Genomic DNA, 57,671 nt, shown 5'->3' with positions numbered 1-57,671 from the left:
GGGTATAAACTAGGCTCACCTCCAGTAAATGAAATAGTCCTGCAATCAGGAGTCATAAGCTTTTCAATTTCTGATGTGACCTCTTCAGGAGTCATTAAAGTTCCTGACTGTTCGGATTTACTATCATTGGTATCGCAATAGTTACAGTTTAAATTGCATCCTGCAAATCTAACAAAAATTTGTCTTTCACCAATCAAAAGGCCTTCGCCTTGAAAGGATGAGAATATTTCAATAATCGGAGCTTTCATTATAAATCTTTCCTGTATTCAGCACCTTGTCCAATTCCCTCATTTACACAAACTGCAACATATCCCAAATTGTCATAAGTCTCAGACAACTTTTTGGCCAAAGTTTCTGCAAAAAACTTGGACAACTCCTCAGCAGAAGTGTAAGGAAGAGGTAAAAACACACAGTCCACACCAGGAATGGCGTATCCTTTTCCATCTATTTTGAAAAAAACTGTATGTTTCTTTTTTAAGTTAAAAATTGAATCATTTTCTTTATCAAAGTCTTTAAATTCAATTAAATCATTATAAACGGGAATTAATAATCTGTGATCCAATTCATCACAAATCGCTTTGGTATAACCTTTCACATCTTTAAAGTCAACTACAAATTCAAAATCCCCTGCTCTTTCACCTTCAATCTCAACATCCACAAAGTAGGAATGTCCATGAATATATCCGCATGATTCATGTCCTGGAATAACATGAGCAGAAGAGAACCTTAAATTTGATTGGATACCATTAACTAAAATTTTCATCATAACACCTTAGTTTTACTTATATCGTTTTCAATAGTTTCCAACTCATCAATGAACCTATTGACTGTTTTGTTAATTAATTCTAATAAATTGTCTTGAGTAAATATTTGCTTATCATCAATTTTGATGTCAAACAATCCGATTGTTTCTACATCATTTGGAGTTCCCTTGTCCTCTAAATTTAAGGCAAAATGAATCTTTGCAGAGCTTAGTGAAACGCTTGCAATTGAAATGGATAACTTTCTGTTGTCAACGAAGATATCATCGCCTTCCCTTTTTGTCTGAACTCCATATTCAGTTAATATTTCTCTAAAAATCATGACAAGAAGCCTTTGCCTCAGGTAAGCCACCCTCATGTTCGGTGGTTGCTGGTCGAAAAACTCGCAGATGAAATTTACCATGTTATTTGACTTAATTTCCAATCCGACATCTGCAAAATCTTTTAGATTATCTGGAGTGATGTTAACTGGACCAATCCAAGTTACAATAGATGATCCATATATTCCAAACTCCTGAAATGCCCAGGAAGGATTGATTTGGCTTCCATCATATTCAAATATTTCATCAACATGTTTATGGGTAATTGTCATAATAAAACCTAATTAATTAATTACAATTATAATATTATTAATTTTATATAATATAAATTAATATGACAATACATTAATTATAGAAAATATAAAATTAACTTAGGAGTTAAAATTATGGAACAAGTAAGAACAAGAGATTTTATTTACACAACTGATGATTTATATTTCGCATCAACTAATTACATTCACCCAGAAGATAGAGTAATCTCATTTTTAAGGTATATTCCAGATCCTGAAGGCGACCGTGAAAAAGACGGTAAAAGATACAGAAAAGTGGGATCTGAAGAAGCTTATACTTATCTTAGAGAAAATCATCCGGATTACCTATACTTCTGTGATGTGACAAATGTTGAAATGATGGGTGTGCCATTAGATAAAGTTGTAAGAATTATTAAGCCCGAAAATAGATTATTAGGTCTTAAGAAGACATTTGAATCCGGTGGAGAAGTCAAAAATCCAGAACTCATTGCAAAATTAATGGATGTTGCTGACTTTTTCCATTTTATGGCAGATATCCCCTATGACCATTTAGGTATTTCAGGTTCGATTTTACCAGGACTTCAAAAAGATGATGTTTCTGACTTGGACTTTGTCGTATACGGTTTGGATAATCACAGAAGGGCAATTGCTGCTTTTAAAGAACACCGCGGAAAAGAAGTTTATCTTGAAGAAGTGGACAAACACATCACTGTTCAAGGAATCACCGATGATTATTGGGATTTTGTTTACAACAAGAGAATGAGTGATGCAAGCTTAACTAAAGAAGAATTCAGATGGTATGAAAATAGAAAAGCAAATAGGGGAACCATTAATGGAACTTTATTTGATATTTTAGCTACTAAGGATTATGATGAAATTTCCGGTGTTTGGGGAGATACTGTTTATGAGCCACAAGGAATCGCACAAATCGAATGTGATATTGTAAGTGCTCTTGGAGCATTTGATAATCCTTCACTTTACACCATTGAAAATGTTGAAATTATTGATGGCGTTGAATTTGATTTAACAGAAGTGGTGTCATTTACACATACCTATGCCGGAGAAGTGATAGATGGCGAGCATGTAATCGCAAAAGGCAAAGTAGAAAAGGTTATTGTGAATGGTGAAACTTCACATTACAGATTAGTCGTTGGAACTACTCGTGAAGCAATTGACGAATATTTAAAGCTTAAAGAAAGCCCTGCATGAGGACATTAGAATTATAAATTAATAAAAATTATAAATTGAGGTGGAAAAATGATTATAGAACTTCTTGCAATTGCAATAATATTTATTATAATATTCGCTATCTTGAAAAAACTTATGAGAATTGGTATGAAAATCTTCATTATTGCAATCATAGTATTCGTTATTCTTGCATTATTAGGATACATTTTATAATTTAAGTGATAGAATGGTAGAGACAAAAAAATCAGAATGGAATAGTAATTTTGCATTTATGATGGCAATGATTGGTTCTGCTGTGGGTCTCGGAAATATTTGGCGTTTTCCAAATGTTTTATATTCAAACGGCGGAGGATCATTCATGATTCCTTATATCGTTTCTTTATTCCTGCTCGGAATTTCATTTGTTTTGGTAGAATATGCGGTAGGATATAAATTTAAAAGGTCACTTGCAAGGATACTATTTACCATGAGCAGAAAATTAGAAGTAGTAGCATGGTTTATACTGCTTATTGTATTTCTAATTGCAACATATTACGTATGTGTTGTTGGATGGGATTTGATTTATATATTTTTAAGTTTTACAAAAGCATGGGGTCCGAATCCGGACGTATTCTTTACAAATAATGTCTTGCAGGCAACTGATTCGATATCTGGGCTATTCACTATTGTTCCAACAGTTCTTGCATCAATAATCGCTATTTGGTTTTTATCATGGTTCATTATCAAAAGAGATTTGAACGACGGAATTGGTAATGTCAGCAAAGTTTTAATTCCATTACTTTGTGCAATTGTAGTAATTATTGTAGCTTTCTCTTTAACTTTACCTGGCGCATCAGTAGGATATACTCAGATTTTTACCCCCGATTGGTCGGCATTAACTAATCTGGATGTATGGTTAGCCGCATTTGGACAAATAGTATTTTCCTTAAGTTTAGGCATGGCAATTGCAATGACATATGCAAGTTATCTGCCTGAAGGTTCAAAATTAGTTGATAATGCGGTAATTGTGGCATTTTCAAATTCAGGTTTTGAAGTTTTTAATTCAATTGGAACATTTTCAATTTTAGGATTCATGGCGGTGACAACAGGCATTCAATTTAATGAACTTGTAACCTCTGGAACTGGTCTTGCATTCGTAGTTTTCCCACAAGTATTTAACACAATGGGCGGTGCAGCATACATTATCGGACCATTGTTCTTCATTTGTATATTATTTGCAGGAATTACTTCCCTTATTGCACTTCTTGAAGGATTTTGTTATTCAATTTCTGAAAAATTCCTTATTGAACGTAAAAAAACAGCAACCGCAGTTTGTATAGTTGGATGTTTAGTTTCAACAATTTTTGCAACAGGCGCTGGAAGTACAATACTTGGAATATTCGATGCATATTTAAATAATTTCGCATTATTGTTCGCAATTCTTCTTGAATGCATAATCTTTGGTTGGATATACAAATTTGACGATTTGATTGAAACATTGAACAAGAATTCAACAATTAAAGTGGGTAAAACTTGGAAAACAGTTATTAAATACATATTGCCCCTTTGTATTGCAGGCCTTTGGATTCAAGGAGTATTATCAACAATGGCAACTGCCGATAGTCTCAGTACAACAATAATGGTAATATTGACAATTGTTCTAATTGTAGTTCCAATCATCTTAGCAAAATTACCTGCAATTAACAAAGATTACTACAATGTATGAAATTAACTTTAAATAGCTAAATTATTAGCTATTTACTTTTTTTATTTTATTTTAAAAAATTTAGACTATTTATAACTTCTTATTTTAAATATTATTAAGTTTAAACTAATAATTACAATTTTAAGAGGTTATGAAATGATAAAAGTTTCTTCAATTAAACAACATATGTACTGCCCACTGAAGTTATATCACCAAATCCATTTAGATTCACAAGAAAATAAAAACTACCAATTAGCAATTGAGATAAAAAAGCTTAAAATTGATATTCAGGATCTGATTCAGAAAAATATGCGTAAAATCAGGAAAGAGATGACGCTTACGGAAATTGAAAGCATACTATCAGAAAACATTGACCCCTACATTAAAAGCACCACTCATTCAATCATATCAATGAATTTAGGGCTTGAAGCATCACAAATTAATGAAATCATTGACGAAGCTTATTTCAGCATTAAAATGACCTCCTTAAAAGTAAAACAAGCTATGACAATTCTCGATAAAAATGCATTCGAAGTAATAGATATGTTTTTCCCAAATTGCATGTATTCCTATCTGATAAAGGATCAAAGCCTGGACATAATTGGAATATGTGATAAAATTGAAATAATTGATGGAAAATATTATCCAATACTTCTTAAAAGCAATAAACCTCCATTAAAGGGCGTCTGGGACCAGGACGCAATAGAACTTGTAGCAAATGCAATATTAATTGAAGAAGAATTCTCAACTGACGTTTATGTTGGTTTTGTGGATTATGAAAAGATAGGTGACAGGCGCCCTGTTGTAATGGATGTAGATTTAAGAAAATCTTATTTTAACGTTCTTCGTGAAGTTAAAGAGATTATTGAAAATAAAAAAATGCCTAATGTTAAAAAAAGTCCTAAAAAATGTGAAAAATGTGAATATAAAGAGATTTGTCTAAAAAATTAAATGGTAAGGGAGTTAATAATTTAACTCCCTTTCCTATACATCCATAAACATGAATTAAAACTTGATATTATCACCTAAACGTTTAATATCAAAAACAGCCGTATCCGCAATTGACATTACCGCCAGGACCCCCGCTTGAATAGGATCAGTAATTATCAAATCAGCATATTTGGTTACACTTCCAGGCATATTTAGACAAATTACCACTAAATTACTTTCTTCCTTAACTTTTTTAACAGCTTTTGTGATGTCTCCACCCATAAGTGAACCTGCAAGCACCAAAGCACTTACACGAGGCAGCCTTGAAACCGCTTCAATAGCTTCAGCCAAATTCTTTTCTCCAACTAATGGAATAGTATCAATACTTATGCGCTCACCACGTATATTATGTCTATCAGCTTCGGTAATTGCACCCATTGCTACTTGTGATACTTGTGCTCCTCCACCGACAATAATTATACGTTTTCCATAAATATCAAGTTGTGAACCATGTAATTCAACTGAGTTTACTGCATCTATTGATTTTAAATCTGAAATTAACACATCAATATCTTCAACATGTTCAAGTTCTAAGTTAATAGAACCCACATTGTTTTTTTCAACAAAAAGATTAACATAACTAATATTAACACCATGATTAGTGATAACATCAGTAATGTCATCTAAAACTCCTTTTTCTTCATCAGCTTTAATTGTTAGTGCATAATCAGTCATTTTTTGGCCTTATTTTATCAAGTTCTGCATGTGCTCTTTTCCACATACTTAAATAATTATCATCTTTAGTAACAGGTATTACATCAAGACCTAAATCTTTATGTTCTCGAATCCATTCCTCATGAAATACCGGTATTTCTATTTTAATTGGTTCAGAGGTTTTATTTACAACAATTAGATTTCTGTAAGGAAAATCCCATTCGACAATATATCCTCCAAGACTTACCATGTGATATGGTCTCATAACAAATTTCATAAATAATTCCTCCTATAATAATCCAATAACAATAGCTAATATTCCAAGTAATGTTGTGCCCAAAATGGTTGGCAATAATTGTCTATTTGTAAATACTGGAGCAAATGCTGAGAATATTCCCATCATAAATACAAAAATTAATGCTACAATAATATTTACTATAATTCCCCATGATAAAATTGTTGGTGGAACTCCAATGAATAACACTGAAAAGATTGCACCAAGTACAAACATGAAAAATCCTCTTGTCAGATAAACAATAGCTCTGTATTTAGCAGCATATTCCATATATGGTCCTTCGATTACATCGGATTTAGCTTTAATGATTGAAAATGGATATTCATTTAATATAATCATGTAACCGATGAAAAATACAACTGCCGCGATACCGCCAGATACTGTGAACAAGAACGGGCCGTTGATTTGCTGATAAGTTACAATATCCTGTAAGAAGATGCTTCTTGCAGCAGTAATAGGTGCAAATAATGCAAGATACAATGGGAATGAACCATAGGTAATCATCCTAAGTGACCTTCTTGCACTCATATCTTCAACAAATGAACGATTTGACTTTAAATGAGCTGCTCCTTTAATTTTATCAGGGAAAGGCATTCTGACAGACATTACAGATTTAGATAATGCTCCCATCAATACGTAACAGATTTCTTCCACTTTTAAAAATCCTACAATTGCAACCAAGCTTGAAAGTGCTGGGATTGCGTAAGCTTGCGGAGTTAATGCAACTAAAATACATAAGACTACAATAAAGCATATAATTGGCAATGCTTTATATAATCCCGGAACAGGAGAGGAAACCTTAACGTTTTCCTTAAACATGAATTTGATTGGAGCCATAATTCCCGGAGCAATTACAATTGGCCCAATCCTTTGTTGAATTCTTGCATGAATATATTTTCTCTCAATTCCTGGAAGTAATGTTGAAATTACAAAACAAACTAAAACTGTTAGGATTACTGCAACAATTGAATTAGCAAGTATATTTTCAAACATTTCTCTATCTCCTAATTATTTCAATTGCCCTATCGGTACAGGTGAAACATGGATCACATTGTACGATACATAATTGCGCATCTGTAAGTTGTTCTCCTATACATGCATATTGCATTGCGCCAATATTTGCCATTGATGGAGTTCTGATTATACAGTGCCTTACTCTTCCACTTTCTAGGGCATATGAATGATAGAGAGTTCCCCTTGGAACTTCAATATAACTTTCAGTTATATCAGTATCAACCATTTCCCAGTCACGATTTACCACTTTACCTTCAGGGATATTTGCAATAGCCTGCCTTATGATTTTAATTGATTCAAATGATTCCAATGCCCTCATAACCAAATTTGATTTAACATCCCCATCAGGTTGAGTTATAACATTAAAGTCAAAATCATCATATTCAAACATGGTTGTTCTCAAATCCCTTGCAACACCGGTTGCCCTAAGGCTAGGTCCGGTAACGGCAAGTTCGATTGCCTGCTTTTGAGGAAGCACACCGACGCCAGTTATCCTTGACATTACTATGGAATCTGCTAAAAATCTTTCAACAAATCCAGTAAGTCCTTCTTCCACTGCATCCATGTCATTTTTAAGTCTTAATAGCTTAGCTTCATCCAAATCACATCTTGGCCTTACTCCTCCAAGAACTGAACAGCCGTATTGTACACGGTTTCCTCCAATCATTGCGAGCAGTTCCATTACTATTTCCCTTAAGTAGAAGACTCTCATTGAAAATGTTTCATGAGCCAGTACTTCACAACCGTGAGCCAAATACAAGAAATGTGAATGCAAACGTTCGAGCTCCCCCATAATTACACGAATATATTTGGCTCTTTCTGTAATTTCAATGCCCAACCCCATTTCTGCGGTTCTGCATGAATTCCATATATGTGAATTAGAACAGATTCCACAGATTTTTTCAGTTAAGGCATTTGCTTTTTCAACCGGAAGACCTTCCATAATCCTTTCAATACCCCTATGATTAACACCAATAGTGATTTCGGCTTCCTGAACAATTTCATCTTCTACAAAAAACCTAACTCTATATGGCTCCAATGCAGCAGGGTGAACTGTACCCATTGGAATTTCAGTTTCAATAATATTACTTCTTGGTACTTTCTTATCCATCAAATCCCCTCTAATCCGCATCTAATAATGTAGGTAAAAGTGATACAACACCAGCCAAAACATCTTGAGGCCTTACAGCACAACCCGGAACCTTTGCAGCAACAGGTATAATATTTTCAACTGGCCCTTCAATTTCTTCTGAAGGAATGTCACCATAACAATTCTTATAAACACCACCCATCAGTGCGCAACTACCTGCAGCTACAACTAATTTTGGATTAGGAATAGCCTCATAAATTGCTTCCAATGGTTTCCTATTCAAATGTGTAACCGGTCCTGTGACAACTAAAACATCAGCCTCACGAGGATTCCATGTTAAGAACACATTATATTGCTCAGCATCAAATCTAGGTGATAGAATTGTGTTTACAATTTCAATATCGCAACCGTTACACCCGCCGGTATAAACCAACATGACATGTATTGCTCTTGCTCTTGAAAATGATTTAAGACCCATCTAATCACCCTCCTCTCTATTCTTCAATACCGTATTATCTGATAAATATTGTGCAATGAATTTGAGTTTTTCATCAGAAATTTTAAATGGCTGAGACATGGTTTCTGCAATGTCCACTTCTTGATCTCCAACATTACTTGGATGTATTGTTCCTTTTTGACCATAAAGTGAATAAACTGGACAGAAATCATGACAGTAATAACAAACAACACATTTTTCGAGAGTAATTTGAGGCACTTCTTTTTTAGTCCAATCATCAGTGATTTTAACTGGATTTGCTAATTCTTTCATCTCAATTGCACCTGTTGGACAGACATTAGCACAACCTGCACATCCGATACAAGCTTTCTCATCAACCCTATCATCAACTTTAACGGATAGTGTTGCGATTTGATTTCTCATATCCATATCTGTAACTCTATCAGCTGCAAAAAAGATTCTTTTAAAGTTGGTAAAAGCTCCTTCCAAAGCTATTCTAAGTAAACTGCTCATTTAAATACCCTCTATTGAATCTTTAAAATTTCTTTCGAATAAAAATGCCCTTGCAGGACATGCGTTTTTACATGCGCCGCAATAAGTACAATTTTCTTCGTTAACTACGTAATTACCATCAATTTCTTCAATTGCATCATATGAACAAATTCCATGACAAACACCACAATGCATACATAATTTCTGTTCAATGAAGTTAAATCCATCTTTAATTTCATTTTTATACATTGTTGATTTTGGAATTGCCTCGACTGGACAATGGACTGCACAATTTTCACATAATATACATTTATCCATATCAACAGAAATATTTCCTCTGTATAATGTGATTGCATCTTCTTGACACATTTCAACACAAATTCCACAAGAAATGCAATCATCTGTGACTTTGCCGTCCCAGGTATGAGTCATGACTTGACGAGCACCCTCTTCATCACAAACTTGAACACATTTACCGCAGCTAACACAGAAACCAGTCAGTGCCGGAAGCTCGTCTTCAGTATATTCGTCATAGATAAACATTTCATCGTCTTCACGCAATGTGTGAATCGGACAATGACTAATAGCCAAATCATGAGTAATATTTTCCGTATCGATTGTTGGATCATATCTTAATTTGCCGTCATCACGTTTAAGTGAACCGTTTTCACATAAATCTGCACATAATCCGCAATTCAGACAGGTTACGATTTTTCCAATTGCATCCTGATTTAATTTATTGACAACAATCTTGAAATCCTCAACAGAAATTGCATTATGCGGACAAGCCTTCATACAATTTAGACAAAGTGTACATGAAGAGGTATTGACCATTTGATGTTTATTCATTGATTCGTTTGGACAAACATCCGCACATAATCTGCATTCCCTACAGATTCCTTCATCCCTGTCTACTTTAACATGAATTGCACCCATTGGACAGTACTCTTCACATCTGCCGCATAAAATACATTTTTCAGTATCGGTTCCAAAGTAAGTTCTTGAAACCACTTTGACTTTGCTTTCGCTTTTGTGAGGCACATCGTCCAACGGCGGATTTAAAATGTTAAATGATTTGATTAACTGGATTTGTTTTTCCTTTTCGAATTCAAATCCGTCAACACGATATTCAGGATATTGCTCTGCACAGACTCCACAACGTGAACAAATACCATATACTATTCCATCATTTATAGTGATGTTATTTGTAGGACAATTGTACATACACATTCCACAGCCATTACATTTAGCTCTGTCTACAACATATCCTCCATAGCCATTCTTAAATATTGCATGGTTTGGACAGTTTTGATAACAGATTCCACAAGTAAGACAACTGAATGGAACACCATTGATTAGTCTAATAGATTTTGTAGGACATGTTTTAATACATTCTTCACTTTTTTCACATGCATTAGTTGTTAAAAACATAATAAAAACTCCTTATTTACTCCTTGCAAATATTAGTTTGCCTACAAAAATTCCTATTAAAGCAGATAAAAATGCAGTGGATATTGGCAAATCTGTGTAAAATGGATAATTACCAGCTTGCCATGCTACAATTATTCCTGCAATAAGTATTATTATAAATGCTCCGAGAGTGAAATGAGTATCATTGACATTGAGTCTAATTCTTGATCCAATGATTAAACCTAATATTAATCCGAATATAATTGGCCCTAGAGATAACATTATTCACCCTCCTCTACAAATTTTTTAAAACCTGCAAATGCAATAACAATTGAAGATAATCCCACAAATACCTTTAATCCAACAAATATGTTGAGGTATGGGATAATACCTGCATTTGTAACATCTGGATAATGTAATGCGCTTTGGATTGCTTGAGGAACAACATTAAGTAAATCAGTTCCTACATTGTATAAGAAAAATCCTCCTACAAACAAACCTATTAATCCAAAGACAATGAAACCTAATGCACCAACAGATTCTAAAACTTCAATATATAAATGTGACAATTCTAATGGGGAATTACCTACTCCATAAACAAGGACAGATAATATAATTCCGCTTGCAATCATTGCTCCACCTTGGAAACCTCCTCCAGGAGTGATGTGGCCGCCAAGAATGGTCATTATACCTAAACAGAACAATATAATTGAAATTGGTAAAGATATAAGTTTTAAAATCATACTACCTTGACTCATTTTTTAGCCCCCAATAATCCTCTGCCGAATATTAGCAAGACTACTAATCCAGCAGTTAATAATATAATTGATTCTCCTAATGTATCATATGCTCTAAAGTCGAATATGACAACAGTTACCATGTTTGGAGCAATCTGAGTTCCTAAAGCATTGTAAATGTTACTTACACCAGGATTTATGATGCTGCTTAAGTTGTATATCGCATCAAGCAAAGTAACGGAAAATACCGCTGTCAATACTGCTGCAAGTAAATTGCGAATTGTAGTTTTAGACAAGATTACCACCCCAGTACATGAATGTAACTAAAAGAGCCAGAACTAAAACCGCATAAAATATCATCTTTTCAAGTGAATCTTCCTGTTCGATTTTAAACTTCGGAATGAGCGGAATATTAGAAATTAATAGGATAGCTACTATCAAGGTAACCAATCCGGCAAGCAAAACATTTACATGCCTTAACAATATTGCGGATAAGACCAATGATACGATTAAAAATATTTCTGCTGTAATGCTTCCTGAAACATCGGCATTGGTGACCGGTCCAGGGGAGAACAATTTTCTGAACTGTTTTACAACATCAAATATCTGGTCATACAGTTTCATAATATCCCTCCTACAAAGTTAGAAATTCCACTTGTAACAACATCTGGGAAAATACCTAAAAGTATGATGATAATCAACAATACTCCCATTGCGAAAACCATGGATTTTGGAACCTCTTTTCCTTCAAGATCCAAGTCATTTGGTTTTGGTTTTAAAAACATAGTATAATATGTTTTTACAAATACCACAAATGTTGCTATACTTACCATAATGGCTAAAATAGATATTTCAGGGAATCCGCAGCTTAAAGATGCCTGAACAAGCATTAATTTAGATTGGAATCCGCTTAACGGAGGAACCCCTGCCATTGCAAGACCTCCAATTAAAAGCATTATAGATACTTTCGGATGGTATGCAAGAATTCCGCCTAATTTTCTTGTATCTACTTCATTTGTTGCATGAACAACTGCGCCAAATCCTATGAATAATAATGCGGTGATTATGATTTCGTTTAATGCTTGGAAGAGTCCTGCTGTAATTGAAAAGTTTGTTCCAAGCCCAATACCTAAACCGATGAAACCTAATTCACCTACTGCTAAAAATCCAATCATTCTTCTGAAGTCTGTTTGGGTTAATGCGAGAGAGACACCCAATATCATGGCTAAGATAGAGAAGAAGACCACGAGAACTTCAAAGATTGGAAGTGAAGAGTAAATTCTAAACATTATTATTACAATTGAAATCATTGAAACAACTGTAAATGATTGTAAGAGTGCTGCTCCGTGCGGTTCGGCTTTTGAATAAATTCCAGATTTTATTGTATGGAATGGCGGTAAACCGGATGCGTATAACCAACCAAAGAATATTAATGCGAGTGATAATAAAAATACTGGAGATGTAGCATCAATTAAACCTGTATGAACAGCTAGTGCAATATCTGTTACATTTACACTACCAGTTAATGCCAGTAAGAATCCAATTCCTAAAAGCATTATCGGAGATCCGATGGATCCTAAAATCATATACTTTAAAGCCATTTCGTAACTGAAATCGATTGAAGATGCCGCAACTATACCTACCTGTGCTAAAGCTAATATTTCAAAGAACACGAACATGTGGAATATGTCGTCTGTTAAAATCATCGCAGTTACCGCTGCTGTACCTAAGAACAATAGGAACAGGTAAGGTCCGGAAACTTTCTTATATTTGGTCAAGTAAATGAATATAACTAAGAATGTCAAAAGACCTACAGCACATATGATAATTTGTTGTAAGAATGTGAATGAGTATGTAATTGCTGGATGATACATTATTCCTGTAACATTATCCAACATCGGTTCATAACCACCAAAATAGTGGAGACCGTAATTGGATAATAATGGAATTAATGGTAAACATATCGCTACAACAAATGCGAAAATCTTAGTTACTTTGTTTAACTTTGAAAAGGCACTAATTAATAATGCTGCCATAAGAGGAACAATTACCATAAGTGGGATTAATTCATTCATTGTATTCCTCCTGTTTTGATGTGTCGGCTAACATTACTTTTGTAGATAATGTGCCATATCTTCTGTATAAAACCATCACTAAAGCAAGCATTACTGCTAAGGTACTTGCACCGATTACGATACTGGTAAGCACTAAACCGAAAGGTAAAGGATAAGCCGCGTTTGCTGCAAACCATGAAGTGTCCATTCCAGGCATTAAAATTGGTACAACTCCTCCTGCTTTATAACCAATAGCAACAATGAACAGGTTAGCTCCTTCTTCAATGAAGCTAATACCAATAATCTTTTTGATGATATTATCAATGAAAATTGCTGAATAAAGTCCAATAATTATTAAAGCAGCTGATGTTAATAATATCGCTAGTTGAGTTTGTGCCATTAGCTATCACTCCTCTGGGTTTTCTTAACAGCTAGAGCAATGAATACCGGTACGATTGCTGCACCAACAATAGCCTGTGTTAGAGCAACATCAGGTGCTAGCAATATCTGGAATAATACTGCAAGAGCACCACCACTAAATCCGGTTAAAATTGCTGCTTTTAGTAAGTCTTTTTGAATAAGAGCAAGAATTGCGCTTAATATTACGATAATACACAATACAAATTCTATCATATTACTCACCCTCATCAATTTCTATTGTAGTAACTGAAAATCTATCATCCGCTTTAAGTTTTTCTGAGTTTTCACTTTCTAAAGCTTGCATTTTTTCTTTAGGATGAATAAACGGATGATTTTCATCTACTTCTTCTTCAACTGTCAATAAATCAATGTTATTTTCTCTATCTTCTTTTTTCCAGTAAGCATTAGCGATTGCATGCGCCACAAATGGTGCTAGAATAAAGTAAATTCCAGCCAAGAGATATTGGCCAAGACCAATCATAGCAATAACACAAGCAATATCAAATAAACCCACAATATGGATTCTTGCATAAAGTGCATTTTTTGTACTGCTGCTTAAGCTAATAAGGCCTATTGCTGAGATAATAATTAAGATAGCTGCAATTATAAGAAGTGCTGATTGAATGTACTCAATCATTTATCTTCACCTCCCAATGTTACAGCGAAAGCAATAGTTCCTACAAAACCAAAGAATATTAAAGCTAATGATATATCTCTATAGAATTCAAGATTATATAAACTACCACAAATGAGTAATGCTACAGCGAAGGCATTAACAATGATGGAACTTCCTAAAAGCCCCATTGAAGTGGATTTATATGCACTTGCTCTTAAGCTGGCTAGCATCATTATAACTAATGCTATAACCAAAATATATTCTGAAATAATCAATATATCCATACTATCTCACTCGTCTTTTTTGAAAATGTATTACTCTAACATTTTCTTTATATAAGGTTCAAAAGGAATAATATCCTCTTTTTTTCTTGGAGAAATAGCAGCTACTTTGATAATGTTATTTTCACTGTCCAAATCAACAGACAAAGTACCTGGAGTTAAAGAAATACTATTTGCTAAAATTGTCTGTGAAACAGGCCTCTCTAAAACTGTTTCAATATCCACGACAATAGGATCAATATTTCTCCTCATAACCCCATTAAAAGCAACGTCAATTGTTGCTTTTATGATTTCGTAAATAAGGTCAAGGAAATATATAATTCCATAACCGATTCTAGTCAAAAACATTAAATAAGCTCCATTTCATATTTTTATTAAAAAGTCAAAAATTGACCTTAAATAATAATATTATTATTTATCATGATTATTCATTATAAAGTTATGCTTTTTTAAAAAAAGTATTCAAAAATTGAATTAACATTGTTAAAAATAATTAAAAAAATATACATGAACAAAAATGCCCATTAAATTGATTAAATAATGTCAAATTACTAGTTAAAACAAGAATTAAAAGATTTTATATAGTCAAAAAAATGTTAAGTATTCGAATATACAATTTAGTAATACTTAAGCATATATTATAGTCCTAAACAATTAGTTGTCTAACCATGTAAAATATAATTGCCGAACAGATTGAATAGAATAGGAATATGGTAAATTATTGAAATCACCGCCAATATAAAGACCATGCCCAATCCAAAATTCCTATAAACCTTTTTTGAGGACACAGGTGCAAATATCTTAATTCCTGCCGGTGTGAACGAATCAAGGACAATATGTGAAAATATGCCCAAGAATAAACTTAAGACAATTTCAAGATATGAAATCTCGAATGCTGGAAGAACAAATAAACTAATGAAAAACAATGGAAGAAAAATCATCAATAGCTTCCTGTTTAAGAATAAGAAGCTCAAAAGAGCAATCAGAATGGCCATTAGCAAATAATGATTATCTATGATTGTTACAGCAGAGATTAACTGGGACCCCCAAATCAACACTAATGAAACGGCAGCAGTTAAAGTCAAAACACCAAAAATGGAGTGAGTAAAACTTCTATGTTCTGAAAAATAAAAAGTAACACCTAAAAATACAATAATTAAACCAATAAAATAAGGTAATTTAAGGATATAAAGTGAAATGAACACTATTAATCCTAAAATAATTATCTTATAGACATTATCTTTTTTGAATTTATGATCAAAATCGGGAATATTTGCACCAATCAATGTTAAAGCAATTGTTAGAGGATTGTGAAAAAACATCAATGAGAGTATGAGTGCAAATATTGAATGCCCTTTATAAGAAGACAATTAAATCACCTTAGTTAAAAATAGAATCCTCATATTTAAAAGATTAATGAGAGAGCATTTGAAAAGTAATTACACGCCAAAATATTCTAAAAAACTCACCATCTGAGCAAATGACCTTTCAACAGTTCCTTCGCCAATATTTGCAAATGGACATACAACCTCTCCAGTAATAGCAGGAACACCATTTAAATTACAAACATCCTCAACAGCCCCTTTATAAGAAGAACCTGCAAAATCTACAGATAAAACATCACATCCGATATCTTTTGAAATATAATTTGCAATTAGATAACTTTCAGGAGACGGGGCTTTTGATGAAAAAATAGATTCAATACCTGGATTTGAGGTGAAAGAAGTTGAGTGGAAATCTCCAACAAAATTAATTCCCAAATCTTCAACAGTCTGAATAATTAAATTGCTTAAAGAGTTTTTAATGTGAGCAGAACGATTTAAATCCATTGTATTTAATGTTCTCTGATTATTCATACTGGATTTAGGGGATGCAAATGGAATGAAATATATCGTATGATTTAAATCCTCATACAACATTTTATTTAATAATTTCATATTAGCAACTTGTGAAGGCAATTCATTTCCATGAATGCCTGATAAAATTAATATTTTATTTCCTTTATTTCCTAATTTAAAAATGGGAGTCCCATAAACAGATTTTTCAAGCACAAATTGAGTAAATTTGTTTAATTCTAAATTATCCAAGATGGATTTATTTCGTGAAATATATCCTCCTGAAAAATCAGAAATATATTTCATTTCTAAATTGCCAAATTCCTCAATTTTTTTGAAAAGCATAATTAAATATACAGTAAAACTCTTATTTAAAAATAAGTATGAAAATGAAGAAATATATTAAAAACTTAATTAGGCTCATAAATTATGAAAGAGATGCTGAAATTGATTTAATGACCCATGAAATAAGTACAATGTCCGGGCAAAAAAGAGAAGAGCTTGGAAGAGCCATTAATAAAGTTAAAGGGAAAAGTTTAGGTAAGGAATTAGGGCTACAAATTGTCCAGTTTGGAAGATCAGAAGTAATCGACACTGAGATATCAGTTGGAGACATGGTTTTAGTTAGTACAGATAATCCATTGCGAAGTGATTTAACAGGCACAGTGACTGAAAAAGGCGCCAGATTTATTAAAGTCGCTTTTGACAAACGTGTTCCTAAATGGGCAATAAAAAAGAAAGTTAGACTCGATTTATATGCCAATGACATTACTTTTAGACGGATGGAAGATAATCTGAATCATTTAAGTTTAAAAGGAAAAAATGCCCTGGAATATATTTTAAATGAAAGGAATCCCAAGAAAAATAGGGACATCCCTTATATTTCATACATAGATGAAAACCTTAACAAATCACAGAAAAAAGCCATTGAAAATGCATTGTCATGTGAAAACTTCTTTTTAATTCATGGACCATTTGGAACCGGTAAAACAAGGACATTGGTAGAACTAATCTCACAAGAAACTCGTCAGAACCATAAAGTATTGGCTACAGCCGAAAGCAATGCTGCAGTTGACAATATCCTGGAGAGACTAATGGAGAACAAGAAATTAAACCTTACAAGATTAGGTCATCCTCAAAGAGTTTCAAAACACAATATCACCCAGACATTGGCATATAAGGTGGAAAATCATAAGCTTAATAAGAAAACCAAAAAGATTTATAAAAATATCGATAATCTGATTGAAAAACGTAAAGTTCACACAAAGCCTACGCCGCAATACCGCAGAGGATTTGGAGATTATGAAATATTGCATAATGCCTCCCGAGGAAAAGGCGGTCGTGGAATAAGCGCCGAAAAGATGAAATCAATGGCCAAATGGATTGAAATCAATCAGGAAATCGATGAGGCCCATGATGAAATTAAACGGCTTGAAAACCGTATGATAAAAGAAATTGTCGATTCAAGCGACGTGATTCTTGCCACAAACTCATCTTCTGCTCTTGAATCAATTGCAAGAGTTAAATTTGACGTTGCAATTATTGATGAAGCTTCACAGGCCACAATCCCAAGTGTGCTGATACCGATAGCGAAAGCCCACAGATTCATTCTTGCGGGAGACCACAAGCAACTGCCTCCAACAATCATAAGCGAGAGGGCAGGGGAGTTATCAAAAACATTATTCGAGGAACTGATCAGGATGTATCCATTTAAATCCCAATTGCTGAACATCCAATATCGTATGAACAGCCTTCTCATGAAGTTTCCGAATGAAGAATTTTACGACAATAGCTTAAAAAGCGATTCCAGCGTCGATGACATAACAATCAATGACATTCTTGATGGCAGCTACCGGGAGGAAGCCTTACTTTTCATCGATACGTCGGATGCAGACAGAGAAGGTGAAACTCACCTGAAAGACTCCAAATCAATAATCAATGAGTTGGAAGCAAAAACCAGTGCCGGAATCGTCCAGGATTATTTGAATGCAGGAGTCAGCGAAGAAGATATCGGAATCATTAGCCCCTATGCAGATCAGGTGAAAATCATTCAGGAAATGACCCCTGTTGAAGTCAAAACTGTCGACGGGTTTCAGGGAAGAGAAAAGGAAATCATCATCATTTCCACTGTTCGAAGTAATGAAAATGGAAATATCGGATTTTTAAGTGATTTAAGAAGATTGAACGTTGCAATAACTCGCGCAAAACGGAAATTGATTATTATCGGTAATAAAAATACTTTAAAAGCCAATCCAACTTATGAACGACTGATAAATTTTTGTGAAGAAAGGAACTTATTGGCTAAAATTTAGGCATACCTAAACTTTTATATACTATGACAACAAACATAGTAATTGAGAGGGAAAGTAAGGACAATACTTTCAACTCACGATAGCTCTTAATTGAGGTTTTATTTTAAAACCCCCTATACAATCAGCCTCAATTAACACCCTCAATTAAGAGTTTTCTTCTGCCAACTTTTTTAAATTTTAAATACTATTAAAAATATATTATTTACTGTAAAACTTATTTTTATTATATGGTGATTAAATGACTGATAAAGTAGTTTTAGCATTCAGCGGAGGACTTGACACCTCCGTATGTGTTAAATTATTAGAAGAAAAATATGATGTAGAAGTAATTACTGCATGTGTAGATGTAGGACAAGGCGAAGAAGAGATGGAAAAAGCAAAAACAATGGCATCAAAAATTGGTGGACTAAAACACTACAACATTGATGCTAAAGAAGAATTTGCTAACGAATACATTACACGCGGAATAAAAGCAAATGCGGAATACGAAGGATACCCGTTAAGTACTGCCCTTGCAAGACCATTAATCGCTTTAAAAATTATAGAAGTAGCTGAAAAAGAGGGAGCGACCGCTATCGCACATGGGTGTACTGGAAAAGGAAACGACCAATTTAGATTTGAAGCAATTATTCGCGCAATGTCTGATTTAGATATTATCGCACCAATCAGAGAAATGAACTTAACAAGAAGTGAAGAACAAGAATACGCTAAATCCAAAGGCATTGAGTTAAGTTATGGTAAAATTTACAGTATTGATGAAAACATCTGGGGAAGAGCAATTGAAGGAGGCGTTTTAGAAGACCCTGCAAATGAACCTCCAGAAGACATTTACGAATGGACCAAATCATGGGAAGATGCAAACGACGAACCTGAAAAAGTATCCATTGAATTCGAAGAAGGTGTTCCTGTAGCTATTAACGGCGAGATGATGCCTCTAATCGAATTAATTGATAAAGCTAATGAGATTGCCGGAAACAATGCTATCGGCAGAATAGATACTATTGAAAACAGAATGATTGGTATTAAAAGTAGGGAAATCTATGAAACTCCTGGTGCAAAATTATTAATTGCTGCACACCAAGCTTTAGAGGAATTGGTTTTAACAACTGATGAGTTAAGATTTGCAGAATATATGTCAACACTTTATGCTGATTTAGTCTACTGCGCTCTCTGGCAAGAACCATTAAGAGAAGACTTAGACCAAGCAATTGACAAAATGCAAGAAAGAGTAAGTGGAGAAGTTGTAATGAAACTCTTTAAAGGATCCATTCAACCAATTATAAGAAAATCTCCATTTAGCTTACACAGCATTGAACAAATTACTTTTGAAGACAAAGAAACTGATCAAAGAGAAGTTGAAGGTATGATTAAACACCATGGTCTTCAAGCTGCAAACTTCCAAAAATTAAACAGATAGCTTTTTAGCTATCCTTTACTTCTTTTTTTAATATTATGTCTAAAATAAACGAATTGCAAAAAATTATTGATTCTTCAGAAAATATTGTATTTTTTGGAGGGGCAGGTGTTTCAACAGAAAGCGAAATACCTGATTTTAGGTCCGAAAGTGGAATATTCAAAAGTTTAGAAAAATATGGTGACACTCCTGAAAACCTTGTATCCCATAGCTATTATCTAGACCATACTGAAGAGTTTTTCACATATTATAAAGAAAATCTTATTTTTAAGGATGCACAGCCCAATCCTGCTCATTTAAAATTAGCTGAACTTGAAAAGGCAGGGAAACTAAAAGCAATAATTACTCAAAATATTGATGGCCTTCATCAAAAAGCAGGCAGCAAAGAAGTTCTGGAACTTCATGGAAGTATACATAGGAATTATTGTCAAATATGCAATAAGGAATACTCTCTGGATTATATTTTAGAAAGTGAAGGAATTCCAAGATGCGAATGCGGAGGAATTGTTAAACCTGATGTCGTATTGTACGAAGAACCACTGAACAATGCCGTTTTAAGCTTTGCTATTGATTATATATCTAATGCAGAGACTTTAATAATTGGTGGAACTTCACTTGTTGTATATCCTGCTGCAGGATTGATTGAATACTTTAATGGGAAAAATTTAGTGTTAATAAATAAAAGTGAAACACCTTATGATAATTTTGCTAATTTAGTCATTAATGATGCTATTGGAGAGACTTTGTCCCAAATCAAAATCTAGGGATTCAGGAATCAATTCTATTCCGGATAATTGATTGTCGCATCCATAAACTAGAATTTCAACCCCTGCATCATATGCATCGTTTAAAGTTTGGCTAAATATTGGGTCATTTTCCCAATTTGGTCTGAAAGATTTTCCAATAGGATGTTGGATTAAGAAAAACACCACACATCTTTTTCCTTCTTTTTTAAGTTTTATTAACTCTTTTAAGTGTTTTGCTCCACGTTCAGTTGGAGCATCCGGAAATCTTGCCTCACCATCAACAATCAAGGTAACTCCTTTAACTTCAACATAGCAAGGTTCAACTAAAAAGTTCATTCCGCAACAATCATCCTCATGATTTGCCAAATAAATATCTATTCTTGAGTTGTCAACTGTTTTTTCACGTTGATGATAGTCATAACCTGAAAGTTCTTTTATTTTTCCATCAACAATTGCATCATATACGATTTTGTTAGCTTCCTGAGAGAAAAGCGATACAAGAACACCTTTATTTTCAACAAAATGAAGTGAAAATTTAGTTTTACGATTCGGATTATCAGATGGTTTAAGCCAAACCAAGGCATCTTCAACTAATAACTCTTTACAACGCCCAGTATTTGGAACATGGGCAATTTCAAGTTTGCCGTCAACTTCAACCTCGGCAATGAATCTATTTGGACGGTTTTTAAAAATACCCTTAACGTAATCCATCTTTAATCACACTGCCAATGTAGGACACTAAATCTGTTGCTGAAAATCCATTTCCTTTCTCGTCGAATGCTCTTTCACCAGCAACCCCATTAATAAACACGCCAAGACATGCTGAATCAAATGAATTTAGTCCTTGTGCGAGTAAGCTAGCACTGATTCCTGCAAGAGCATCTCCAGTTCCTCCAACAGTCATTCCAGCATTGCCTGATTTATTAATTCTAAAACGGGTCCCGGATAATATTAAGTCATATTGGCCTTTAACAATTACAGTTCCTTTAATTTGGCGAGTGATTTTTTGGAATTGTGTGATATTTTCATCTACTCTATTAAAGTCATATGAGTCAATGTCCAATTTCAAATCATCATCGACATTGAAAAATGATTTAAATTCAAAGATATGGGGAGTCAATATGATATCATGACGATTTTTAATCAATGATAGTTCTACCTGTTTTAAACTGTCTGCATCCAAAACAATAGGCTTTTTGATTTTTGTTACCAGAACATTGAATAATTTTGAGGTTTCTTCATCAATTCCTGCTCCCGGACCAATTAAAACTGCATCAACATTATTTGCCATTTCCAATATTTCACCTGAATGTTTTAAGGATAATTTATCTCCTTCTAATGATTTGACAATTAAATCAGGAGATGTTGATTTAATAGCTTCAGCAGATTTTTCAGGAGTTGCAACATATACCAAATCACAACCTGCGCCAATTGCAGCCATTCCCGCAATAGCAGGAGCACCGGAATAATCCTTACTTCCCCCAACTATTAACAATCTTCCATTATTGCCTTTATGTGATTTTTCATCCCTATTTTTAAGTCTTAAAAAGTCGCCAAAATTTACAAAGTACTCTGCTTCAAATGGAATTCCAATGTCTGCTGTTACAAGACCTCCTACAAGTTCCTCTTCAGCATCCCTTACGCCAGTTTTGATTTTATGGAAACTGATTGTATAATCCGGAACGACAGCCAAATCACTTATTTCGCCTGTTAACGGATCCATTCCTGATGGCACATCAACACTGATTTTAACTCCATTTGACTGATTAATTATTTCAATTGCTCTTCTAACATTGGTTTGTAAGTTTCCTTTAATTCCGGTCCCTAAAAGGCTATCAATAATAACATATTCTGAATCCTTGCTTTTTGCAACTTCGCTATTATTAATATCATCTAATGTTTTTAGATTATACACATTTAAACGAGACAAACGTGGCTTCATGTTCTGCAAGATTTCGAAGTTAATTTTAGCTTCTTTTGAGCGAATATTGTCTTTCAACATATAAATATCAACATCATAACCTCTATTTAACAAGTATCTGGCAGCAACAAAACCGTCCCCACCATTTCCTCCAGAACCTGTGAAAATCACTACTTTAACGGGTTTGGAGAATGTATAAACTGCAATTTTACCAACTTCTTCAGCTAAAGACTTTCCAGCTGATTCCATTAAACATAACCTTGATAAACCTAAATATTCGCAATTATAATCTGTAACCATCATGTCAATTGGATGCAAAAAAATCACCTTATAAATTAAAATATACCTAGTTAATATAAATATAATTATCTTAAGTTAAGGAAAAATCATATGAGAAAAATAATATTAAAAATTTTAACAAGATTGCCAACGAAATACATTAGTAATGGATTAATTTTAATTATAATACTTTTTATTTACGGAATTGTAGGTTCTTATTTTATAATGGGTTTAAATTTAATTGATTCCATCTATTATTCAGTTATTACAATGGCTACTGTGGGATATGGGGATTATACTCCTCACACAGGAATCCAAAAAATATTTGCAACAACACTAGCCCTTGGAGGGGTAGCGTTACTTGCTTATGTATTCAACATCATATTAGCAAATTTCCAGGAGAAAATGAGGAAATTTTCAAAAGGAGCGAGAACATTGAAAGCAATTAACGAAATGGAAGATTATTATATTATATGTGGTTTTGGAAGAGTGGGAAAAGTAGTTTTTGATGAATTAATGCAGAGAAATCAGAATGTGATTGTGATTGATAAAGATAAGGAAATATGTGATTCAATTGAAGAAAGTGACAGGGTGGTTGTTATAAACGATGACGCAATTGAAGATGATTTAGTAGCCAAATTAGCGGGTGAAAAATGTAGAAGCGTTATAATCTGTACTGGAGATGATGTCGACAATCTGTTTATTGTTTTAACCATCAGAGAAACAAATCCTGACGCTTGGATTGTTTCAAGAGCAAGCAAACTTGATAATGTTAAAAGACTTAAAAAAGCTGGTGCAGATAAAATTGTATCCCCTGAAATTATTGGAGGACAAGATTTATACTATGAATCAGTTAAACCTCATGTTCTAAGGATTACTGTAAAACACACAGTGGATGAGATATACGATGAGTTTAAAATAATATCTGATAATGGCTGTACCTTAGAAAGCATTGAATACCATATTCCTGGAATTGAAACTCCGTTTACCCGTAAAATTAAAACAATGAACCTATTAGATGGGCAAAAATACGTGAATTATCTAAACACACATGATGATCAAAGACAAGCGTTGAATAATTTATATAAAACTGTAAATAACATACACTCCCATTTAATTTCCGGTCCGGATAAATCTACCTTCAACAAATTACTAAAAGAATTGGAAAAACAAGAAGAGATTATTGGCATTGATTTAACTAACAAAGAAATAGCTGAAATTACGGCAAAGGAAATTAAATAATGTTAATTGTACTTTTGGCTGAAACATAGTACTTGTTATTTCCAGAATAAATCACAACATTATGCCTGCCAATGTCTAAACTTGAGGCATTAAACTTAGCTACCCCTTTCGAATTTGTTTTGACTGTGTAAACCTTATCTGAAATTTTTATTTTCAGCTTAAGATCACCAATAGCCACTTTAGTTTTCTTATTTTTAACAGTTACTTTAAACTTAGTGGATTCATTAAGAGTTTTAGTTAATTCCGGAGCTTTAACAGTAGTAACTGTTTTGATTAACTTATCGATACTTCCAAACTTATGTTTTCCAAGGTATTTTGAAGAGGGAGTTGCGGGTAGCTTATTTTTAGAAATGAATTTATTTCCAAAGTAAATACTATCTTTTAAATGTCCGGTGCTTCTTCCCAGTAACTGCCCGTTATCATTAGCGGCATAAACTTTTACCTTTGAGGTTGTCTTGCCTTCAGTAGTTGTGGCTTTCCAATGAAATGCGGTTATTCCCCTTCTATTAATTCCAAATGGGTCTGTTGCTGCAACTTTTATTGCTGCATCTTTAGGATTTTTGCTGAATTTTTCCCATGTACTATGCCTAAACGAGGATATGCCATTTGGAACGCTTAAATATTCCCCGGCTTTTAACTTGCCCTTATAAATGGCGCTTCCCCAAACAAGACCATACTTGCCATTCGGCGCTTTAATTGCAAAGTGACCCATGCCCAATGACCTTTCATATTTTTGAACTTTTTTAAGGGAGGCTTTATTTATTTTACCAGATTTAACCATTTTTCCAGCAAGTTTTTCAATGCCCTTATTAATAGTCGGGTTATCAATTCCGCCAGTTCCCACCATCCATCCGTCGGAAGTGACTATTGTATGGAAAAAGTAACTGTTGGTCTTATACTGTTTTACTGCTGTTCTACCATTCCATTTGCATTTTACAATATGTATTTTAACTGCATTTGTTCCGTCTCTTCTAAAACCTGTGAGAGATTCCGAATTGCTTACTTGGACATAAAATGAACAGCACCCGTATTCTTCTGTTGGTTTAACTGTCAGGGTTGCCTTACTGTCTTTAGATTTGATATTTTTATTCTTCTTAATCGAAGTTGCAACTTTATAGAATCCCACCTTAAAATTCTTTTTTAAAGTGGCTATGCCATTAGCATTAGTTGTAGCATAATAAGTTTTATATTTATTGTTGCCCATATAAACCTTAAAAGTTACCTTAATTCCTTTTACAGGAGTTTTAGTGATTTTATTAAGGATTTTTGCTTTAAAAAATAAATCTGAATGCCAATGAGTCTTATAATTTTTAGTGCAAATTACTAAAGGAGCCTTATCTACTTTAACACTTGCATTCACCATGCTGGCAGAATAATTCTCATCTCCTCCAAATTTAATTGTTGCGGCATATGCATTCGGCTTTAAATTAAGTTTTAAAACGACTTTGCCTTCTTTATTGCTGCATTTATTGTAAATCTTATTGTTTATAAAAATAGAAACTTTTTTATTGGAAAGTGGCTTATTGTTGGAGTCCTTTAAGTAACTAACTAATTCCACATCCTCTTTATAATACGTTTTAATATCTTTAGCTTCAATTTTTGTATTTTTCCGACTAGATATCTCATCAATAACTTTTGAAGATTCGTTTGTAGAGCTATCAATATCTTCAATCATTAGATTATTATCGCTATCTTGAGAAATTACTCCATCAGTTAGGGAAACATCAATAGTGCCATTGTCATTAGCTGAAACAAATCCAATACTTAAAGCCATTAACAGTAAAATTGGAAAGATTAAAAATTTATTCATTTTAAACCAACATTAGTATCTGTTAAATTTAGTATGTTTAAAATGATATATTAAATTATAGTAAAATTGAAAAAAAGAGAAAAGAAGAGAGTTTAACTCTCTAGAATAAATCATGTAAGTTTATGATGTAAGAACCTAAGTTTCCGTCGAAGTTACCTGCACTGATTTCAAGTACGCCGTCAACTGAACAAGCTGCAACAATACCTGCTTTCATAGCTGCTTTTACAGATTCTTCATCTAAACCGTCAATAACGATTTCGAATACGCCATCAGCATCTTCTCTAATGTCAGATTCCACTTCGTCTTTTAATGTTACACACATTTTTTCGTTAGTGGATGCAGGTAAAAATGTATATGAATTGGATCCTACTTTGGAACCGGATGCAACAATACCTCCAGGGAATGGAGTAATTACACCTTTAACTTGAGAAATAGCTTTAACTGCCATATCTGCTGCTTTAACACCAGTTATTTGGTCTTTTGCTAAAATGAAGAAGTTTCCTCCTGCTACACCATCTTTGTATCCGAATTCTGATTCTACTAAGAAGTCACCGGACATGATTGGAATAGAGTGGATTTTTCTTCCGTCGATGCAACATTCTTTTTCAAATCCGTCACCGAAGAATTTTAATTTTTTACCGATTTTTAAGGTTTCTTCTGATTCGAGTAAGTTGAATGCTGCTGCGGTAGGAGCAGTTAAAACACACATTCCGATTCTTTCCATTAATTCATGATCGAGTGCTTTTTTGCCCATGTGGCAAATCATGATTGCATATCCAGGTCTTCCATCAGGTGTGCATTCAGCTGGAACATAGCAGTCAATACCTGCTTCTGCAGGACATCCAATAACAGAAGTTCCGTAACCGGTTGCTTCAGTAGCTGCAATTTTTGCTAATTTTGCGGTTGCAGCTGTAACTAAGATTCTACTTACTTTAATTCCAAAACCTTCTGCATAAGTATCTTTAATTTCTACGCCATTTATTTCCATATTTTCACCAAAATTTTTTTAAAGAATTAAATTTTTTGTGATAATAAAATTTATGATTATATATTAAAATAAAGTTTTCTATTTTAATTGAAACAACATTTTTTCATAAAATTTTAAAAAGTTCAAAATCATTTGACCCCAATGAAATCATCAATGAATGGAATTTTGCTTAAAATATAGATTATAATCCAGGAAAATACAAATCCCACAATAAATAAAATAATATATTCAGCAGAAAAGCCTAAAGAGAGATGCAAAATTTTACGGGTTACCATAATAAGCTGACTGTGAATTAAATACATTCCATAACTGCACATTGCAACCGATGAAACCACATTTTTTACACCGTTTCCAGGATTGTTTAAAAATGAACTTGTTTTAAATAGGCAGAATACCCCAATAGCTTCCATCATGACCAAAATAGAATATCTATGAAAAACAAATAGAATGGTTGTATCAACAACACTATAAGAATAAAACATCATCAATGCGGCAGGAACCATAATAAATATCAAAGCCACAATAGGATTATTAAATATTTTTCTTTCATTGTATCTCAAATAATAGCCTAAAACAACAAAACCTATTGGACTAACGAAAAATGACACTATTTCCGGAACCGGAGCCATTAATGTATGGGCGGCAATGATGTATATCATCCATATTATTAAAAAATACTCCACTTTAGACAAATCCGTATTGTTAATCCATTTATTGAATATCGGCATTATAATATACATCCCCAGCATCATCCAGAAAAACCAATAAACAGCAGATCCCGGTGCTTGACATGTTAGAGTATCCCAAAACACTTTTAACATATCCAAAATTCCGAATTTAGTAACAAAATCAATACTTGAAATGAAATAAGATGCTGAAATCAACATGATGCTGAAAATAAGTGACCAGAAGATGAACGGTTTTGTAATTCGCGGAATGCGTTTAGAAAAAAAGCTCCTAATGTCCCAATCCCTTCCAAGCAGCAGTGCTCCGGACAACATTAAAAATAATGCAATGCCTATTCGGAAGAAATTATTTGCAAATATCTCAAAAGCACCATTGAATGAATAAATCGTTGAGATATTATAATTCATTATTTCCCCAAGGTGGCCAGTGACATGCAATAAGACAACACATAAAATAGCAATTGTCCTTAGAGCATCAAAGTAAAATATCCTTTTAGAATTATTAAAAACCATCAGAATAACCTTTAATTTTCTTCAGACCTTTCTTCTATTTGTTCCTTTGAACCCAATGAAATTTTATCAAGAACGGATGAACCGTAATAAGGCAAAATCACTAAACCAATTATTGTAGCCATCCAGAATGAAATTAATCTTTCAATAACTGTTGCCGCAGCACTTATTGATGCGGTTATGCCCGCCGCTGAGTAGAAAAGAATCATTATTCCGTCAACAGCTCCAAGACCTCCAGGAAGAAGCGGAATCATACCTACCAAACATGCAACAATGAATACTTCTCCAATTACAAATAGATTTACGTTTGCTCCAAAAGCTAAAAATACGAAATAAACTCTTAAAATCTCAAAAATCCATATTACAAAAGACAATGGCAATGCATAATACATGACATTTTTATTATAGATAACCAGTTTCATAGTGTCTTGAAAACCATGAATCACACCATGGATTTTTTCTTCTAATTCCTCAGAATTTTTCTTATAAAATCTTCTAACAAGACCGATTATCCATCCATCAACCCTTTTTCCAAAACCAGGATTAATTGACATATATATAATTAAAATTAAAAGAGCCACAATAGCTATTACCGCTAAAACCATTATAACAAGTAACCATAAATCCATCTTAAAGGATAAAGCCATCCCTATAATTGTTATAACAGCAAGAACAACAAATGGGAAAGTGTCTAATGCTCTATCAGCTACAACAGTTGCAAATGTTTCTTCCATCAAGTAACCCCCTTCACGAGATAAAAGATATGCCCTAACAGGTTCGCCCCCACCACGTCCAGATGGAGTGATGTTATTAACTGCAAGGCCAACTAAAACCATTGGAAGTAGTTTTTTTATCCCTACATTAATATCAACTAAGTTATTAAGGATTTTCCAACGAAGAGTGTATAAATAATAAGTAAATATTTGCATAGCAATGGCAATGGCAATATATTCCAATTTAGCTATTTCTAAAGCAACAATTACTTTGTCTATGCCTACAAAATATAACATTACAGCCAATATAAGAATACTTATCCCAAAGAAAAATACCATTTTTTTATCCATTATTTATTAGTTTTAAATTCCTATTACTTATAAATTTATATAGAATTTTATTCAAATTTTAGAGTAATGAGGTACATTACAAAAACAGACTTATTAATTGTTGCAAGAAATTCAGGATACCTAATGATAGGAATAGGGATTATGTGCCTGATTCCAATATTAGTTGATTTAATTTATTTTGAATTCAATTTAGTTAGTTTTCTCATTCCTGGATTAATTTCAATATTATTAGGTATTTTTGAATTAAGATATTTCGAGGAGGATGTAAATAAAAAAATGCGCCTTAAACATGGGATGATGGTTTCATCATTTGCATGGTTTTGGGCAGGCATAATCGGAGGACTTGTTATTGTACTTGCAACAGGAATCCCACTTGTTGATGGAATTTTTGAAAGCGTATCCGCTTTAACAGGTACCGGAATAACAATTTTTACAAATGTTGAAGGTTTACCTCATAGTATCTTATTTTTTAGAGCTCTTGAACAATGGATTGGTGGTTTAGGGGTTGTTGTTATGGTGATTGGAGTTTTGACAAAACCCGGATCAGTATCCTCAAAATTATATCAATCTGAAGCACGTGAAGAGCGTATTAAACCTAGTATTAAAACCACCCTTGAAAAAACAATGAAAATTTACATTATTTATACTGTAATCGGAATTACATTGTATATCCTTGCAGGAATGCCTGTTTTTGACTCCATTTGCAATACTTTTTGTATCATTTCTACCGGAGGAATGAATGTTAAAAATGCGAATATGGGATTTTATCAGAGCGATGTAATTTACTTTATTACAATCGTATTGATGATATTAGGTGCAACAAGCTTTTTAGTCCATTATAAAGTTATTAAAACAAAAGGAAAGTCTTTACTTGATGATTTACAATTTAAAATAATCATCACAGTTATTGCAGGCGTAACTTTAATGCTCTATTTTGTTTCAAACATTGTTCCGATGGAGTTATTATTCACAGTTGTGTCAGTAATGACAACAACCGGTGCTAGTGTGGCACCTACTCAAGCAATGGCAGGTTGGCCTAGTTTTGTTATAATATGTTTAATGTGTTTAATGCTGACTGGAGGTTCAAACGGATCTACAGTAGGTGCAATTAAGCTTGTACGTATGATTACATTCTTTAAAGGAATTTATAGACATATTAGGGAAATTTTATCACCTGAAGGTAGAGTGGTTGCTGTAAAATTGCATGGACATAAAATCCCTGAAAAATCCATAGCACAGGCAGGAAGTTATATAACACTGTATATGATGTTTATAATGTTTACTTGGGGATTATTCTGTTTATTTGGTTATGACCCATTTAGAAGTTTGTTTGCTGCAATGTCATTGCAGGGAAATAACGGTTTAGAGCTTGGAATAATTGATTACACCTTAAATCCAATAATTAAAATAGTTAGTATGTTTGATATGTGGACTGGAAGGTTAGAAATATACCCAGTATTAATTACATTAAGAGCATTTTTCGAAATATTTAAAAGATAGATTTATATTATCATAAAATAAATATTGATTATTAATTATTTGAGGGTGATTTTGTGTATGCAATTATTATGGGAGGAGGCCGTGTTGGCCGTGCTCTTGCGAATTTATTGATTGATAGTGGTGCTGACATTACTTTAATCGAAAGTGATGAAGCATTATGTAATGAAGTCGCAGCAGATTTAGATGCGCTCGTTATTCATGGAAATGGGACAAGTTCTAAACTACTTGAAGAAACAAATATCGAAGACGCAGATTGTTTTATTGCAACAACTGGAAATGACGAAGCAAATTTACTTTCATGCATCTTAGTTAGAAAATATGATGTTGAAACCATTGTTGCTCGTGTAAGTAACCCTGATCACGAAGAAGCATTTAAAGAAGTAGGGATTGATAAAGTAATAAGTCCCGAAATAAGTGCTGCAAGAGATTTAGCGCAATATGTAACAAATCCAAGAGTATCAAAATTAACCACCCTTGGCGAAGGAGATGCAGAAATTATTGAAATGACAATAACAAATAAAAAGGTTGTTGGAAAACGTTTTAAGGACATTTCCCCTACAAAAGACTACATAATTGTTGCTACTTATAAAAAAGGCAAATTGATCATTCCACAACCTGATGATACAATAAACCTTGGGGAAAAAGTATCATTACTTCTTAAACGAGGAACTTTAAAAAAGGTTTCTAAAAAATTAGAGAATTGAATAAGACATTTTAATATGCTCTTTTCCAATTCCTTCAACTATTGGACCGTGTCCAGGATAGATGTTTTTAACATCTAATTCCATTAATTTTTTAACACTGTTTTTCATGTCTTGATAATCGCCACCAATATCCATTCTGCCAACACCGCCGCCAGCAAATATTGTGTCTCCGCTAATTAAGTTTTTACCATCCCAAAGACATATTCCCCCACTAGTATGTCCCGGAGTATGGATTACTTCAAAATCGGCAATTTTGTCCCCTTCTTCTAATTCAATATCTACTCTTGAGTTATCAGCATTTTCAAATGCTGAAATAGAAGTGCCTAAAGAATCTTCATTTTTAATTGAAATTGCATCTAATTTATGAACTGCAATTTTAGCATCCGGGAAGAAATGATTCCCTCCAATATGGTCAAAATGACAATGAGTATTAACAACAAATTCAATATCTTCCGGTTCAACTCCATTTTCACGAAGTTTTGAGAATAAATAATCTTTATTATGGCCCGCACCAGTATCAACTAAAATATTATCATTGATTAAATAACAATTTGAATCATAATTAAAACCTATTATAAAAACAATTGAGCTCATGAAAGATAATATAATCTAGAAAGTAATTAAAAGTTTTGAAAAGAAGTTTGTATAAAAATGGGGTCATAGGGATTTGAACCCCAATCCGGGGATGTCTCTTGCCTCAGTACTCCAATTGTTCATCACAACAAGTACTGTTCAGTTACGCGTATAATTTCTTCAAAGACAACTGGAGTCCCCGATGCTGCCAGGTTACACCATAACCCCACATAACATACATAATTAGTTACATTTTAATGATATATAAATATTTGCAATTATTCAAATTTCATTTGTTTATCAATGCCCGCTATTTCATCAATTTCAAAGCCTTTTTCTAATGCATAATCCTTTTCGACCTTATAATTTCCGTTTTTAGTTCTAGGAGTAGCATTAGGTTCTAAAAATAGCCATTTTGTGTATTTAAATCTAACACCAATATATGGTTTAGCTCCAAAAATTTTTGAAAATTCGCAAAGGGAAGTGATTTGTTCTTCTTCTATGTAAATCTTATCTTTGGTAGTTGTCTTAACTTCAATAGCCAAATATATCTTACCATTTCCAGCTATAACATCAGGTAAAGGTCTTTTAGTAGCCCCTCCAGAAGCCGGAGCGCGCATAGCAGCAAAATTCCTTTCCCATAATTTATGTACCAAATCCCTTTCTTCAGCAGATCCTTTTTTAGCCATATTAACACTCAATTAAAATATCTGAATTTGACCATATATAAATAAAATGAGAGAGCATTTGAAAAGTAATATGAAAAAAATAGTTTTATAAATGGGGCCGGAGCCGAGATTCGAACCCGAGTCCCGGGATCCACAGTCCCGGAGGATGACCACCTACCCTACCCCGGCATTTATAATAAACAAATGAAAAAAAATTGTTAAAGTGCGGGAGCAGGGATTTGAACCCTGGTAGACCTGCGTCAACAGGTCCTAAGCCTGTCCCCTTTGGCCTCTCGGGCACCCCCGCTTAATAAAAACAAAGGATACATAGAAACCATTAAAAATCTTAACAAATTTTTTTAGAATGCTCCGGCCGGGATTCGAACCCGAGTCTTCGGCTCGAAAGGCCGAAATGATTGGCCGGACTACACCACCGGAGCAGATATACAAATAACGTTTTTATTACCATGGGCCCAATGGGGTTCGAACCCATGACCTTCCGGTTATGAGCCGGACGCTCTACCTGGCTAAGCTATGGGCCCAAAAGCGCCATCGACAGGGCTCGAACCTGTGACCAATCGGTTAACAGCCGAACGCTCTACCTACTGAGCTACGATGGCATGAGACACCCATCTAACTTAACCAAATAAAACCCATGATTAAAAATCAAAAGACTTTAAACAGTAATAATAGTTATTATTGGTATAGTATATAAAGGTTTTGATTATTTTAAATTTTTCATGAAAAAACAATGAATGCAATAATTTTTAATTACTATTATTATATAAACTTTAAAGAGCAAATATACAAGTATGGATTCCAACATATTTGACCAAATTAAAAAAGCTAATGATGTCACTTTAAAAAATCATGGCAATTTAATTACTCTTGAAAGAGCAGTATTTTTATCATGGTGGTGTGATAAAGGAGATTGCGCCTTCTGTTACATGTCTACACAAAAAGAAAAAATAAAAGATCCAACAAAAGCAAGACGAAACATTTCAAATATTTATGCAGAAGCTGAAATGTGCAAACGTCTTGACTGGAATATAGAATTTTTATCAGGAGGATACAAATCATTTACAACACAAGAAATTAAAAATATTGCCTCAACTATAAAAGATATTACCGGAGAGGGAGTTTGGTTAAATACAGGAATCACAGATGATTTAGACCAATACGATGATGAAATCACAGGAATTACTGGTGCGGTTGAAGTTGCTAATCCTGAAATCCATAATAGAGTTTGTCCTTCTAAAAAATTAGAAGACATCAGTAATATGCTAGATGTTGCTGGAGATTTAGGATTTAAAAAAGCAATCACAATAATTTTAGGGCTAGGAGAAACACTAGATGACGTTCAGTATATAATAGATTACATTAAAGAGCATCAAATTGATAGAGTTATTTTTTATTCTCTTAATCCCCACAAGGAAACAATCTATGCTAACTCTTCACAGCCGGCCTCACTTTATTATGCCCAAGTTGTATCCCAAGTAAGACTAGCTTTCCCCGATATTGAAATAATATGCGGAACTTGGATTGATAATCTTGCAAACATTGGCATATTAATTTTAAGTGGAGCTAATGGAATTACAAAATTCCCATTATTTAAAATGTTTGGAACTAAATACGGGAAAAGAGTTGAAGAGGAAGTTAAATGGGCTGGAAGAGAATTAAAAGGAACATTTACTGATAAAACCAAGTTAGGTCCTGAACAAAGTGAAATTTCACCAGACTTAGACAAATTTATCAAACGATATGTTAAAGAATCTTTAAAAAATAAATATTAAATTATAACTAATATATTAATAATAAAAACAATTATTGAAAAAAGGTGTAATAATGACATCGAAAGTAGGAGTTATTGGTGCTGGTTCTTTAGGTACAGCAATTTCACAAACAATCAGTGAAAATGTAAATCAATTATTATTACATGTGAGAAAACAGGATTTATGTGATGATATTAACAATACAGGATATAATACACATTACTATCCTAATCAGAAATTAAACGAAAACATTAAAGCGACCACAAATTTAAATGATTTAAGCGATTGTGAAATTATATTTTTAGCAATTCCGTCATCTGCATTTAGAGATACTTTAAAAAATTTAAAAGATGTGATTGATGAGGATACCATTCTTGTTACAACTGCAAAAGGGATTGAATATCCTTCTTTAAAAACTATGGGGGATTTAATATCTGAATACTTTAATGAGAATTATGTAGTATTATCCGGACCTAATTTTGCGTCTGAAATAATGTTAAATCAGCCTACTGTGACAAATATCGCATCAAGAAAGGCTGAAAATTCACAAAAAGTTAAAGAAGTGCTAACCACTAAATATTTCAAAGTTAAAATTATCAATGATATCAGAGGAATTGAACTTTGTGGTGTTTTAAAAAATATTAATGCAATAGCTAACGGAATATGTGAAGGAATGAATATTAACGAAAATGCAAGATACGGTATCTTAACAAAAAGTTTTAAAGATACAATTAAAATTATTGAAGCATTCGGAGGAGTTTCAGATACCGCACATGAATACTGTGGATTTGGAGATTTAATTTTAACATCAACCTCCTCTGAAAGTAGAAATCATACACTTGGAATCTTATATGGTCAACGATTAATTATCGATGAAGCAGCAAGTGGAATTGTATTTGAAGGTAAAAATTCTATTAGAGCAGTTAAAGATATCTGTTCCAATAACCACATTGACAGCGATATTGTAAATTTTGTTTATGATGTAATTATTGAAAGAATGACTCCTATTAAAGCATTTAATACTTTATGGGAGAACATAAAATGGTGATAATATGATTGGAGTAATTTTATCAGCGGGAATGGGTACAAGATTAATGCCCCTCACAAAAGACATTCCAAAACCATTACTTGAAGTAAATGGAATGACTTTACTTGAAAGAATGATGAAAAACTTAATGAACGAAGACATTAAGGATTTTGTAGTGATTGTTGGATACAATAAGGAAAAAGTAATTGAATTAGCTCCTAAATTAGAGGAAAAATATTCAATTAACATCAAAATCTTGGAAAATGAAAAATACGATGTTACAAACACCTCTGTCTCCACATACATTGCGAGTAAATATATTGAAGAGAACCAAGCAGATGATTTTATATTAATCAATGGAGACAATGTAGTTGATCCAGAAATTATCACAAGGATAGCTGAAAGAGAAAATACTAGTTTAATTGTAGATAATTATAAAGACCTTAATGAAGAATCCTTTAAACTGATTATTGAAAATGAAACATTTAATGAAGATAAAACAATAGCTAATGGAACCATTAAAGAAATTGGAAAAGGAATTGACATTCCAAGTTCTACTGGTGAATTTATTGGTGTTTCAAAAGTCGCTGAAAAAGACATTTCAAAATTCAATGAAATTCTTGAAGGTTTAATGGACGAAGATAAACAAAATTATTACGATTTTGCATACAAGACATTAAGTAATATTAGTCCAATAGACTACGTTTTAACAAATGGTCTCAAATGGACTGAAATTGATGACCATAACGATTGGAATCAAGCCCAAAAGTTAATTGATGAATTTGAAAATTAATTCATTAATTTTATTTCTTTTTTTATTCTTTAAAATCTTTGCAAAAACACCTATTTTTAACAAATATTTATAAATTGAAATAAACAGATATAATGATAATATAAAAATTATCCTAAAAGGGAGGAATTATTATTAGTGACGATGTCGATATGATGTGTGGACTTGAAATCCACGTTCAATTAGAAACTCAATCAAAATTATTCTGTGATTGCCCTACAAATTATCAAGATGCACCAATTAACACAAACATCTGTCCAGTTTGTCTTAATCAACCGGGTGCAAAACCACATCCTACAAATGAAAAAGCATTAGAAAATGCATTAATGATTGCTTTAATGCTCAACTGTGAAATAGACCAAGATGTTACATATTTTATGAGAAAACACTACGATTATCCTGATTTACCATCCGGTTATCAAAGAACTTCTGTTCCAATTGGATTCAATGGCGAATTAAATGGAATCAGAATAAGAGAAATTCACGTTGAAGAAGATCCTGGTCAATTCAAACCTGACAGGGGTACAGTGAACTTCAACCGTTCAGGAATTCCATTAGTGGAAATTGTAACCGAACCTGATATAAAATCTCCTGAAGAAGCAAGAAACTTCTTAAAAGAATTGATTCGTGTTTTACAATATAGTGGTGCTGCTCGTGGTGAAGGTACAATGAGAGCAGACGTAAACATTTCCATCAATGGAGGAAACAGGGTTGAAATGAAAAACATCAACTCCATTAAAGGAGCTTACAAATCATTGAATTTCGAACTAATCAGACAAAAGAATCTTGTGAAAAGAGGAGTTGAAGTTAAACAGGAAACTCGTGCATACCTTGAATCTCAAATGATTACTGTTGGAATGAGAATGAAAGAGGATGCTGATGATTATAGATTCATTACCGATCCTGACCTGCCACCGATGCAGATTTCTGATGAAACTATACAAAAAGTTTTAGACATAATGCCTGAAGCTCCTCACAACAAAGTGAAAAGATTTGTGAAAGAATACGGTATTGATGAAGAGTCCGCTAAGGTATTAACTTCCGAACTTGATTTGGCAATTGCATATGAAGAAGTTGCAAAAGAAGTTGACCCAATATTTGCTGCTAAATGGATGAGAGACGAACTCAAAAGAGTATTATCTTATAACAAATTAGACTTCGCAGATAGTGGAATTACTGTCAGTGATTTGGTAGAATACTTGAAAATGATTGAATCAAAAGAAATCACCGCCAAAGCAGCTCATAAAATTATTGAACAAATGCCAAATAATGATAAATCACCTAAAGAAATTGCTGAAGAGTTAGGTTTATTAGGTGTTGTCAACGAAGACGAAGTATTGGCTGCAGTAAAACAGGCAATTGAAGAAAATCCAAAAGCAGTTGATGATTACTTATCCGGTCAAAAAGCTTCCCTTAACTTCTTAGTTGGACAAGTAATGAGAATAACTCGTGGAAAAGCCGACCCTGGTGAGACTGTAAAGCTTTTAAGAGAAAACATCGAATAGGAGGGATAACATGGGGAAAAAATCTTTTGTAAAAGATTATATGACAAAAAATGTCATCTATGTTTCTCCGGATACTGAAACTGAAAGAGTTATAGAAATTATGAAAGAAAGCCGCCACAACAGTTATCCTGTAGTTGAAAATGACAAACTTGTTGGAATGGTAACTGCATTCGATGTCGTCTCAAAAGAATGGGCGGATAAGGTTTCAGGAATAATGAGTACAAACCTAGTTGTCGCTAATCAGAATTTATCAATTAATGATGCATCTAGAGTAATGTTTAGAAAAGGGATTTCCAGAATGCCTGTCGTCGATTCGAATGGATCTTTAGTTGGTTTAATTACAAATACAGATATGGTCAGGTCCCATATTGAAAGGTCCACTCCAAATAAAGTAGAGTACTTTAAAAAGACTATGGAGCAATTATATGGTATTAAAACAACTTTGAAACATATGCCCGTGGATACTGATAAATTAAGACCTACTCAGGATAAGGTTTATGCCGATGAACTTGAAGGCAGAGCATATGAATTAGAAAAAGGGTTAGCTGAGCCAGCAATTGTTGTAAAAACTGGCGATAGATGGATTTTAGTTGACGGCCATCACAGAGCCGTAGCTTCAGTACAAAAAGGATATAAAACCATTGATTCATATGTTGTTGATTTAGGTCAAGACATCAGATTAGGTATGGAAAAAACCGCAGATAAAGCGGGAATCAAGACTTTCGACGATATTGAAATCATTGATTATGATAAACACCCCTTGATTGCACTTACAGAAAGCATGCAAGACCAAGAAGCTAAAGGTGACAATAAATGAGTGATGACAAAATCATTAGAGAGGTTTATGAAGTATTGGAGTCAAGAAGGGATAATCCAATAGATTCATACACTTCCAACATTATGAAAGACAGCGATAAAAAAGCAGAGGACAAAATACTTGAAAAAATAGCTGAAGAAGCTGGAGAAGTATTAATTGCATCTAAAAACGATGAAAATTTAGTTTATGAATCTGTTGATTTAATCTTTCATACATTATTGCTTCTAGTTTACAAAGGTGTAGAACTCGATGAAATTTATAAAGAGTTTGCTAGGAGACGAAAATAAGTAAAAATATATTAATAGATTTAAACATAATTTAGTTAATTCAAAAAAATTGGTTATTAAAATGTTCGATACATTTTCTGAAAAAAAGTTTTTACTAACTGAGTTAGTCAAAAAGAATCTGACTGCAAAGTACAAGGATTCCGTCTTAGGAATCCTTTGGAGTTTTTTCAACCCATTATTAACAATGCTGGTTTTTACAGCAGTATTTTCCATGTTATTCGGTAAAAATGTTGTAAACTATCCGGTTTATTATTTAGCAGGAAGAGTCATATTTGATTTTTATAATCATGGTACTAAAGGTGCAATGAATTCTATCAGGAAAAACGCACGTTTGCTTAAAAAGATATATGTGCCTCGTTCCATGTTCCCAGTCAGTTCAATATGTTATGAATTTGTAAACTTTTTAATTTCCTTTGTAATATTATTTGGTGTTATGCTACTTACTGGTGCACCATTCCACTTTACACTAGTATATGCGATTATACCAATTTTTTTAGTAATTATATTAATATTTGGTGTTGGATTGATCCTTGCAGTCTGTAACACTTATTTCACAGATATCGGATACCTATACAATGTATTCACATTAGTATTATTATATGCATCCGCATTGTTCTATCCAATCGAAATCGTTCCAACCAAGTTCCAGATAATATTTTCACTGAATCCTGTTTATTGTGCAATGACCTGTGTCAGACAGTGTGTTTATGGAGTTGCGCCAAGTTTCTCTACAATGCTATACATTGGAGTATTTGCATTGACAACACTTGGAATCGGACTTTTGATGTTTAATATTTATGGTAAGAAATTAACTTTAGAATTATAGATAAGGAGGAATATAATGGGCATAAGAAATATAATCGATAAAATATTCAACAATACCTCAATTAACTATAATTCCGCCTTAGAATCTGGCGTTGCGATTAAGGTAGAACATTTAACAATGGAATTTAAAGTTTCCAATGATAAAATCGATACCATAAAAGAGTACGTAATCAGAACCATAAAACGTAATAAAGGAGAGACAAAAACAGTCAAAGTCCTTGATGACATTTCCTTTACAGTCAATAGAGGAGAAAAATTAGGAATTCTAGGTTTTAATGGAGCAGGAAAGAGTACTTTGCTCAGAATCATTGCCGGAATTTATGAACCTACAGAAGGAGACATTACCATTAATGGTAAAATTGCTCCATTGCTCGAATTAAGTGCTGGTTTTGATAAAAACTACTCTGGAAAAGATAATATTTATTTAAATGGTGCCTTACTCAGTATGGATAAGGAATACCTTGATTCAAAATACGATGAAATCGTTGAATACTCCGAACTCGGAGATTACATTAATTTCCCGGTTAAAAACTATTCTAAAGGTATGAAAGCGAAATTAGGATTTTCAATAGCTACCCTTATTGATCCGGATATCTTGATTATCGATGAGATTTTATCAGTTGGAGATATCAAATTCAGGAAAAAGAGTGGTGAAAAGATTAATGAGATGATGGCTGAAGGAGTAACTGTTCTTTTAGTGTCCCACTCCATCAACCAAGTCAGAAGAATATGCGACAGATGCATTTGGATTGACAACGGTAAACTAATCATGGAAGGTCCAGCTGATGAAGTCTGCGATGCCTATGTTGAAGATGCTAATTATGCAAGAATCAAAAAAGAAAAGAAAATGAAACGTAAATTGAGGAAGAAATATGGATAAAAGATGGTTTGGAATACTAGTCATTTTAATAGCTGGAATAGCATGTATGTATCTAATTGTCGATTCATCAACCACTGTTGGAAAAGCTGTTACAGTCGCTGATGAGATGACAATAACATTGCCTAGTGGATTTAATTTACTGAAAAACAAGGATAATTTTGTAAGTTTATTAGACCATCAAAATCATACCGCCAACATTACAATTATGGGTGTTGGAGATAAAGCTTTGAAAGAATTCAATTCAACACTGAAATCGTTTGAAGAAGATAGTGATATTGAAATCAAAGACACAAAACAAAACAGCACTGCAAATATTATCTACTATAAAAACTTAACAACAGATAAAAAGTACACAATGACTTATTTTGTAAAGGATAACCGTACTATTGAATTGAAAATGGATAAGTATAAAAATTGGGAAGATGATTGGAATTTTATAGTTGATACAATACAGCACAACTTTAAACAAAACAAATAGGGAATTAATCTAATTTTAATTCCATATTAAACATTCCTCTTTCAAATTTTCCTATTTTTACTCTTTTTTTATTAAATTCTTTAAAGCCTATTTTTTCATATAATCGTTTAGCACCATGATTCCTAAAATCAGCATCAATTGTGACTCGTTTATAATTTTTAGACCTAGCATAATTAATTACATCACATACTACTTTTCTACCAATGCCCTGTCCTCTTAATTTGGAGTCGATGGCGATTTCCGCCAGATATAAATCCTCTTCTTCAATATCCGCCAAAACAAAATGGTCTAATATATCAACGATCATCAATCTTATTGGCTTTAAATAAAATTTATGGGAGACCTTGGAGGTATAAATCATCAACATTCCGATAATTTCATCATTATCATCTAAAATAACTTTAAAATAATCACCAAGGTCGCGTTTCGGCAAATCCTTAGCGATTTGTTTAACGGCACTTTCTTTTGAGTTATAGAGCATGTCAAATGTCCTAAAGTCAACATCATAAGTCAGCTCGGCAACTTTAGATACCTCGTGTTTGTTAAAATCAAAAGTCTCATATCTCATTTAATCACTATTTACAATTGTTAAAGCAAAAACAGCTGCTCCAAATCCATTATCGATATTAACAACCGCTATTCCTGGCGCACATGATTGAAGCATTGAATCCAACGCCACTCTTCCGCCTTCACCAACACCATAACCCACAGATGTTGGAACGGCAATAACCGGCACATCTACAAGGCCTGCTACAACTGACGGCAGAGCCCCTTCCATTCCTGCACAAACAATGAATGCCCTTACTCCTTCACTGACCATGTGGGCAATTTGTGGAAACAGCCTATGGATTCCTGCAACTCCAATATCATAAGAGGTAATTACTTCACAACCGCCTTCTTCGAGAATGACTTTTGCCTCTTCTGCTATATTTATATCTGATGTTCCGGCAGTCATAATTCCGATTTTTGCAATTGGATCTTTTTCAACAATCTCTTTTCTTATAATTAAAATTTGAGCCCTTTTGTTATAATCAAAAATATATGAGCTTTCACCCAAATCATCAATGATTTTTTCATAACGTTCAGGGGATAATTTTGTAACGATTAAATCTTCATCACTTCTTTTAAGATAATTCCTTATTATTGTGAGTAAATCCTCATAATCTTTACCTAGCGAGAATACGGCTTCTGGAAAACCTGTCCTATCACATCTTTTAGCATCAAACTTAGCAATATCATCAAACTCCAAAATATTATTGGCTTTTAGAAGTTGCTCAGCTTCTGCAATATCAAGTTCCCCACTTACCAATCTTTCAAGAATATCTTTCATAATATAATATTTAAGATAAAATTATATAAAATTTAACTTATAATATTATAATTTAATGAATGCTTTAATGATTTTAACTCAAGGAATTGTCCAAGGCGTAGGATTTAGACCATATGTATATAGGTTAGCCGTGGATTTAAATCTCAAAGGCCATGTCAGAAATCTTGGAAATGTGGTTGAAATCATTATCGAAGGCGAAAATACTTCCGAGTTTGTTAAAAGACTTCCTGAAGAATTACCTCCAATTGCCAAGATAGATTCAATGGAAGTTAGCGAAATTGAAGTTGAAAATTATTCTGATTTTGAAATAATCGAAAGTGGAGATAGCTATTCTGGTGTTAGTGTAATACCTCCAGATATTGCAATCTGTGATAAATGCCTAGCTGAAATTAGAAATCCGAAAGACAGGCGTTATAAATACCCGTTTAATGCTTGTACTGACTGCGGACCGAGATTTACTGTTATTGAAAGTGTACCATATGACCGTGAGCGAACTTCAATGGAAGATTTCCCTTTATGTGATGACTGTCTTGTAGAGTACAAACAACCGCTTGACAGACGTTATCATGGTGAGGCAATATGCTGCAATGATTGCGGACCTCAAATGGCAATTTACAAAGGCGATGATAAATTAGATGTGGAAAATCCTATTAAAAAGGGTGCAGAAATCCTTAAAGATGGAGAAATCCTTGCAATCAAAGGAATTGGTGGAACACATCTTGTTGTTGATGCATATAATGATGATGCAGTTAAAGAGTTAAGAAAACGTTTGAACCGTCCGAACCAGGCATTTGCAGTAATGTGCAAAGACCTGGAAAGCCTTAAAAAATATGCTCAATTGACAGAAAAAGAAATCGACACCATCACATCAAATAAAAGACCTATTGTGATTTTAAAGAAAAATGACGGTTACAGATTCCCTGAATCATTATCCCCTGGCCTTCACAATATTGGAGTAATGCTTCCCTATTCCCCAATGCATTATTTACTCTTTGATGAAGGGGATATTGACACTTATGTAATGACTTCTGCTAATATCCCTGGCGAACCGATGATGATTGAAAACGAAGAAATCATCAATGGAGTTAATGATTACTCACTTGTTCACAATCGCAGAATCTTAAATAGATGCGATGATTCAGTTATTAGATTTAGAAATAATGAATTATCATTTATTAGGCGTTCACGGGGATATACTCCGGAACCATATACAATCAATTATGACGTTAACGATTTGGATGTGCTTGCATTAGGCCCTGAACTTGATGTGACATTCTCAATAGCCAGAGGAGATAAAGTATACCCTTCACAGCATATTGGAAATACAAATAAACCAAAAACATTAATGTTTTTAAGAAAGGCCATTGAAAATATGGAGCGCATTACCAAAATCAATGAATTTGATGTTATTGCTTGTGATATGCATCCGCACTTTTTTACTACACGTTTAGCACATGAATTGGCTGAAAAATATGATGCGGAAGTTTTGCCTGTGCAGCACCATCATGCACATACCGTAGCACTTGCAAATGACCATGGAATAGATGAACTTATTAGCATTTCCGCTGATGGAGTGGGTTACGGCAGTGACGGAACAAGTTGGGGTGGAGAAATCCTATATACCGATATCAGCTCATTCGAAAGAATGGGCCATCTAGAACCTCAATTGATGCCTGGAGGGGATGTCGCAACCAAATATCCTGCAAGAATGCTTGCAAGTATCTTAAAAGATGATGATTTAATCAAACATTATTACGATTACTTCAAATATGGTGAAATCGAAATCAGAAACATCAAAAAGCAAATCGATGCCGGAATCAATGTGGGAATCACTACAAGTACCGGCAGAGTCCTTGATTCAATGGCAGTGGCATTGGAAATCTGTCATGAACGTACTTATGAAGGGGAATGTTCAATGAAACTTGAATCCGCCGCATATTATACCACCAAGAAATTGGAGATTCCTGTGATTATTGAAGACAACCAATTGAACACCACCGAGATTTTACGTGAAGTCGTTAGATTATATCAAAATGGGGAGAAAAAGGCAGATGTTGCAGCTGCAGGCCAAATTGCAGTTGCAAGCGGTTTGAGCGAGCTTGCAATTCAAGCAGCGAACAAGAAAGGCATTCAAGATATTGGAGCAACTGGTGGAGTATTCTACAACGAAGCCATAACCGATTGCGTCAAAAACATTGTTGAAAATGAAGGCTTTAATTTCATACAGCATCTGAATACATGCGCTGGAGACGGATCCGTATCTTTAGGCCAAAGCATTGTTGCTAAAAAAAGTAAAAAAAGTGTTTGAAAAGTAATTTCAAACAAATTATCTATTTTTAATGGTTCTCTCAAGTATATATTCAGCTCTTTCTAAGAGATTGCCATATAATCTGATTTGATTTTTCAACTCGTCAATCGCTTCGAGTTGTCCATCATCGATTCTTTTCTCGATATCTAGTAATTTTGACCATTCATCTCCGGATGGCAGCTGCAAGGTATTGAGCATGTCGTCTGTGAATCTTACATCAAAGTTGTTCCTGTTAATGGTAATGTGGATGTTGACTTCGTTTTGCAAATCGTAGTATTTACGTGGACGACCTCTTAAAATCTTTTTGTAAGAAGAATTTAGTATACCTATATCTTCCATAGCACGCAAGTGCGCAATAATAGCTTTTTGACCAATGTCAAGTTCATTGGAGATTTCACTAACAAACATAGGTTCTTCCCTTAAAAGATTTATAATATCTCTTCTAGTCTTACAACCCATTACATCAAGGATATCTTCCACATCAATGTCATCGACCGGGTCATTGTAAGGTCCTCTGATTTCTATATGACCGTGAGCCGCATTGGCATTTCTGCGGGGTTTTTCATTTTTCTCAATGTCGTTTGTATTAGTCATGTTTATACATTATGTATCGAAACCTTTATATAACTTTTTGTTACTATAATAATGTAAGAGAAAGATAACTTTTGGTTACTTTAATATTTGGTCGCGAAAAACTTAAAGTAATAGCTCTTAAATGATGAACCATTTTCCTATATGTCCATAAATTCCCAAACACCAATATTAAAAAACTAAAAGTCCATATTCTCGGTTAAGAGTTATTACATAGGTTTTTCCAATAACCTCGAAAAGGTGTAACTATGACTGATGAAAATAAAGGCGAAACTGAAGTTGAAACCACTGATATTCAAGAAAAATATGATGAACTTCTTGAAGAGTTAGCTTCAAAAGATGAAGAGATTGAAAAACTCAAAAAGGATCTCGAAAAATCTGAAGAAGAGACTCAAGAATACATCGCACTATCACAAAGACTTCAAGCAGATTTCGAAAATTTCAAAAAAATTACCGATAAAAGAAATAAAGACCTGATTAAATTCGCAAATGAAAATGTTTTAAAATCATTTCTAGATTGCTACGAAGACTTCGGTAGAGCTTTAGAAACTGAAAAAGATGAAGATTTGAGAAAAGGTGTGGAACTTATATATAATAAATTTAGTGACATTCTTGCAAAAGAAGGAGTAAAAGAAATACCTGCAAAAGGTGAAAAATTCGACTTAAACAAACATGAAGCGTTAATGGTTCAGGAATCCGACGAAGTTGAAAACGGATACATCATCGAAGAATTGATGAAAGGCTACATGTACAAGGATAAAGTTCTAAAATATTCAAAAGTTATAGTTTGTAAAAAATAATGTTTATTAATTAATCTATTAAAAAAAAATAAAGGTGATAATTTATGTCTGACGCTAAAAAAGAAAAAATTATTGGAATTGACTTAGGTACAAGTAACTCTGCAGCATCCGTGCTTGTAGGAGGAAAACCAACTACAATCCCATCTGCAGAAGGTGCAAGTCAATATGGTAAATCATTCCCAAGTTATGTTGCATTTACCGAAGACGGTCAAATGTTAGTTGGTGAACCAGCAAGAAGACAAGCAGTAACCAACCCAGAAAACACTATCAGTGCAATCAAAAGAAGTATGGGTACTGACCACAAAGTTACTGTAAACGGAAAACAATACTCCCCACAAGAGATTTCCGCATTCATCCTACAAAAAATCAAAAAAGATGCAGAAACCTTCCTTGGAGAACCTATTGAAAAAGCTGTAATTACCGTACCTGCATACTTTGACGACAACCAAAGGACTGCAACAAAAGACGCAGGAACAATTGCAGGATTAGATGTTGTAAGACTTGTAAACGAACCAACCGCAGCAAGCCTCGCATATGGTCTTGACAAAGCTGATGAAGAAGACATGAATATTATGGTATATGACTTAGGTGGAGGTACCTTAGACGTAACTATCATGGAATTCGGTGGAGGAGTATTTGAAGTAAGATCTACCAGTGGGGACACCCAACTCGGTGGTACCGATATGGACAACGTTTTAATCAAATACTTAGCTGATGAGTTCAAAGCACAAGAAGGTATTGACTTAATGGACAATGACCAAGCAGTACAAAGATTAAGAGAAGCTGCTGAAAAAGCAAAAATCGAATTGTCCACTACTACAACCACTGAAGTAAACCTACCATTCATCGCAATGGGAACTGATGGAACTCCTAAAAACTTAATTATCTCACTTACTAGAGCTAAATTAGAAGAGCTCGTTGATTCAATTGTCGAAAAATCAGGTAAACCAATGCAACAAGCTTTAGATGATGCAAAAATGAGCAAATCTGAAATTGATAAAATCATCTTAGTTGGTGGACCTACCAGAATGCCAATCGTGCAAAAATTCGTTGAAAAATTCATAGGCAAACCAGTTGAACGTGGTATTGACCCAATGGAATGTGTATCTATGGGTGCGGCTATTCAAGGAGGAGTATTAGCTGGTGAAATTAAAGACATCGTATTGTTAGACGTAACTCCATTATCCTTAGGTATCGAAACCTTAGGTGGAGTATCAACCACTTTAATTGACAGAAACACTACAATCCCTACCAAGAAAAGCCAAATTTTCTCCACAGCTGCTGATAATCAACCTTCAGTAGACATTAATGTTTTACAAGGGGAAAGAAAAATGGCAGCAGACAACACTTCACTTGGACGTTTCCAACTTGTAGGTATTCCACCTGCACCAAGAGGCGTTCCACAAATTGAAGTAACCTTTGATATTGATGCAAACGGTATTATTAATGTAACTGCTAAAGATAAAGGAACTGGTAAAGAACAAGCAATTACCATTACCTCATCTACTAAATTATCCGATGAGGAAATCGAACAAAAAATCAAAGAAGCAGAAATGAATGCTGAAGCAGATGCAAAAAGACAAGAAGAAATTGAAATCAGAAATACTGCAGACTCATTAATTTACACTTCAGAAAAAACCTTAGATGAACTCAAAGATCAAGTATCTGAAGATGAAAAAACTAAAGTCGAAGGACTTGTAGCTGAATTAAGAGAACTCATAGCTGGCGATGACGTTGATGCCATTAAAGCAAAGTCTGATGAACTTTCAAATGCAGTTCAAGAAATTAGTGTAAGAATTTACCAACAAGCACAAGCAGAAGCACAAGCTCAACAACAAGCTGGAGCTGACCCTAATGCTGGTGCTAATGACGGCGATGATGACACAATCGATGCAGACTATGAAGTAAAAGACGATTAGATTAAATAATAAAGTTTTATTTATTGTTGGGTTAAAACAAAATCAGAATCAGAATCAAAAAAGTTAAACTAACAATTAAAATAAAACTATTATTTATTCTATTATTATTTTTTTAAGGTGAAGAAATGGCAGACAAGCGAGATTATTATGAAGTTCTAGGTGTAGATAAAAACGCCGATGAGAAAACAATTAAAAAAGCTTATCGTAAATTAGCCAGACAATACCATCCGGACGTTTGTGATGAACCCGATGCAGAAGATAAGTTTAAAGAAGTAAGTGAAGCTTACGCTGTCTTGTCTGATGATGAAAAACGTCAAAGATATGATCAATTCGGTCATGCTGGAATGGATGGATTTACAGCAGAAGACTTCTATCAAAATGTAAACTTCGAAGACATATTCCAAGGATTCGATATTGGAAACATATTTGATATGTTTGGATTTGGAGGGGGAACACGTTCAAGAGCTAGAACCGGTCCTCAAAGAGGTTCTGACATTTACACTGAGGTTCCAATTACACTTGAAGAAGCATTTAACGGTTGTGAAAAAGAAATCAAAATCACACGAAGTGAATTATGCCCAACATGCCACGGCTCAAAATCAAAACCTGGAAGTGAACCGGAAACATGCAGCGCATGTGGCGGAACCGGACAGATTAAAGAAGTCAGCAACACTTTCCTAGGTCAAATGGTGAATGTGCGTGCATGCAGGCAATGTAGCGGAACAGGTAAAATCATTACCGACCCATGTGATGACTGCCATGGAAAAGGAAGCAAAAGAAAAACAAAAACAATTAAAATCGAAATTCCTGAAGGAGTCAATGAAGGCAACCATTTAAGAGTTTCCGGTGAAGGAAACTGTGGTGAAAGAGCTGGTCTTGAAGGAGATTTGATTGTAACCGTACATATAAAAAGACATAAACAATTCACCCGTGAAGGGGATCACCTATACATGGAACAGCAAATCAGCTTCCCGCAAGCGGCATTGGGTGATGTTGTAAGCATCCCGACCATTGAGGGGAAAGAGGTTGAATTCAAGATTGCACCTGGAACACAAAGCGGAACAGTTTTCAAATTAAGAGGCCAAGGAATGAACTCCGTAAGGCACAACGGTAGAGGAAACTTGTATGTGACTGTTAATGTTGTTGTTCCGAAAAAATTAAATCAAAAACAAAAAGACTTACTTAATCAATTCGCTGAAATAAGCGGAGATGAAATTCAACACGTTGAAAGAGGCATCTTCGACAGGGTCAAAGATGCAATGAAGTAGATTAGTTTTTACTAATTTACTTTCCACCCATTTTCTTATTTTTAGAGTCAATTAAATTAATAGTTAAAACTTTTTTTAATGAAATAATTAATTGATAATTTGATAATTCTTAATCCTCTTTGTTAAAAAATATATTCCATTTATTGTGAGGTATATGGATTGGATAAAATTTATTCAAGATTAAAATTTTAGTAAGAATTACTGATTTTTGTGATTAATCTAATATGCAAATAACGAAAGGAATGTGATTAATTGAGTAATTTGCATTAAAAAATAAAAAAAAGTAATAGAGATTGAAAATCCCTATTTTTTGATTTTAATTGTGTTTTTAATAGTGCATCCACCATAACTAGATGAAACAGTATACTTGCCTACTTTTAAATTCTTAAGAGTGAGAGTGGCTACACCTTTTTTATTGGTTTTAGCGGTGTACTTTTTATTTTTGATTTTAAAAGTGATTTTTTTCTTATTCAAGGCTTTTCCGTTTTTATTCACCAACTTAACTGAGAATTTAATCTTTTTAGCTTTTTTCTTGGAAATATTTTTAGCAGTTAAAGTAGGTTTAATAACAATTTTATTAGATACCTTTTGACCATTATACTCTGCAGTTATAGTATAGGTGCCTACGTTTTTAACAGAATAAGAAACATAACCATTAGCATTAGTTTTAAGATTGACCACTTTATTGTTTACCTTAATAGCAATAGGTTTATTTGCTCCAAGATAATTTCCGTTTTTATCTGCAATCCTAATTTTATATGTAACAGTATTTCCAAAGTAGACCTCAGCATTTTTATTTTCACTAATAGGTGCAACAACAGTTACTTTACCACTGACTGATCCTGCAGCATAATTAGTATCCTTTGCGGATGAAATTGAAACGCTTTGTGCACCTACACTAGCTGACGGCAATATGATTTGCCCATTAGCATTAGTTTTGAGATTCTGAGTTTTGCCGCCAATTTTTACAACAACATCCTTATTTGCAACAGCAAGACCGTTGTTATCAACAATTGTTGCCAATATTCCTCCATATCCAACTTTAGAACTTAAAGTTATAGTGATTGGAGCAATATCTATAATTGTTAAAATACCAGTATTATTAGTTAATGCATAATATTCTGATTCCTGAACAATTGCAGTAACAGTAGTTATTTTGCCGAAGTAACCTTCAAATCCTTTATCTATAAAGTAAGTTATAGTAGCTACACCATTTGAATCAGTGGTGGCAGTACCCCATGCTTGTCTATTTCCAGTATCATAATTATAAAATTTAACAGTCAACCCGCTTACAGGCTTTCCTAAACCATTTGTAATTTTTGCTGTAAATTTACCTCTGATACCGTCTTTCACTGAAACATCACTAACTAAAACATTTAGATTTCCTTTAATAACAGTTAACCCATAACTATCAAAAGTTGTGGTTTTGAAATCAGGCTTATATAGAATGGCTTTAATAATATATTGCGCATCTACACTTGGGTAAGATTCATCAATTTGATAATTCAAAATTGCTTTTCCGTCTGAAACTGTAACATTTCCGATGTTATTGTCATCTCCATCATAGAAACAGACAATTGCTCCATCTAGTGAGATTCCATCTGGATTTTGAACCCTTAGAACAATATCTCCAGAACATAAGTATGGGATTTGAACATCATCAATTGCTCCAGTAACCATATATGCATAATTATCTTTCACATTATTTCCAGAAGTTCCGTTAATTGCTGCTGTTGAGTTTCCTTTTTCAGACTTTAAGTAATTATCTTCAATTGTGTTTCCAACACCATCAATATTAATTGCAAATCCTTTTTGAGAGGTAATATTATTTGATTTGATAATATTGTTAGTTGCATTTCCAGACAAGTAAATTCCAGCATTTCCACTGCCTAAAGAGTCATGATCAGTGAATGAAACTTCTTCACCATTACCATTGGCTAAAATATCATTATTTGCGATATTATTGTTACTGCCTGAGAAAACCATTCCATAAACTTGTTTTCCATTAGCTTGAATATTATTGTTTTCTATGATATTGTTATCAGAATTAAAACCTTCAATTCCATAAGCCACTTCAGAATTTAATGTGAAATGATTGTTTTCAATTATTGAAACATCTGATCCTTCTAAATTAATACCATATGTGACACCGGAAGTAATATTTACGATATTGCCTATGATAATTGTCTCTTCAGATTCATCGCCTACAATTATTCCAGTTGTAGCATATGGCCCAGTTAACTTTATATTATTTCCAACGAATTGATTATTAGATGCACCTTGGCCTGCTGGAGCAGTGTGTCCAGTTTTATATCCTAAAACGCCTACACCATAAATATAGTTATCATTACCAGTTACAAGCACATTATTATTTGAAACTGTGTTATTGTGACTGTTATAATATATATCAATACCGACAATTGAATTTTCAGAACCATTAATTCCAATTGTTGGATAAACTTTATCTAATTTGGATGTAACTGACACATTATTGCCTGAAACTTCATTGAATGAAGAATATAATAATAAAATTCCATAAGTCCTGTAAATTTCAGGAACCATATGGTTTGTTTTACCATACGAAGTTCCGCCGACAACAAGTTCATTACCGTCAAGACAGTATACTTTTCCATCGATGCAGATTACATCGCCATCTAAACAGTAGGTTACGCCATCGATGCAGATAGTGCTTCCATCAATGCAATAAGTCTCATTTCCAATAGTTACATTATTATTCACGATAGGATACCTTTCACCATTATAAACAAGCTCATTACCATCAATACAAACAACACTGCCATCCAAACAATAAGTTACACCATCAATACAAACAGTATTGCCGTCAATACAATAAACATTTCCATCAATGCAAACAGTATTGTTTGCTGAAATGTTATATCTCACACCATCTACAATGAGTGCGCCACTACCGTCGAGACAATAAACCTTACCATCAATGCAAACCTCATTGCCGTCAATACAATAAGTTACGCCATCGATGCAGATAGTGCTTCCATCAATGCAATAAGTCTCATTTCCAATAGTTACATTATTATTCACGATAGGATACCTTTCACCATTATAAACAAGCTCATTACCATCAATACATACAACACTGCCATCCAAACAATAAGTTACACCATCAATACAAACAGTATTGCCGTCAATACAATAAACATTTCCATCAATGCAAACAGTATTGTTTGATGAGACAGTATAGTTGACTCCATTAACAATTAACACATCGCCATCTAAACAATAAACCTTACCGTCGATACAAACCTCGTTCCCATCAATGCAGTAAGTTACGCCGTCAATACAAACAGTATTGCCGTCTACACATACTTCAGTACCATTAACGTTATATACAGTGCCCTCAATAGAACTTTCAGGGGAATATCTGTATCGTTCACCAGTTCCAAGAGTATTAATTGTATTATTTGCGAAAATACAATCTTCAGAGGAATAAGCTAATAAAGTATATGTCAAGAAATTACCTTCAGAGATAAGAGTATTATTAATGACTTCCACATAACTAGATTCCAAAACATAAATAGCATATGCTGCATTTGGATCTGTAACATTAATTTTATTGCCGATTATTTTAACACCCTGAGCTTGATTTACATAAATTCCCCATGCATTTAATCTTTCAGTGTTTTTATTTATGATAGTTATATTCTCTATCCAAACTCCACCAGAAGTTACTTTTAATGTTGAATTTAAGAATTTTGCATTATTTCCTATTATCTTAATAGCCTTGTTGACATAAATTACTTCATTAGAGAATGTTCCTTGGAATTTCAATATAACTCCATCTTGTACTTCGCCTATTAAATTACCATTCGGATTAATATAATTTCTAATATTATCTGGAGTTATTGTATAAGTTTTACTTTCATTATAACTATAAGAAGGTTTGCTGTCATCATATATTCCAGATGGCCCCTTTATTTTTTTACCATGAACAACATTACTTTCAATTATTCCAGTACCCTCTTCAACATCACTTGCATCAATAGCATATTCATTAGAAGTTATTATATCATTAAAGGTAATGGTTACATTTGAAGGCATTCTTTTTGAGCTTATCTTTTCAATTAATATGCCGATACCGGAACCACTATTAATATTATTTTTGGTAACTAACAAGCCAGAGCCGTCATCTTTTTCGTGAATGCCAACACCACTTTCAGTAGAGATATTGTTATTCCTAACAATTACATTATACCCCGCAGCAGAAATACCCATTCCTAAATATTTAACATCTATATCATTATTTTCAACAACGGAATTATCAATAACAGCGATTGCAGAACCTGTAGATACAATTTTTGCATTAACAATATGATTGTTGGTTATAATTGAATATGCGGAACCTACAATTGCATTTTCACCACCAATTTCAACATTATTGTTATTATAATCCGCACCAGTTAAATTAACAATCCAATTCTCTGTGATAGTATTATGGACGCCTGCTGTAGAAATCCCTCTATAAGCTCCAATAATCTTATTAGATTTGATATTGTTATATCCTCCCATTACTTGAATAGCATAACTCCAAGATGTTGGAAGAACATTGTATTTTATAGTGTTATTGTAAATGATATTGAAATTGGAATCTCCTCCAGTTATAGGTCCCCCACTGTAACTAGACAAATAAATTGCATTTGCATCATCTACTTGCAAATCATTGCTAGCAATATAATTATTATGAGAACCTGAAACTAGCAATGTTGGAGTGGAACGAGTACCATGACCATAATCTGCACCAGATGTTTTTAAATTATTGCCGGTGACATTATTATAATTAGCACCATTCGCTAAACAAATCGGATAAGATGATTTACCTTTATTGACAATAGTACAATCTTTAATTACACAATTGCTTGCACTATTTAGAAAAATACCATAACTCATATCCACATTATTTGTAATCTTCAAATTAGAAATAGAACTTCCAGAAGCCCCATTTAAAAAAGTAAATACTGAATTAGACATTGAATTGGAAGATTCACCAATGACTGTCACTGTTTTATTAAAAATGAAATTCTTATTTGAAAAAGACCCTGAAAATTTAATTGTGTCGCCTGATTTAACATTATCCTTTAAATTTCCATTAGCATCAAAATAATTTCCATAATTACTTTCAGATACAGAATATTCACTAGCTGATATTTCATCTGAAATATCGCATACTTCAATTGTATCTAAATTATTTTCGCTAGTCAAATTCATATCTGCATCCTCTGTTGCGCCAATGGCCGTTATAGATATGAAAAGTAGCAATAAAATTAATAAAATATTTAATTTCTTTAACATAATTTACCTCTCAAATTAAATTAAAAAGTAATTTTAAAATATTTATTAAAAAATACCTTAATAATTATCTAATATATTAATACTTATGAAAATAAAGTATATTTAAAAATTACTAAAAAAAGAAAAAACAATGATGATTAAGTTAATAATCATCAAAATCGTCATCATTATCTCTAACATAACCAACTAAAAATATTGCAATTAAAGCAATTACTGCTATAATAACAAAGATTGGCATGCTGGATTCGGTTGAACTAACAGCTTTAGATGCTGATTTATCAGAAAGTTCATATGCTTTAGCACCGGAATCACTTCCTCCACTAGATGACGGTGCTTGAGAACTTGACGCATCTGAAACAGATTTTGCATTTCCAGCTTGAGAAGCATCCTCTCCTGCAGAAGTGTGTCCTCCATCATTTGAACTATCGGACTCTTGTTTTTTGGAGGTTCCATTAGCCAAAGTGTTTGCATTTTGGTTACCGTCCCCATCTCCAGAGGATTTGCCATCTGAATCACCTTGGTTCACATTATTATTCGCATCTTGTTCCATTTGATATAACGGATCTGTGTTAGTTGCTTGAGCTAAGATTTCTGCAAATTTTTGTTTTTGAGCTGGAGTCAAAGAGCTCATTTGGATAAGTTCCATGTTAAATGCCAGATTCTTACATGTGTGGTGACAACATGCAACACCATAATCGATGACACTTTGCATGTAATTATCAACAAGTTGCTGAACTTTACTTGCATCTCCTTTCCAAAGTCCCTGATTATTCATATAGATTAACCATGCCATTGAAGATTGAATACCCGGAGCCAAAGTAGATTTATCAACACCTTGATTTATATATAATGCAGTATCCGCCATTTGATTACCCAAAGCTGTACTTAAGCCTTCGCCACCTAATACTGTAGACGCATACATATTTTGCATTCTTGCAGCCCATGCATTCATTCCAGCAGGAGTGCTGATTAAAGATTGGAAATATTGAGGATTTACAATCATACTCCTAATTTCAAATTCTAATTCTTCTTGATATGTCCTTGAAATATAATTATTTTTATTCCTAATATCTACAAATGCAGTATCTGGGTCTGCTTTTCCTGATTGATTCTTTAAAACTTTAGCAGAATTTAATAAACCGCCAAACCAATCATAATAATCATCAGAATCAAACAACCTCCATGTACTATCGAAGTTTTGAGTAATTAAGTCAACATTATCCAAAAGATATTCATAATTTTTTCTTTCTTTATTGATGACAATATTACCGTTTTCGTCAATAGTCCAGGAATAAGATACTTTATTTAAATAAACATCAGCAGCATATTCGTTAACAGTTGATATATTCCAATCGGAAGTACTTGGAATAAGATTGCTCATACCAGTTCCCTCCAATATATTTCCAGGCAATCCGAATAGCCTATCCAAAGATGGATTTTCAGCATAATGTTTTATTACATAATTATTAGTTGAATCTTCACCTTCAGCAGAAGCAGCCATATTAACTGCTGTTAGCATCCAGTTAATCCAATCTTTATTACTTGTAACAATACTTGCGAATACATCAATTCTAGGCCTATTTACGATAGTGCCATTACTTAACTTAACAGTTAAATTTTCTAATGGCATCATTTCAACGCCTTTCACTTTATCATTGGAATCTGATACCCAAACTGGTTTGCAACCTAAGAAGTATAAAAATTCAGCAACACCAATTCCTTCAGTTCTTGATATTTCAGTACCCCATAAAATCAATGAAGTTAATTCAGGCCATTTTCCATGTTGTTCATAGTAATTAGCCAATAATAAATCTACAATATTAACTGCAGAATCATAAGCTGCATGTGAAGGCATTCTTGTCGGATCGGATGAATATCCATCATATCCGGTTGGAATGGAATCACTATATGCCGGATCAGCAAATAAGCCCGGTGCAACATATCTTCCGTCTAAGGCTGAAAATATTGCATTCCATTCATTGTTATTTTGGATATTGACAATTACTTTTGCACAAAACTCGGTTGATGCATATAAACTACTATTTGGAGAAATGCCAAATTGTGAATTTAACTCTTCAACTGAACTGCCATTAACGAGATGTTCTACATATAAGAGCAAAAATTCTTTAACGGCATGTGCTTCATTTAGATAATTCACATTTCCACTAATATCATTGAAATAGTCTTTATTAGATAAATTTGGATACAAATGATGCAATATTTGATTATAAACTTTAGTTTGTGAAGCAACAATTGTTGCAACTTCCTGTATAAGTTCATAACCTGTTAATATTTTACCAATATTATGCAATCCATAAGTGTTGAAATCATCGCTGATTTCTTCCAAATAAACGTGCAACTCATTAACCCAAGTAGTGAAATTTTCACCCTCAGTCAGATTTCTAAAACCTAAACTCGGAGCCAATTTCAATATTTCACCAGCATAATATTCTGCATTAGATGTGACATTAAGAGAAATTTGTTCTTTATAACGATTAATATACTCATTTAAAACTGAATAATTACCATATAAGTCAGTTGAAACCATGGCAGGAGTCATATGAGTAATCATTAATGAGGAAATCCTATCACGAGCAACCATTGCTTCACCAGGGTTAGAAACGATATATGGATATATTGTTGGAGTTAATGTTAACTCAAAAGTCCAATCCCCATCTAAAGAACCAAGGTTTGTGCCAGGCAACCATTCGAGAGTTCCGTGAGTCCCCATGTTAATAATAGCATTTGCTTCAAATGTCTTATCTAACCATTCATAAAATGTC

The 57,671-nt window shown here is 33.5% G+C and carries 58 protein-coding genes and 6 tRNA genes (2 of these 64 cut by a window edge); 23 read left to right on the top strand and 41 right to left on the bottom strand.

Annotation, left to right across the window (positions count from 1 at the left end; all coding sequences use genetic code 11):
* The 3 genes in view from IKS50_RS02955 to IKS50_RS02945 are tightly spaced (each overlapping or abutting the next) and all read right to left on the bottom strand, a layout consistent with a single transcriptional unit that may run on beyond the window.
* On the bottom strand, positions 1-248 hold the beginning of the coding sequence (locus IKS50_RS02955; RefSeq protein WP_292845093.1) for a 7-carboxy-7-deazaguanine synthase QueE. 451 nt of this gene lie to the left of the window's left edge; only the first 248 of its 699 coding nucleotides appear in the window; its start codon is at positions 246-248; the stop codon falls past the left edge of the window.
* Positions 248-763 (bottom strand): 6-pyruvoyl tetrahydropterin synthase family protein, encoded by a 516-nt coding sequence (locus tag IKS50_RS02950; RefSeq protein ID WP_292845090.1) that lies wholly within the window; start codon positions 761-763, stop codon positions 248-250. The genes IKS50_RS02955 and IKS50_RS02950 overlap by 1 nt, the downstream gene beginning before the upstream one ends.
* Positions 763-1,353, bottom strand: a complete 591-nt coding sequence (locus IKS50_RS02945; protein WP_292845087.1) for a DUF366 family protein — start codon at positions 1,351-1,353, stop codon at positions 763-765. Before IKS50_RS02945 ends, IKS50_RS02950 begins: the two co-directional genes overlap by 1 nt.
* A 114-nt stretch (positions 1,354-1,467) precedes the next feature.
* On the opposite strand from IKS50_RS02945, the gene IKS50_RS02940 reads away from it, so the two are divergent.
* From IKS50_RS02940 to cas4, 4 genes are all read left to right on the top strand, one after another.
* Positions 1,468-2,541: a DNA polymerase subunit beta gene (locus tag IKS50_RS02940; protein ID WP_292845084.1), complete on the top strand. Its 1,074-nt coding sequence runs from the start codon at positions 1,468-1,470 to the stop codon at positions 2,539-2,541.
* Positions 2,542-2,589: 48 nt separating this feature from the next.
* Positions 2,590-2,733 carry a hypothetical protein gene (locus IKS50_RS02935; RefSeq protein ID WP_292845081.1) on the top strand — a complete coding sequence of 48 codons (144 nt, stop codon included), beginning with the start codon at positions 2,590-2,592 and terminating at the stop codon, positions 2,731-2,733.
* A 13-nt stretch (positions 2,734-2,746) separates the two neighbouring features.
* The gene (locus IKS50_RS02930; protein ID WP_292845078.1) at positions 2,747-4,225 is read left to right on the top strand and encodes a sodium-dependent transporter; all 1,479 of its coding nucleotides are present in this window, start codon (positions 2,747-2,749) and stop codon (positions 4,223-4,225) included.
* A 135-nt stretch (positions 4,226-4,360) separates the two neighbouring features.
* Positions 4,361-5,155 (top strand): CRISPR-associated protein Cas4, encoded by a 795-nt coding sequence (gene cas4, locus IKS50_RS02925; protein WP_292845075.1) that lies wholly within the window; start codon positions 4,361-4,363, stop codon positions 5,153-5,155.
* A gap of 54 nt (positions 5,156-5,209) precedes the next feature.
* Here the strand turns inward: cas4 and IKS50_RS02920 are convergent, their stop codons facing one another.
* The 19 genes from IKS50_RS02920 to IKS50_RS02830 all read right to left on the bottom strand — a co-directional run bounded on the left by IKS50_RS02920 (position 5,210) and on the right by IKS50_RS02830 (position 16,894).
* Positions 5,210-5,869 (bottom strand): DUF5612 domain-containing protein, encoded by a 660-nt coding sequence (locus IKS50_RS02920; protein WP_292845072.1) that lies wholly within the window; start codon positions 5,867-5,869, stop codon positions 5,210-5,212.
* Complete coding sequence (locus IKS50_RS02915; protein ID WP_292845068.1) at positions 5,862-6,125, bottom strand: energy-converting hydrogenase B subunit P; 264 nt, start codon at positions 6,123-6,125, stop codon at positions 5,862-5,864. Before IKS50_RS02915 ends, IKS50_RS02920 begins: the two co-directional genes overlap by 8 nt.
* A gap of 12 nt (positions 6,126-6,137) precedes the next feature.
* Positions 6,138-7,136 (bottom strand): respiratory chain complex I subunit 1 family protein, encoded by a 999-nt coding sequence (locus IKS50_RS02910; protein WP_292845065.1) that lies wholly within the window; start codon positions 7,134-7,136, stop codon positions 6,138-6,140.
* A 4-nt stretch (positions 7,137-7,140) separates the two neighbouring features.
* Positions 7,141-8,268 carry a nickel-dependent hydrogenase large subunit gene (locus tag IKS50_RS02905; RefSeq protein ID WP_292845062.1) on the bottom strand — a complete coding sequence of 376 codons (1,128 nt, stop codon included), beginning with the start codon at positions 8,266-8,268 and terminating at the stop codon, positions 7,141-7,143.
* Positions 8,269-8,278: 10 nt separating this feature from the next.
* Positions 8,279-8,725, bottom strand: coding sequence for an NADH-quinone oxidoreductase subunit B family protein (locus IKS50_RS02900; protein WP_292845059.1), 447 nt, complete (start codon positions 8,723-8,725; stop codon positions 8,279-8,281).
* On the bottom strand, positions 8,726-9,217 hold the full coding sequence (locus IKS50_RS02895) for a 4Fe-4S binding protein (protein ID WP_292845056.1): 492 nt from the start codon (positions 9,215-9,217) through the stop codon (positions 8,726-8,728). It abuts the gene before it with no gap.
* Positions 9,218-10,627, bottom strand: coding sequence for a 4Fe-4S binding protein (locus IKS50_RS02890; protein WP_292845053.1), 1,410 nt, complete (start codon positions 10,625-10,627; stop codon positions 9,218-9,220).
* Between the two features lie 12 nt (positions 10,628-10,639).
* Positions 10,640-10,888 carry an energy-converting hydrogenase B subunit J gene (locus IKS50_RS02885; protein WP_292845050.1) on the bottom strand — a complete coding sequence of 83 codons (249 nt, stop codon included), beginning with the start codon at positions 10,886-10,888 and terminating at the stop codon, positions 10,640-10,642.
* Complete coding sequence (locus IKS50_RS02880; protein WP_292845047.1) at positions 10,888-11,364, bottom strand: MnhB domain-containing protein; 477 nt, start codon at positions 11,362-11,364, stop codon at positions 10,888-10,890. Before IKS50_RS02880 ends, IKS50_RS02885 begins: the two co-directional genes overlap by 1 nt.
* On the bottom strand, positions 11,361-11,639 hold the full coding sequence (locus IKS50_RS02875) for an EhbH (RefSeq protein WP_292791859.1): 279 nt from the start codon (positions 11,637-11,639) through the stop codon (positions 11,361-11,363). Before IKS50_RS02875 ends, IKS50_RS02880 begins: the two co-directional genes overlap by 4 nt.
* A complete protein-coding gene (locus IKS50_RS02870) occupies positions 11,632-11,967 on the bottom strand; it encodes a hydrogenase (protein ID WP_292845043.1) in 336 nt (111 codons plus the stop codon). The genes IKS50_RS02875 and IKS50_RS02870 overlap by 8 nt, the downstream gene beginning before the upstream one ends.
* A complete protein-coding gene (gene ehbF, locus IKS50_RS02865; protein WP_292845039.1) occupies positions 11,964-13,418 on the bottom strand; it encodes an energy conserving hydrogenase EhbF in 1,455 nt (484 codons plus the stop codon). The genes IKS50_RS02870 and ehbF overlap by 4 nt, the downstream gene beginning before the upstream one ends.
* Positions 13,411-13,797, bottom strand: coding sequence for a cation:proton antiporter subunit C (locus IKS50_RS02860; RefSeq protein WP_292845036.1), 387 nt, complete (start codon positions 13,795-13,797; stop codon positions 13,411-13,413). The genes ehbF and IKS50_RS02860 overlap by 8 nt, the downstream gene beginning before the upstream one ends.
* Positions 13,797-14,030 (bottom strand): DUF4040 domain-containing protein, encoded by a 234-nt coding sequence (locus tag IKS50_RS02855; RefSeq protein ID WP_394357516.1) that lies wholly within the window; start codon positions 14,028-14,030, stop codon positions 13,797-13,799. The genes IKS50_RS02860 and IKS50_RS02855 overlap by 1 nt, the downstream gene beginning before the upstream one ends.
* 1 nt (position 14,031) lies before the next feature.
* The gene (locus IKS50_RS02850; protein WP_292845028.1) at positions 14,032-14,454 is read right to left on the bottom strand and encodes a cation:proton antiporter; all 423 of its coding nucleotides are present in this window, start codon (positions 14,452-14,454) and stop codon (positions 14,032-14,034) included.
* A complete protein-coding gene (locus tag IKS50_RS02845; RefSeq protein WP_292845025.1) occupies positions 14,451-14,717 on the bottom strand; it encodes a hypothetical protein in 267 nt (88 codons plus the stop codon). The genes IKS50_RS02850 and IKS50_RS02845 overlap by 4 nt, the downstream gene beginning before the upstream one ends.
* Before the next feature lie 30 nt (positions 14,718-14,747).
* Complete coding sequence (locus IKS50_RS02840; RefSeq protein WP_292845021.1) at positions 14,748-15,062, bottom strand: monovalent cation/H+ antiporter subunit E; 315 nt, start codon at positions 15,060-15,062, stop codon at positions 14,748-14,750.
* Positions 15,063-15,376: 314 nt separating this feature from the next.
* Positions 15,377-16,084, bottom strand: coding sequence for a metal-dependent hydrolase (locus IKS50_RS02835; protein ID WP_292845018.1), 708 nt, complete (start codon positions 16,082-16,084; stop codon positions 15,377-15,379).
* A 69-nt stretch (positions 16,085-16,153) separates the two neighbouring features.
* A complete protein-coding gene (locus tag IKS50_RS02830; protein WP_292845015.1) occupies positions 16,154-16,894 on the bottom strand; it encodes a succinylglutamate desuccinylase/aspartoacylase family protein in 741 nt (246 codons plus the stop codon).
* A 44-nt stretch (positions 16,895-16,938) separates the two neighbouring features.
* Between IKS50_RS02830 and IKS50_RS02825 the strand changes: the two genes are divergently transcribed.
* The 3 genes from IKS50_RS02825 to IKS50_RS02815 all read left to right on the top strand — a co-directional run bounded on the left by IKS50_RS02825 (position 16,939) and on the right by IKS50_RS02815 (position 21,039).
* On the top strand, positions 16,939-18,861 hold the full coding sequence (locus IKS50_RS02825; protein WP_292845012.1) for an IGHMBP2 family helicase: 1,923 nt from the start codon (positions 16,939-16,941) through the stop codon (positions 18,859-18,861).
* A gap of 238 nt (positions 18,862-19,099) precedes the next feature.
* Positions 19,100-20,278 (top strand): argininosuccinate synthase, encoded by a 1,179-nt coding sequence (locus IKS50_RS02820; RefSeq protein ID WP_292845009.1) that lies wholly within the window; start codon positions 19,100-19,102, stop codon positions 20,276-20,278.
* 35 nt (positions 20,279-20,313) lie between these two features.
* Positions 20,314-21,039: an NAD-dependent protein deacylase gene (locus IKS50_RS02815; RefSeq protein WP_292845006.1), complete on the top strand. Its 726-nt coding sequence runs from the start codon at positions 20,314-20,316 to the stop codon at positions 21,037-21,039.
* Here the strand turns inward: IKS50_RS02815 and sfsA are convergent.
* Positions 20,989-21,732: a DNA/RNA nuclease SfsA gene (gene sfsA, locus IKS50_RS02810; protein ID WP_292845004.1), complete on the bottom strand. Its 744-nt coding sequence runs from the start codon at positions 21,730-21,732 to the stop codon at positions 20,989-20,991. The two genes, IKS50_RS02815 and sfsA, sit on opposite strands and share 51 nt — an antisense overlap.
* Positions 21,719-23,260 (bottom strand): NAD(P)H-hydrate dehydratase, encoded by a 1,542-nt coding sequence (locus tag IKS50_RS02805; RefSeq protein WP_366664911.1) that lies wholly within the window; start codon positions 23,258-23,260, stop codon positions 21,719-21,721. Before IKS50_RS02805 ends, sfsA begins: the two co-directional genes overlap by 14 nt.
* 72 nt (positions 23,261-23,332) lie before the next feature.
* On the opposite strand from IKS50_RS02805, the gene IKS50_RS02800 reads away from it, so the two are divergent.
* Positions 23,333-24,463, top strand: coding sequence for an NAD-binding protein (locus tag IKS50_RS02800; RefSeq protein ID WP_292844999.1), 1,131 nt, complete (start codon positions 23,333-23,335; stop codon positions 24,461-24,463).
* On the opposite strand, the gene IKS50_RS02795 is transcribed toward IKS50_RS02800, so the two are convergent.
* The 4 genes from IKS50_RS02795 to IKS50_RS02780 form a co-directional block, all read right to left on the bottom strand.
* A complete protein-coding gene (locus IKS50_RS02795; RefSeq protein WP_292844996.1) occupies positions 24,456-26,237 on the bottom strand; it encodes a hypothetical protein in 1,782 nt (593 codons plus the stop codon). The two genes, IKS50_RS02800 and IKS50_RS02795, sit on opposite strands and share 8 nt — an antisense overlap.
* A gap of 136 nt (positions 26,238-26,373) precedes the next feature.
* Positions 26,374-27,261 (bottom strand): formylmethanofuran--tetrahydromethanopterin N-formyltransferase, encoded by an 888-nt coding sequence (fhcD, locus tag IKS50_RS02790; RefSeq protein WP_292844993.1) that lies wholly within the window; start codon positions 27,259-27,261, stop codon positions 26,374-26,376.
* A 128-nt stretch (positions 27,262-27,389) separates the two neighbouring features.
* The gene (locus tag IKS50_RS02785; RefSeq protein ID WP_292844991.1) at positions 27,390-28,460 is read right to left on the bottom strand and encodes an acyltransferase; all 1,071 of its coding nucleotides are present in this window, start codon (positions 28,458-28,460) and stop codon (positions 27,390-27,392) included.
* Between the two features lie 11 nt (positions 28,461-28,471).
* Complete coding sequence (locus IKS50_RS02780; RefSeq protein ID WP_292844988.1) at positions 28,472-29,521, bottom strand: UPF0104 family protein; 1,050 nt, start codon at positions 29,519-29,521, stop codon at positions 28,472-28,474.
* A 66-nt stretch (positions 29,522-29,587) separates the two neighbouring features.
* Between IKS50_RS02780 and IKS50_RS02775 the strand changes: the two genes are divergently transcribed.
* Both IKS50_RS02775 and IKS50_RS02770 read left to right on the top strand, forming a co-directional pair.
* Complete coding sequence (locus IKS50_RS02775; protein ID WP_292844985.1) at positions 29,588-31,021, top strand: TrkH family potassium uptake protein; 1,434 nt, start codon at positions 29,588-29,590, stop codon at positions 31,019-31,021.
* A 53-nt stretch (positions 31,022-31,074) separates the two neighbouring features.
* Entirely contained in the window at positions 31,075-31,725 is a 651-nt protein-coding gene (locus tag IKS50_RS02770) for a TrkA family potassium uptake protein (RefSeq protein WP_292844982.1), read from the top strand.
* Here IKS50_RS02770 and IKS50_RS02765 read toward each other — a convergent pair.
* The 8 genes from IKS50_RS02765 to IKS50_RS02730 form a co-directional block, all read right to left on the bottom strand.
* Positions 31,714-32,319 carry an MBL fold metallo-hydrolase gene (locus IKS50_RS02765; RefSeq protein ID WP_292844979.1) on the bottom strand — a complete coding sequence of 202 codons (606 nt, stop codon included), beginning with the start codon at positions 32,317-32,319 and terminating at the stop codon, positions 31,714-31,716. The genes IKS50_RS02770 and IKS50_RS02765 overlap by 12 nt on opposite strands.
* Positions 32,320-32,377: 58 nt before the next feature.
* A tRNA-Trp gene (locus IKS50_RS02760) sits at positions 32,378-32,526 on the bottom strand.
* A gap of 50 nt (positions 32,527-32,576) precedes the next feature.
* Positions 32,577-32,987, bottom strand: coding sequence for a Holliday junction resolvase Hjc (hjc, locus tag IKS50_RS02755; RefSeq protein ID WP_292844976.1), 411 nt, complete (start codon positions 32,985-32,987; stop codon positions 32,577-32,579).
* A gap of 92 nt (positions 32,988-33,079) precedes the next feature.
* Positions 33,080-33,155, bottom strand: a tRNA-His gene (locus IKS50_RS02750).
* Between the two features lie 35 nt (positions 33,156-33,190).
* Positions 33,191-33,273: transfer RNA gene (locus IKS50_RS02745), tRNA-Leu, on the bottom strand.
* A 58-nt stretch (positions 33,274-33,331) separates the two neighbouring features.
* Positions 33,332-33,406 (bottom strand) — tRNA-Glu (locus IKS50_RS02740).
* A gap of 28 nt (positions 33,407-33,434) precedes the next feature.
* Positions 33,435-33,508: transfer RNA gene (locus tag IKS50_RS02735), tRNA-Ile, on the bottom strand.
* A gap of 5 nt (positions 33,509-33,513) precedes the next feature.
* Positions 33,514-33,586: transfer RNA gene (locus tag IKS50_RS02730), tRNA-Asn, on the bottom strand.
* Between the two features lie 192 nt (positions 33,587-33,778).
* Here IKS50_RS02730 and IKS50_RS02725 point away from each other — a divergent pair.
* The 9 genes from IKS50_RS02725 (at position 33,779) to IKS50_RS02685 (ending at position 41,347) form a co-directional block, all read left to right on the top strand.
* Entirely contained in the window at positions 33,779-34,759 is a 981-nt protein-coding gene (locus IKS50_RS02725; protein WP_292844974.1) for a radical SAM protein, read from the top strand.
* A 52-nt stretch (positions 34,760-34,811) separates the two neighbouring features.
* Entirely contained in the window at positions 34,812-35,786 is a 975-nt protein-coding gene (locus IKS50_RS02720; protein ID WP_292844972.1) for an NAD(P)H-dependent glycerol-3-phosphate dehydrogenase, read from the top strand.
* A 4-nt stretch (positions 35,787-35,790) separates the two neighbouring features.
* On the top strand, positions 35,791-36,558 hold the full coding sequence (locus IKS50_RS02715; RefSeq protein ID WP_292844969.1) for a phosphocholine cytidylyltransferase family protein: 768 nt from the start codon (positions 35,791-35,793) through the stop codon (positions 36,556-36,558).
* Between the two features lie 149 nt (positions 36,559-36,707).
* Positions 36,708-38,060: an Asp-tRNA(Asn)/Glu-tRNA(Gln) amidotransferase subunit GatB gene (gene gatB, locus IKS50_RS02710; RefSeq protein ID WP_292844966.1), complete on the top strand. Its 1,353-nt coding sequence runs from the start codon at positions 36,708-36,710 to the stop codon at positions 38,058-38,060.
* A 10-nt stretch (positions 38,061-38,070) separates the two neighbouring features.
* The gene (locus IKS50_RS02705; protein ID WP_292844963.1) at positions 38,071-38,877 is read left to right on the top strand and encodes a CBS domain-containing protein; all 807 of its coding nucleotides are present in this window, start codon (positions 38,071-38,073) and stop codon (positions 38,875-38,877) included.
* The gene (gene hisE / locus IKS50_RS02700) at positions 38,874-39,164 is read left to right on the top strand and encodes a phosphoribosyl-ATP diphosphatase (protein WP_292844960.1); all 291 of its coding nucleotides are present in this window, start codon (positions 38,874-38,876) and stop codon (positions 39,162-39,164) included. Before IKS50_RS02705 ends, hisE begins: the two co-directional genes overlap by 4 nt.
* Before the next feature lie 61 nt (positions 39,165-39,225).
* Positions 39,226-39,990, top strand: a complete 765-nt coding sequence (locus tag IKS50_RS02695; protein WP_292844957.1) for an ABC transporter permease — start codon at positions 39,226-39,228, stop codon at positions 39,988-39,990.
* 15 nt (positions 39,991-40,005) lie between these two features.
* Entirely contained in the window at positions 40,006-40,869 is an 864-nt protein-coding gene (locus IKS50_RS02690) for an ABC transporter ATP-binding protein (RefSeq protein WP_292844954.1), read from the top strand.
* Positions 40,862-41,347, top strand: coding sequence for a hypothetical protein (locus tag IKS50_RS02685; protein WP_292844951.1), 486 nt, complete (start codon positions 40,862-40,864; stop codon positions 41,345-41,347). Before IKS50_RS02690 ends, IKS50_RS02685 begins: the two co-directional genes overlap by 8 nt.
* A 4-nt stretch (positions 41,348-41,351) precedes the next feature.
* On the opposite strand, the gene IKS50_RS02680 is transcribed toward IKS50_RS02685, so the two are convergent.
* Together IKS50_RS02680 and larB are read right to left on the bottom strand one after the other, a co-directional pair.
* On the bottom strand, positions 41,352-41,915 hold the full coding sequence (locus tag IKS50_RS02680; protein WP_292844948.1) for a GNAT family N-acetyltransferase: 564 nt from the start codon (positions 41,913-41,915) through the stop codon (positions 41,352-41,354).
* Entirely contained in the window at positions 41,916-42,677 is a 762-nt protein-coding gene (gene larB, locus IKS50_RS02675; protein WP_292844945.1) for a nickel pincer cofactor biosynthesis protein LarB, read from the bottom strand. It lies immediately after the preceding gene.
* 55 nt (positions 42,678-42,732) lie between these two features.
* On the opposite strand from larB, the gene hypF reads away from it, so the two are divergent.
* Positions 42,733-44,985, top strand: a complete 2,253-nt coding sequence (gene hypF, locus IKS50_RS02670; protein WP_292844942.1) for a carbamoyltransferase HypF — start codon at positions 42,733-42,735, stop codon at positions 44,983-44,985.
* A gap of 18 nt (positions 44,986-45,003) precedes the next feature.
* Here the strand turns inward: hypF and IKS50_RS02665 are convergent, their stop codons facing one another.
* On the bottom strand, positions 45,004-45,579 hold the full coding sequence (locus IKS50_RS02665; protein WP_292844939.1) for an ArsR family transcriptional regulator: 576 nt from the start codon (positions 45,577-45,579) through the stop codon (positions 45,004-45,006).
* A gap of 245 nt (positions 45,580-45,824) precedes the next feature.
* Here IKS50_RS02665 and grpE point away from each other — a divergent pair, with 245 nt between their 5' ends.
* The 3 genes from grpE to dnaJ all read left to right on the top strand — a co-directional run bounded on the left by grpE (position 45,825) and on the right by dnaJ (position 49,563).
* On the top strand, positions 45,825-46,376 hold the full coding sequence (gene grpE, locus IKS50_RS02660) for a nucleotide exchange factor GrpE (RefSeq protein ID WP_292844936.1): 552 nt from the start codon (positions 45,825-45,827) through the stop codon (positions 46,374-46,376).
* 44 nt (positions 46,377-46,420) lie between these two features.
* Positions 46,421-48,295: a molecular chaperone DnaK gene (dnaK, locus tag IKS50_RS02655; RefSeq protein ID WP_292844933.1), complete on the top strand. Its 1,875-nt coding sequence runs from the start codon at positions 46,421-46,423 to the stop codon at positions 48,293-48,295.
* A gap of 125 nt (positions 48,296-48,420) precedes the next feature.
* On the top strand, positions 48,421-49,563 hold the full coding sequence (dnaJ, locus tag IKS50_RS02650; RefSeq protein WP_292844930.1) for a molecular chaperone DnaJ: 1,143 nt from the start codon (positions 48,421-48,423) through the stop codon (positions 49,561-49,563).
* 303 nt (positions 49,564-49,866) lie between these two features.
* Here dnaJ and IKS50_RS02645 read toward each other — a convergent pair whose 3' ends face one another.
* Together IKS50_RS02645 and IKS50_RS02640 are read right to left on the bottom strand one after the other, a co-directional pair.
* Positions 49,867-54,888, bottom strand: coding sequence for a right-handed parallel beta-helix repeat-containing protein (locus IKS50_RS02645; RefSeq protein WP_292844927.1), 5,022 nt, complete (start codon positions 54,886-54,888; stop codon positions 49,867-49,869).
* Positions 54,889-55,030: 142 nt separating this feature from the next.
* Positions 55,031-57,671 carry the 3' portion of a cobaltochelatase subunit CobN gene (locus IKS50_RS02640; protein ID WP_292844924.1) on the bottom strand. Its footprint extends 2,255 nt past the window's final position, so 2,641 of the gene's 4,896 nt are visible here — the last part of the coding sequence; its start codon lies off the right edge, out of view; it ends in the stop codon at positions 55,031-55,033.

The organism is Methanobrevibacter sp., from assembly GCF_017539065.1.
Lineage (GTDB): Archaea > Methanobacteriota > Methanobacteria > Methanobacteriales > Methanobacteriaceae > Methanocatella.
This window is presented reverse-complemented; position numbering and strand designations above follow the sequence as displayed.

Excerpts from the sequence above, each read along its gene's own strand:
- IKS50_RS02950 (WP_292845090.1), bottom strand. The coding sequence starts at position 763 with ATGAAAATTTTAGTTAATGGTATCCAATCAAATTTAAGGTTCTCTTCT.
- IKS50_RS02945 (WP_292845087.1), bottom strand. The coding sequence starts at position 1,353 with ATGACAATTACCCATAAACATGTTGATGAAATATTTGAATATGATGGA.
- IKS50_RS02940 (WP_292845084.1), top strand. The coding sequence starts at position 1,468 with ATGGAACAAGTAAGAACAAGAGATTTTATTTACACAACTGATGATTTA.
- IKS50_RS02935 (WP_292845081.1), top strand. The coding sequence starts at position 2,590 with ATGATTATAGAACTTCTTGCAATTGCAATAATATTTATTATAATATTC.
- IKS50_RS02930 (WP_292845078.1), top strand. The coding sequence starts at position 2,747 with ATGGTAGAGACAAAAAAATCAGAATGGAATAGTAATTTTGCATTTATG.
- cas4 (WP_292845075.1), top strand. The coding sequence starts at position 4,361 with ATGATAAAAGTTTCTTCAATTAAACAACATATGTACTGCCCACTGAAG.
- IKS50_RS02920 (WP_292845072.1), bottom strand. The coding sequence starts at position 5,869 with ATGACTGATTATGCACTAACAATTAAAGCTGATGAAGAAAAAGGAGTT.
- IKS50_RS02915 (WP_292845068.1), bottom strand. The coding sequence starts at position 6,125 with ATGAAATTTGTTATGAGACCATATCACATGGTAAGTCTTGGAGGATAT.
- IKS50_RS02910 (WP_292845065.1), bottom strand. The coding sequence starts at position 7,136 with ATGTTTGAAAATATACTTGCTAATTCAATTGTTGCAGTAATCCTAACA.
- IKS50_RS02905 (WP_292845062.1), bottom strand. The coding sequence starts at position 8,268 with ATGGATAAGAAAGTACCAAGAAGTAATATTATTGAAACTGAAATTCCA.
- IKS50_RS02900 (WP_292845059.1), bottom strand. The coding sequence starts at position 8,725 with ATGGGTCTTAAATCATTTTCAAGAGCAAGAGCAATACATGTCATGTTG.
- IKS50_RS02895 (WP_292845056.1), bottom strand. The coding sequence starts at position 9,217 with ATGAGCAGTTTACTTAGAATAGCTTTGGAAGGAGCTTTTACCAACTTT.
- IKS50_RS02890 (WP_292845053.1), bottom strand. The coding sequence starts at position 10,627 with ATGTTTTTAACAACTAATGCATGTGAAAAAAGTGAAGAATGTATTAAA.
- IKS50_RS02885 (WP_292845050.1), bottom strand. The coding sequence starts at position 10,888 with ATGTTATCTCTAGGGCCAATTATATTCGGATTAATATTAGGTTTAATC.
- IKS50_RS02880 (WP_292845047.1), bottom strand. The coding sequence starts at position 11,364 with ATGAGTCAAGGTAGTATGATTTTAAAACTTATATCTTTACCAATTTCA.
- IKS50_RS02870 (WP_292845043.1), bottom strand. The coding sequence starts at position 11,967 with ATGAAACTGTATGACCAGATATTTGATGTTGTAAAACAGTTCAGAAAA.
- ehbF (WP_292845039.1), bottom strand. The coding sequence starts at position 13,418 with ATGAATGAATTAATCCCACTTATGGTAATTGTTCCTCTTATGGCAGCA.
- IKS50_RS02860 (WP_292845036.1), bottom strand. The coding sequence starts at position 13,797 with ATGGCACAAACTCAACTAGCGATATTATTAACATCAGCTGCTTTAATA.
- IKS50_RS02855 (WP_394357516.1), bottom strand. The coding sequence starts at position 14,030 with ATGATAGAATTTGTATTGTGTATTATCGTAATATTAAGCGCAATTCTT.
- IKS50_RS02850 (WP_292845028.1), bottom strand. The coding sequence starts at position 14,454 with ATGATTGAGTACATTCAATCAGCACTTCTTATAATTGCAGCTATCTTA.
- IKS50_RS02845 (WP_292845025.1), bottom strand. The coding sequence starts at position 14,717 with ATGGATATATTGATTATTTCAGAATATATTTTGGTTATAGCATTAGTT.
- IKS50_RS02840 (WP_292845021.1), bottom strand. The coding sequence starts at position 15,062 with ATGTTTTTGACTAGAATCGGTTATGGAATTATATATTTCCTTGACCTT.
- IKS50_RS02830 (WP_292845015.1), bottom strand. The coding sequence starts at position 16,894 with ATGCTTTTCAAAAAAATTGAGGAATTTGGCAATTTAGAAATGAAATAT.
- IKS50_RS02825 (WP_292845012.1), top strand. The coding sequence starts at position 16,939 with ATGAAGAAATATATTAAAAACTTAATTAGGCTCATAAATTATGAAAGA.
- IKS50_RS02820 (WP_292845009.1), top strand. The coding sequence starts at position 19,100 with ATGACTGATAAAGTAGTTTTAGCATTCAGCGGAGGACTTGACACCTCC.
- IKS50_RS02815 (WP_292845006.1), top strand. The coding sequence starts at position 20,314 with ATGTCTAAAATAAACGAATTGCAAAAAATTATTGATTCTTCAGAAAAT.
- sfsA (WP_292845004.1), bottom strand. The coding sequence starts at position 21,732 with ATGGATTACGTTAAGGGTATTTTTAAAAACCGTCCAAATAGATTCATT.
- IKS50_RS02800 (WP_292844999.1), top strand. The coding sequence starts at position 23,333 with ATGAGAAAAATAATATTAAAAATTTTAACAAGATTGCCAACGAAATAC.
- IKS50_RS02795 (WP_292844996.1), bottom strand. The coding sequence starts at position 26,237 with ATGGCTTTAAGTATTGGATTTGTTTCAGCTAATGACAATGGCACTATT.
- fhcD (WP_292844993.1), bottom strand. The coding sequence starts at position 27,261 with ATGGAAATAAATGGCGTAGAAATTAAAGATACTTATGCAGAAGGTTTT.
- IKS50_RS02785 (WP_292844991.1), bottom strand. The coding sequence starts at position 28,460 with ATGGTTTTTAATAATTCTAAAAGGATATTTTACTTTGATGCTCTAAGG.
- IKS50_RS02780 (WP_292844988.1), bottom strand. The coding sequence starts at position 29,521 with ATGGATAAAAAAATGGTATTTTTCTTTGGGATAAGTATTCTTATATTG.
- IKS50_RS02775 (WP_292844985.1), top strand. The coding sequence starts at position 29,588 with ATGAGGTACATTACAAAAACAGACTTATTAATTGTTGCAAGAAATTCA.
- IKS50_RS02765 (WP_292844979.1), bottom strand. The coding sequence starts at position 32,319 with ATGAGCTCAATTGTTTTTATAATAGGTTTTAATTATGATTCAAATTGT.
- hjc (WP_292844976.1), bottom strand. The coding sequence starts at position 32,987 with ATGGCTAAAAAAGGATCTGCTGAAGAAAGGGATTTGGTACATAAATTA.
- IKS50_RS02725 (WP_292844974.1), top strand. The coding sequence starts at position 33,779 with ATGGATTCCAACATATTTGACCAAATTAAAAAAGCTAATGATGTCACT.
- IKS50_RS02720 (WP_292844972.1), top strand. The coding sequence starts at position 34,812 with ATGACATCGAAAGTAGGAGTTATTGGTGCTGGTTCTTTAGGTACAGCA.
- IKS50_RS02715 (WP_292844969.1), top strand. The coding sequence starts at position 35,791 with ATGATTGGAGTAATTTTATCAGCGGGAATGGGTACAAGATTAATGCCC.
- gatB (WP_292844966.1), top strand. The coding sequence starts at position 36,708 with ATGATGTGTGGACTTGAAATCCACGTTCAATTAGAAACTCAATCAAAA.
- IKS50_RS02705 (WP_292844963.1), top strand. The coding sequence starts at position 38,071 with ATGGGGAAAAAATCTTTTGTAAAAGATTATATGACAAAAAATGTCATC.
- hisE (WP_292844960.1), top strand. The coding sequence starts at position 38,874 with ATGAGTGATGACAAAATCATTAGAGAGGTTTATGAAGTATTGGAGTCA.
- IKS50_RS02695 (WP_292844957.1), top strand. The coding sequence starts at position 39,226 with ATGTTCGATACATTTTCTGAAAAAAAGTTTTTACTAACTGAGTTAGTC.
- IKS50_RS02690 (WP_292844954.1), top strand. The coding sequence starts at position 40,006 with ATGGGCATAAGAAATATAATCGATAAAATATTCAACAATACCTCAATT.
- IKS50_RS02685 (WP_292844951.1), top strand. The coding sequence starts at position 40,862 with ATGGATAAAAGATGGTTTGGAATACTAGTCATTTTAATAGCTGGAATA.
- IKS50_RS02680 (WP_292844948.1), bottom strand. The coding sequence starts at position 41,915 with ATGAGATATGAGACTTTTGATTTTAACAAACACGAGGTATCTAAAGTT.
- larB (WP_292844945.1), bottom strand. The coding sequence starts at position 42,677 with ATGAAAGATATTCTTGAAAGATTGGTAAGTGGGGAACTTGATATTGCA.
- hypF (WP_292844942.1), top strand. The coding sequence starts at position 42,733 with ATGAATGCTTTAATGATTTTAACTCAAGGAATTGTCCAAGGCGTAGGA.
- IKS50_RS02665 (WP_292844939.1), bottom strand. The coding sequence starts at position 45,579 with ATGACTAATACAAACGACATTGAGAAAAATGAAAAACCCCGCAGAAAT.
- grpE (WP_292844936.1), top strand. The coding sequence starts at position 45,825 with ATGACTGATGAAAATAAAGGCGAAACTGAAGTTGAAACCACTGATATT.
- dnaK (WP_292844933.1), top strand. The coding sequence starts at position 46,421 with ATGTCTGACGCTAAAAAAGAAAAAATTATTGGAATTGACTTAGGTACA.
- dnaJ (WP_292844930.1), top strand. The coding sequence starts at position 48,421 with ATGGCAGACAAGCGAGATTATTATGAAGTTCTAGGTGTAGATAAAAAC.
- IKS50_RS02645 (WP_292844927.1), bottom strand. The coding sequence starts at position 54,888 with ATGTTAAAGAAATTAAATATTTTATTAATTTTATTGCTACTTTTCATA.